Annotated in this window: 57 protein-coding genes, 7 pseudogenes, 1 riboswitch and 1 other annotated feature (2 of these 66 running past the window's edge); of the genes and pseudogenes, 11 read left to right on the forward strand and 53 right to left on the reverse strand. The window is 36.5% G+C overall.

Annotated features, from left to right (window positions below; all coding sequences use genetic code 11):
• On the forward strand, positions 1-926 hold the 3' portion of the coding sequence (locus H1D32_RS10020; RefSeq protein WP_261178137.1) for a DDE-type integrase/transposase/recombinase. Its footprint begins 508 nt before the window's first position; 926 of the gene's 1,434 nt are visible here — the last part of the coding sequence; its start codon lies off the left edge, out of view; it ends in the stop codon at positions 924-926.
• A gap of 336 nt (positions 927-1,262) precedes the next feature.
• Here H1D32_RS10020 and H1D32_RS10025 read toward each other — a convergent pair whose 3' ends face one another.
• Complete coding sequence (locus H1D32_RS10025) at positions 1,263-1,490, reverse strand: hypothetical protein (protein ID WP_261178138.1); 228 nt, start codon at positions 1,488-1,490, stop codon at positions 1,263-1,265.
• A gap of 280 nt (positions 1,491-1,770) precedes the next feature.
• On the opposite strand from H1D32_RS10025, the gene H1D32_RS10030 reads away from it, so the two are divergent.
• Complete coding sequence (locus tag H1D32_RS10030; protein WP_261178140.1) at positions 1,771-2,628, forward strand: hypothetical protein; 858 nt, start codon at positions 1,771-1,773, stop codon at positions 2,626-2,628.
• Positions 2,629-3,081: 453 nt separating this feature from the next.
• Here the strand turns inward: H1D32_RS10030 and H1D32_RS10035 are convergent, their stop codons facing one another.
• The 4 genes from H1D32_RS10035 to H1D32_RS10050 all read right to left on the reverse strand — a co-directional run bounded on the left by H1D32_RS10035 (position 3,082) and on the right by H1D32_RS10050 (position 5,795).
• The gene (locus H1D32_RS10035; RefSeq protein ID WP_261178141.1) at positions 3,082-4,296 is read right to left on the reverse strand and encodes a M48 family metallopeptidase; all 1,215 of its coding nucleotides are present in this window, start codon (positions 4,294-4,296) and stop codon (positions 3,082-3,084) included.
• Between the two features lie 157 nt (positions 4,297-4,453).
• Complete coding sequence (locus H1D32_RS10040; protein WP_261178255.1) at positions 4,454-4,915, reverse strand: GNAT family N-acetyltransferase; 462 nt, start codon at positions 4,913-4,915, stop codon at positions 4,454-4,456.
• Between the two features lie 21 nt (positions 4,916-4,936).
• Positions 4,937-5,395 (reverse strand): SAM-dependent methyltransferase, encoded by a 459-nt coding sequence (locus tag H1D32_RS10045; RefSeq protein WP_261178142.1) that lies wholly within the window; start codon positions 5,393-5,395, stop codon positions 4,937-4,939.
• Positions 5,396-5,399: 4 nt separating this feature from the next.
• Entirely contained in the window at positions 5,400-5,795 is a 396-nt protein-coding gene (locus H1D32_RS10050; protein ID WP_261178143.1) for a VOC family protein, read from the reverse strand.
• A gap of 120 nt (positions 5,796-5,915) precedes the next feature.
• On the opposite strand from H1D32_RS10050, the gene H1D32_RS10055 reads away from it, so the two are divergent.
• The gene (locus H1D32_RS10055) at positions 5,916-6,362 is read left to right on the forward strand and encodes a LysR family transcriptional regulator (RefSeq protein WP_261178145.1); all 447 of its coding nucleotides are present in this window, start codon (positions 5,916-5,918) and stop codon (positions 6,360-6,362) included.
• Complete coding sequence (locus H1D32_RS10060) at positions 6,362-6,775, forward strand: substrate-binding domain-containing protein (protein ID WP_261178146.1); 414 nt, start codon at positions 6,362-6,364, stop codon at positions 6,773-6,775. Before H1D32_RS10055 ends, H1D32_RS10060 begins: the two co-directional genes overlap by 1 nt.
• 239 nt (positions 6,776-7,014) lie before the next feature.
• Here H1D32_RS10060 and H1D32_RS10065 read toward each other — a convergent pair whose 3' ends face one another.
• Complete coding sequence (locus tag H1D32_RS10065) at positions 7,015-8,076, reverse strand: PQQ-dependent sugar dehydrogenase (RefSeq protein ID WP_314733391.1); 1,062 nt, start codon at positions 8,074-8,076, stop codon at positions 7,015-7,017.
• Between the two features lie 76 nt (positions 8,077-8,152).
• Between H1D32_RS10065 and H1D32_RS10070 the strand changes: the two genes are divergently transcribed.
• A complete protein-coding gene (locus H1D32_RS10070; RefSeq protein ID WP_261178148.1) occupies positions 8,153-8,749 on the forward strand; it encodes an alpha/beta family hydrolase in 597 nt (198 codons plus the stop codon).
• Positions 8,750-9,295: 546 nt separating this feature from the next.
• Here the strand turns inward: H1D32_RS10070 and H1D32_RS10075 are convergent.
• From H1D32_RS10075 to H1D32_RS10095, 5 genes are all read right to left on the reverse strand, one after another.
• The gene (locus H1D32_RS10075; RefSeq protein WP_261178149.1) at positions 9,296-10,393 is read right to left on the reverse strand and encodes a threonine aldolase family protein; all 1,098 of its coding nucleotides are present in this window, start codon (positions 10,391-10,393) and stop codon (positions 9,296-9,298) included.
• Between the two features lie 22 nt (positions 10,394-10,415).
• Positions 10,416-11,348 carry a D-2-hydroxyacid dehydrogenase gene (locus tag H1D32_RS10080; protein ID WP_261178150.1) on the reverse strand — a complete coding sequence of 311 codons (933 nt, stop codon included), beginning with the start codon at positions 11,346-11,348 and terminating at the stop codon, positions 10,416-10,418.
• Positions 11,349-11,350: 2 nt separating this feature from the next.
• The gene (locus tag H1D32_RS10085) at positions 11,351-11,908 is read right to left on the reverse strand and encodes a hypothetical protein (RefSeq protein ID WP_261178151.1); all 558 of its coding nucleotides are present in this window, start codon (positions 11,906-11,908) and stop codon (positions 11,351-11,353) included.
• A gap of 17 nt (positions 11,909-11,925) precedes the next feature.
• Positions 11,926-13,617, reverse strand: a complete 1,692-nt coding sequence (argS, locus tag H1D32_RS10090; RefSeq protein WP_261178152.1) for an arginine--tRNA ligase — start codon at positions 13,615-13,617, stop codon at positions 11,926-11,928.
• Positions 13,618-13,769: 152 nt separating this feature from the next.
• Positions 13,770-13,977, reverse strand: a binding site (T-box leader).
• A gap of 44 nt (positions 13,978-14,021) precedes the next feature.
• Positions 14,022-15,008, reverse strand: coding sequence for a DUF3231 family protein (locus H1D32_RS10095; protein WP_261178153.1), 987 nt, complete (start codon positions 15,006-15,008; stop codon positions 14,022-14,024).
• Positions 15,009-15,173: 165 nt separating this feature from the next.
• Here H1D32_RS10095 and H1D32_RS10100 point away from each other — a divergent pair, with 165 nt between their 5' ends.
• Entirely contained in the window at positions 15,174-16,058 is an 885-nt protein-coding gene (locus tag H1D32_RS10100) for a DMT family transporter (RefSeq protein WP_261178154.1), read from the forward strand.
• Between the two features lie 57 nt (positions 16,059-16,115).
• Here H1D32_RS10100 and H1D32_RS10105 read toward each other — a convergent pair whose 3' ends face one another.
• From H1D32_RS10105 to H1D32_RS10140, 8 genes are all read right to left on the reverse strand, one after another.
• Entirely contained in the window at positions 16,116-16,769 is a 654-nt protein-coding gene (locus H1D32_RS10105) for a ThuA domain-containing protein (RefSeq protein WP_261178155.1), read from the reverse strand.
• Positions 16,770-16,781: 12 nt separating this feature from the next.
• Complete coding sequence (locus H1D32_RS10110) at positions 16,782-17,477, reverse strand: SDR family oxidoreductase (protein ID WP_261178156.1); 696 nt, start codon at positions 17,475-17,477, stop codon at positions 16,782-16,784.
• Between the two features lie 106 nt (positions 17,478-17,583).
• Positions 17,584-17,877, reverse strand: coding sequence for a Dabb family protein (locus H1D32_RS10115; RefSeq protein WP_261178157.1), 294 nt, complete (start codon positions 17,875-17,877; stop codon positions 17,584-17,586).
• Positions 17,878-17,980: 103 nt separating this feature from the next.
• Entirely contained in the window at positions 17,981-18,541 is a 561-nt protein-coding gene (locus H1D32_RS10120; protein WP_261178158.1) for a class I SAM-dependent methyltransferase, read from the reverse strand.
• A gap of 24 nt (positions 18,542-18,565) precedes the next feature.
• Positions 18,566-19,642: a Gfo/Idh/MocA family protein gene (locus H1D32_RS10125; RefSeq protein WP_261178159.1), complete on the reverse strand. Its 1,077-nt coding sequence runs from the start codon at positions 19,640-19,642 to the stop codon at positions 18,566-18,568.
• Between the two features lie 118 nt (positions 19,643-19,760).
• Positions 19,761-21,569, reverse strand: a complete 1,809-nt coding sequence (gene pepF / locus H1D32_RS10130; RefSeq protein WP_261178160.1) for an oligoendopeptidase F — start codon at positions 21,567-21,569, stop codon at positions 19,761-19,763.
• Positions 21,570-21,774: 205 nt separating this feature from the next.
• Positions 21,775-22,032, reverse strand: a complete 258-nt coding sequence (locus H1D32_RS10135; protein WP_261178161.1) for a hypothetical protein — start codon at positions 22,030-22,032, stop codon at positions 21,775-21,777.
• A 269-nt stretch (positions 22,033-22,301) separates the two neighbouring features.
• Entirely contained in the window at positions 22,302-23,174 is an 873-nt protein-coding gene (locus tag H1D32_RS10140) for a DUF6671 family protein (protein ID WP_261178162.1), read from the reverse strand.
• A gap of 380 nt (positions 23,175-23,554) precedes the next feature.
• On the opposite strand from H1D32_RS10140, the gene H1D32_RS10145 reads away from it, so the two are divergent.
• Complete coding sequence (locus H1D32_RS10145; protein WP_261178163.1) at positions 23,555-25,012, forward strand: flavin monoamine oxidase family protein; 1,458 nt, start codon at positions 23,555-23,557, stop codon at positions 25,010-25,012.
• A 19-nt stretch (positions 25,013-25,031) separates the two neighbouring features.
• Here the strand turns inward: H1D32_RS10145 and H1D32_RS10150 are convergent, their stop codons facing one another.
• Both H1D32_RS10150 and pckA read right to left on the reverse strand, forming a co-directional pair.
• A complete protein-coding gene (locus H1D32_RS10150) occupies positions 25,032-25,229 on the reverse strand; it encodes a hypothetical protein (protein WP_261178164.1) in 198 nt (65 codons plus the stop codon).
• Between the two features lie 388 nt (positions 25,230-25,617).
• Positions 25,618-27,210: a phosphoenolpyruvate carboxykinase (ATP) gene (pckA, locus tag H1D32_RS10155; RefSeq protein ID WP_261178165.1), complete on the reverse strand. Its 1,593-nt coding sequence runs from the start codon at positions 27,208-27,210 to the stop codon at positions 25,618-25,620.
• A gap of 774 nt (positions 27,211-27,984) precedes the next feature.
• Here pckA and H1D32_RS10160 point away from each other — a divergent pair.
• A complete protein-coding gene (locus H1D32_RS10160) occupies positions 27,985-28,491 on the forward strand; it encodes a DUF2062 domain-containing protein (protein WP_261178166.1) in 507 nt (168 codons plus the stop codon).
• Between the two features lie 97 nt (positions 28,492-28,588).
• Here H1D32_RS10160 and H1D32_RS10165 read toward each other — a convergent pair whose 3' ends face one another.
• Positions 28,589-29,308, reverse strand: coding sequence for an MgtC/SapB family protein (locus tag H1D32_RS10165; protein WP_261178167.1), 720 nt, complete (start codon positions 29,306-29,308; stop codon positions 28,589-28,591).
• 293 nt (positions 29,309-29,601) lie between these two features.
• Positions 29,602-29,783: riboswitch (Lysine riboswitch) on the forward strand.
• Positions 29,784-29,955: 172 nt separating this feature from the next.
• Between H1D32_RS10165 and dapA the strand changes: the two are divergent.
• Positions 29,956-30,842: pseudogene (gene dapA, locus H1D32_RS10170) on the forward strand (4-hydroxy-tetrahydrodipicolinate synthase).
• A gap of 50 nt (positions 30,843-30,892) precedes the next feature.
• Here dapA and H1D32_RS10175 read toward each other — a convergent pair.
• The 17 genes and pseudogenes from H1D32_RS10175 to H1D32_RS10265 form a co-directional block, all read right to left on the reverse strand.
• Positions 30,893-31,233 (reverse strand): annotated as a pseudogene (locus tag H1D32_RS10175) (ASCH domain-containing protein).
• A gap of 318 nt (positions 31,234-31,551) precedes the next feature.
• Positions 31,552-32,037 carry a hypothetical protein gene (locus H1D32_RS10180; RefSeq protein WP_261178168.1) on the reverse strand — a complete coding sequence of 162 codons (486 nt, stop codon included), beginning with the start codon at positions 32,035-32,037 and terminating at the stop codon, positions 31,552-31,554.
• Positions 32,038-32,186: 149 nt separating this feature from the next.
• Positions 32,187-32,933, reverse strand: a complete 747-nt coding sequence (gene kamE, locus H1D32_RS10185; protein ID WP_261178169.1) for a lysine 5,6-aminomutase subunit beta — start codon at positions 32,931-32,933, stop codon at positions 32,187-32,189.
• A gap of 1 nt (position 32,934) precedes the next feature.
• A pseudogene (gene kamD / locus H1D32_RS10200) lies at positions 32,935-34,504 on the reverse strand (lysine 5,6-aminomutase subunit alpha).
• A gap of 10 nt (positions 34,505-34,514) precedes the next feature.
• Positions 34,515-35,267, reverse strand: a complete 753-nt coding sequence (locus tag H1D32_RS10205; RefSeq protein WP_261178173.1) for a MutS-related protein — start codon at positions 35,265-35,267, stop codon at positions 34,515-34,517.
• Positions 35,268-35,320: 53 nt separating this feature from the next.
• The gene (locus H1D32_RS10210; RefSeq protein ID WP_261178174.1) at positions 35,321-36,085 is read right to left on the reverse strand and encodes a hypothetical protein; all 765 of its coding nucleotides are present in this window, start codon (positions 36,083-36,085) and stop codon (positions 35,321-35,323) included.
• A gap of 18 nt (positions 36,086-36,103) precedes the next feature.
• Positions 36,104-36,919, reverse strand: a complete 816-nt coding sequence (gene kce, locus H1D32_RS10215) for a 3-keto-5-aminohexanoate cleavage enzyme (protein WP_261178175.1) — start codon at positions 36,917-36,919, stop codon at positions 36,104-36,106.
• 42 nt (positions 36,920-36,961) lie between these two features.
• Positions 36,962-37,357, reverse strand: a complete 396-nt coding sequence (gene kal, locus H1D32_RS10220) for a 3-aminobutyryl-CoA ammonia lyase (protein WP_261178177.1) — start codon at positions 37,355-37,357, stop codon at positions 36,962-36,964.
• Positions 37,354-37,539: a hypothetical protein gene (locus tag H1D32_RS10225; RefSeq protein WP_261178178.1), complete on the reverse strand. Its 186-nt coding sequence runs from the start codon at positions 37,537-37,539 to the stop codon at positions 37,354-37,356. Before H1D32_RS10225 ends, kal begins: the two co-directional genes overlap by 4 nt.
• Complete coding sequence (gene kamB / locus H1D32_RS10230; protein WP_261178179.1) at positions 37,526-38,377, reverse strand: lysine 5,6-aminomutase reactivase subunit KamB; 852 nt, start codon at positions 38,375-38,377, stop codon at positions 37,526-37,528. The genes H1D32_RS10225 and kamB overlap by 14 nt, the downstream gene beginning before the upstream one ends.
• 30 nt (positions 38,378-38,407) lie before the next feature.
• On the reverse strand, positions 38,408-39,448 hold the full coding sequence (kdd, locus tag H1D32_RS10235) for an L-erythro-3,5-diaminohexanoate dehydrogenase (protein ID WP_261178180.1): 1,041 nt from the start codon (positions 39,446-39,448) through the stop codon (positions 38,408-38,410).
• Positions 39,449-39,566: 118 nt separating this feature from the next.
• Positions 39,567-39,836 carry a YokU family protein gene (locus H1D32_RS10240; RefSeq protein ID WP_261178181.1) on the reverse strand — a complete coding sequence of 90 codons (270 nt, stop codon included), beginning with the start codon at positions 39,834-39,836 and terminating at the stop codon, positions 39,567-39,569.
• 24 nt (positions 39,837-39,860) lie between these two features.
• Positions 39,861-41,260, reverse strand: a pseudogene (kamA, locus tag H1D32_RS10245) (lysine 2,3-aminomutase).
• 428 nt (positions 41,261-41,688) lie between these two features.
• Positions 41,689-42,873: a sigma-54 interaction domain-containing protein gene (locus H1D32_RS10250; RefSeq protein WP_261178182.1), complete on the reverse strand. Its 1,185-nt coding sequence runs from the start codon at positions 42,871-42,873 to the stop codon at positions 41,689-41,691.
• 5 nt (positions 42,874-42,878) lie between these two features.
• On the reverse strand, positions 42,879-43,103 hold the full coding sequence (locus H1D32_RS10255) for a PAS domain-containing protein (protein WP_261178183.1): 225 nt from the start codon (positions 43,101-43,103) through the stop codon (positions 42,879-42,881).
• 83 nt (positions 43,104-43,186) lie between these two features.
• A complete protein-coding gene (locus H1D32_RS10260; protein WP_261178258.1) occupies positions 43,187-43,756 on the reverse strand; it encodes an MFS transporter in 570 nt (189 codons plus the stop codon).
• A 148-nt stretch (positions 43,757-43,904) separates the two neighbouring features.
• Positions 43,905-44,405 (reverse strand): MFS transporter, encoded by a 501-nt coding sequence (locus H1D32_RS10265; RefSeq protein WP_261178184.1) that lies wholly within the window; start codon positions 44,403-44,405, stop codon positions 43,905-43,907.
• Between the two features lie 215 nt (positions 44,406-44,620).
• Here H1D32_RS10265 and H1D32_RS10270 point away from each other — a divergent pair, with 215 nt between their 5' ends.
• On the forward strand, positions 44,621-44,887 hold the full coding sequence (locus H1D32_RS10270; protein ID WP_261178185.1) for a hypothetical protein: 267 nt from the start codon (positions 44,621-44,623) through the stop codon (positions 44,885-44,887).
• A 583-nt stretch (positions 44,888-45,470) separates the two neighbouring features.
• Here the strand turns inward: H1D32_RS10270 and H1D32_RS10275 are convergent.
• The 8 genes and pseudogenes from H1D32_RS10275 to H1D32_RS10305 all read right to left on the reverse strand — a co-directional run bounded on the left by H1D32_RS10275 (position 45,471) and on the right by H1D32_RS10305 (position 50,639).
• Entirely contained in the window at positions 45,471-45,758 is a 288-nt protein-coding gene (locus H1D32_RS10275; RefSeq protein ID WP_261178186.1) for a hypothetical protein, read from the reverse strand.
• A gap of 3 nt (positions 45,759-45,761) precedes the next feature.
• The gene (locus H1D32_RS10280; RefSeq protein ID WP_261178187.1) at positions 45,762-46,049 is read right to left on the reverse strand and encodes a hypothetical protein; all 288 of its coding nucleotides are present in this window, start codon (positions 46,047-46,049) and stop codon (positions 45,762-45,764) included.
• 36 nt (positions 46,050-46,085) lie between these two features.
• The gene (locus tag H1D32_RS10285; RefSeq protein WP_261178188.1) at positions 46,086-46,865 is read right to left on the reverse strand and encodes a GNAT family N-acetyltransferase; all 780 of its coding nucleotides are present in this window, start codon (positions 46,863-46,865) and stop codon (positions 46,086-46,088) included.
• Positions 46,866-46,890: 25 nt separating this feature from the next.
• A complete protein-coding gene (locus H1D32_RS10290; protein ID WP_261178189.1) occupies positions 46,891-47,832 on the reverse strand; it encodes a hypothetical protein in 942 nt (313 codons plus the stop codon).
• A gap of 318 nt (positions 47,833-48,150) precedes the next feature.
• Positions 48,151-48,711 carry a GNAT family N-acetyltransferase gene (locus H1D32_RS10295; RefSeq protein WP_261178190.1) on the reverse strand — a complete coding sequence of 187 codons (561 nt, stop codon included), beginning with the start codon at positions 48,709-48,711 and terminating at the stop codon, positions 48,151-48,153.
• Between the two features lie 183 nt (positions 48,712-48,894).
• Positions 48,895-49,107: a helix-turn-helix domain-containing protein gene (locus H1D32_RS10300; RefSeq protein WP_261178192.1), complete on the reverse strand. Its 213-nt coding sequence runs from the start codon at positions 49,105-49,107 to the stop codon at positions 48,895-48,897.
• 9 nt (positions 49,108-49,116) lie between these two features.
• Positions 49,117-49,379, reverse strand: a pseudogene (locus tag H1D32_RS25380) (DUF2975 domain-containing protein); the annotation flags it as partial.
• 136 nt (positions 49,380-49,515) lie between these two features.
• A pseudogene (locus tag H1D32_RS10305) lies at positions 49,516-50,639 on the reverse strand (RNA-guided endonuclease TnpB family protein).
• A 302-nt stretch (positions 50,640-50,941) separates the two neighbouring features.
• Between H1D32_RS10305 and H1D32_RS10310 the strand changes: the two are divergent.
• Complete coding sequence (locus tag H1D32_RS10310) at positions 50,942-51,352, forward strand: TetR-like C-terminal domain-containing protein (RefSeq protein ID WP_261178193.1); 411 nt, start codon at positions 50,942-50,944, stop codon at positions 51,350-51,352.
• Positions 51,353-51,489: 137 nt separating this feature from the next.
• On the opposite strand, the gene H1D32_RS10315 is transcribed toward H1D32_RS10310, so the two are convergent.
• The 6 genes and pseudogenes from H1D32_RS10315 to H1D32_RS10340 all read right to left on the reverse strand — a co-directional run.
• A complete protein-coding gene (locus tag H1D32_RS10315) occupies positions 51,490-52,227 on the reverse strand; it encodes an ATP-binding protein (RefSeq protein WP_261178194.1) in 738 nt (245 codons plus the stop codon).
• A 166-nt stretch (positions 52,228-52,393) separates the two neighbouring features.
• On the reverse strand, positions 52,394-53,530 hold the full coding sequence (locus H1D32_RS10320) for a sensor histidine kinase (RefSeq protein WP_261178259.1): 1,137 nt from the start codon (positions 53,528-53,530) through the stop codon (positions 52,394-52,396).
• Between the two features lie 384 nt (positions 53,531-53,914).
• Positions 53,915-55,152: pseudogene (gene fabF, locus H1D32_RS10325) on the reverse strand (beta-ketoacyl-ACP synthase II).
• 25 nt (positions 55,153-55,177) lie between these two features.
• Positions 55,178-56,122 carry a beta-ketoacyl-ACP synthase III gene (locus H1D32_RS10330; protein ID WP_261178195.1) on the reverse strand — a complete coding sequence of 315 codons (945 nt, stop codon included), beginning with the start codon at positions 56,120-56,122 and terminating at the stop codon, positions 55,178-55,180.
• A 618-nt stretch (positions 56,123-56,740) separates the two neighbouring features.
• Positions 56,741-57,049 carry a L,D-transpeptidase gene (locus H1D32_RS10335; protein WP_261178260.1) on the reverse strand — a complete coding sequence of 103 codons (309 nt, stop codon included), beginning with the start codon at positions 57,047-57,049 and terminating at the stop codon, positions 56,741-56,743.
• A gap of 11 nt (positions 57,050-57,060) precedes the next feature.
• Positions 57,061-57,671, reverse strand: the 3' portion of a protein-coding gene (locus tag H1D32_RS10340) for a LysM peptidoglycan-binding domain-containing protein (protein WP_261178197.1). 49 nt of this gene lie beyond the right edge of the window; 611 of the gene's 660 nt are visible here — the last part of the coding sequence; its start codon lies beyond the right edge, outside the window; the stop codon is at positions 57,061-57,063.

Below are 57,671 nucleotides of genomic sequence, written 5' to 3' on the forward strand. Positions count from 1 at the left end.
AAAAGAAACGAAATGCGATGACTCAAAAAGAGAAAAATAGGTTCAAGAAAGATCCCCAAGCCTTTAAACTTCGCTATATTTACCGCCAATTTCACATTGATTTTCAACCGTTAGCGAAGCATTCACCAAAGAGGCCGAGAGTTGATCTATCAAGAATTTATGTGTCTCCATATACACTTGGACTTATCCTTACTTATCACGTCAATTATGGTCTGTCAGCTCGCAAAACAGCTGCTTTAATGAAGGATATCCATGGTGTTTCTATTTCTCACCAAAGCATTTTAAACTACGAGAATAGTGTTGCCTTATGGTTGAAACCTTTTACTGATCACTATCCTTATGAACTCTCTGACCAATTCTGTGGGGACGAAACGTACATCCGTGTAAATGGCCGTTGGCATTACCTGTTTTTCTTCTTTGACGCTGTAAAGAAAGTGATACTCTCTTACCCAGTGTCACCTAACCGAGATACAGCAACCGCCATAAAAGCGATTGACGAAGTATTACTAAAGCTTAAGAAAATACCTGAGAACCTTACATTTGTGGTTGATGGAAATCCAATTTACTTGTTAGCTCAACATTTCTTTGCCCAGCATCAAATCCCTTTTGAGGTCATTCAAGTGATTGGCTTGACGAACGAAGATGAAGTTTCAAAGGAATACAGACCTCTCAAACAAATTATTGAGCGACTAAATCGAACCTTTAAAGGGAACTATCGGTCAACTCATGGATTCGGTTCAGAACATGGTTCTGTTTCATTCGTGACATTATTTGTCGCTTACTTCAACTTTCTAAGACCTCATTCGGCCTTAGAAGGAAAAGTGCCTGTGACCATACCAGAGCTAGAAAAGCTTCCAAACATGCCTGCTAGATGGACAACTCTTATTGGTCTAGCCCAGGATTGGATCAGCGAACAAAGAGCCTAACTTTTGTTTAGCAGAGCCCTTTCTAGCCAGCGGCGAAGCGAACTCTTGACAAACCGAACTCGCCAATGGTTTAAAATGGAAATAACCAAGGGTTTATTTGGCATGCCATCTTTTGTCCGCTTCGCCCTTGTTAAACCTCACTCTAAACCATTGGCGTGTTTGTCAAGAGCGATGGCGGGAGCTACCCCCAGATTAATTGGTAGAAAGTTTCATCAGCCTTTAGTTTTCATAGAACTTTTGACACTTCCTTTTCATATAGTAAGCCTTCGAGGGGATTAAAACAAGTGTTTGCATCATAAGGTAAAGCTACCCTCTTTACTACTGAATAGTTGTGAGTTAAATCCTCTTCTTCACATCTTCTCTTATTGCATTGATCATTTCCTCGGATAAATTTGCGGGTATGGACGAACCTTCCTTAAATACCCAAGCATTCATTAACTCCAAGTCGCCCTTTTGAAATGTTACGCTATAAGTTTGACTATTGTAAGTAAATTCAGTTGTTACATATTCCTCACTTTGAAACCCTGTATCAATGATCATATTTTTTATTTCATATGAATTCATTAGTTCATCTCCTTTTTTATTCGTTTAATTATAGAATTAGCATGGGAGTGTTATTTATGCGGTTGATCGGAGTTTGAGTGTGATGATAGCTGCTGTATTTTAGGTTTTTAGCAGAATTTCTAATATAGTTTCCGTTCAATTTAGAAGAAAAAAATTCATATTTTAGCCACTTTTTGGGATTGTTTTTTTTGCTATACTTTTCTAGTAACCCTCGTAATTTCCTCTCTCCTGTCCCTCAAGTTATTTTTCCAAACTCTTAAAAAAGAAGGTGATTCTTCAAATGAAGAAACAAGTTTTGTGTAAATGTGGTAGTGGTGTTTTTAAAGATGATTGTTGTATCGAAAATGTAAGGGTAAGAAGTTTTCCTGGGGTGAATGCGAGTGAACGTATGGAACTGTTGGCCAAAATAAAAATAAGTTCAGAGTTTGGAATGCGTTATCGCGGCCTCTTCGAATTTTACGGTGATGATTTAATTAAGTATAAACTCGGAGCCCCCAACAGTTTAGCGCGTAATGAATTTCTGACAGTATTGGCAAAGTATTTTACAGACTATTTAGAAGACGATTGCCCCACATCATGGAAAGAATGCCACTCTCAATTTTGGGAAGAGTTTTTATTCATTTTTTATCCTTTTCATATGAAGATCACCCGAGAAGAACGAGAAGTAGAAAAATTTAGCAATGAATTAAAGAAGTTTCTTAGGTGGCTTGACCGTAGATACAGAAGTTCTTTTTATAAGTTAATTGAAAAGTATCTACAAGAGTCTGGTAATGATTTAAAGAAATGCGAACAGATGTTAAATCGCCTCTACTTACACCTTTTCCCACGAATGCACCACAAGGATTGGAACCCCGAAAAAGCCATATATAAAAACTCACTGCAATTAGAAGAATGTATAGAAACAAAAACAATCCTCTTTGAAGTAAAAAGAATTAATGGACCAATAGTAATAGCAACTTCTCTTGATTCACACATAACTTATCACCTTAAGGGTATGCCTTATAAGAGCATTACTTCAGGTTTGATTATGTGCGGTATGATTGGGCGAAAAAAGGGTGATTGGTTCTGGATTTGGAATTTTCCTGAAACAGTCTTTCCACAAAGGGCTAAACAGTTCTTTGATTATGTTAGATTTTAACAGACAATTTATCAACCTTGGTTTTGTGTAGCAGACTTTTATTTCCTCCCCTTGATTCCCCCTCCTTAAAAAATATCTTAAACAATACTCCAAATCTGCGGGCTTGACTTAGTCTTTTTCCAAGTTTATATAAATGTGAGTAATTAGCCTCAACATTCTATCCCTTACATACTCACTATATTTAAAATGTATTCCACCTTATATCTGGAAAGATTATTATAATAAAAAAAGGTGAACAGCTTTTGTTCACCTTTTTTTATTGGTAGATTTTTCTATAAAATAAGTCATTCATTTGGTGGTATTTGTGCCATTACTGTGTGAAGCATGGATAAACTATTACAAATGTTTCAATTATATAAAACTAGCAACTGCTAGCAAAAAGATAGCAAATTGATAGTGGTAATAATTTAGTCCACTACTACAAAAAAACAAGTAATAGTGGACTGATATGAATTATTGATATTGCTTTAGCAGTTTTACAAATTCAGTACTCGCCATGTCTCTTGCATAGTCAATACTAGACATTCCATCCTCATCAGCTAATAGTGGATCTGCTCCTGCATTAAGTAACAATTCAGCAACTTCAAGATTGTCCATCATCACAGCCGACATAAGTGGTGTCCATCCGTAGTTGTCTTGAATGTTAGGGTCTGCACCATATTCAAGAAGGAGTTGAATAACCTCTGGACTTTCGTAAATCACAGCAAACAATAATGCACTTTCTCCAAATTCATTTAATTCATTAGGATCAGCACCAGTAATCAGTAACGTTTCAACCTCTTCCATATTCCCATCGATACTTGCTTCCATTAAGGGGTTATAGTCAACGAAAAATGGGAGCGAGAAATTAAACTCTTCTAGGACTTTCACACCTGCAAAAATAAGACCCATGGTCATTGCAGGCAGAATAAGAAATAAGACGAATACAACTGAAACTACTTGCTTCGATCGATGGATCAATTGGACCGTAGGCGTTTCAAACATTAACACTTCTATTTCTTGGATTCTTTTTGGTATTGGTGGGTGCGTTGAAAGTAATTCTGTTAATGTAACAAATAATCCCTTTTTATCGTTGTACTGTTGCATATAATCTTTAAGATTGACAGTTTTATATAATCGCCTTCCCGCAGCTAAAATTAACAATCCGTTAATCGCAGTTTCGGGTTTACCTGTATAATAAGCAGCCATTCGATCGCATGTATATTCTGCCATTCGTAAATAGCTAGTCCCAATGAATGGGATCCACATCGCAGGAAAAACGAGTAAAGATTTGACGATGTGGTTTCTTTTTATATGAGCTAGTTCATGGGCGATAACATAATCTATTTCATTTCCTTTGGACTCAATCGAGATATCGACAAAATCTGAGTAGAGGACGACCATATTTTTACCGAAAGCAGCAAAAACCTTGGTCGCAAACGCATTTAAAAGACCTCCAGATTCAACGATATACACCTCTGGAATTTTCGTTAACTCCATTTTCTGACTTAGTTCTTTGACCTTCTCATAGAGTTCTGGGAATTGTGTTTCACGCAATCTTACGCCATTTACTTGGATGTGTGACATCGAAATAATATGTGAAAAGAAAGAGAGCAAAGCGAAAAAAAATACGATAAAGGCACCAACTATGGTTAGCAGTAAATAACCAACAACAACTATGCTAGTCATTACGCATAACCCATACAACAGATTTTCATTTTGTGTACTAGATTTGGGTGATTCAAGGTTTACACATCCTTTTTTGTCAAATACTACTAGGATATTATAAGTAAAATTGATGGTAAACGCTAGTATATTATTTATCTGAAACTCTTTAACTAACAAGTTATAAATGTAATTTCAATCCTTGATGAGTTGCGCGAAACCCTAACTTTTCATAAAAGCGTAAAGCTTCTTTTCTGGTTTTATCGGTTGTTAACTGCACAACATGGCAGTTACGTTCCTTAGCACGTGCTATAGCTCTACGAGTTAGTTTGCTGCCAATCCCTTTTCCTTGTTCTGATAGAACTGTTCTTACTCCTTCGATAGTAGCCCTCCATCCACCTTGGTAGGTAAGGTGAGGCGTAAAAGTTAGTTGTAGAACACCGACGATCGTTTCCCCATCGCATGCGACAATTAGTTCAATATTAGGGTCAGAATCTATCGCCTGAAATGCATCAGTATAGCTACTTTGCAGTGGAAGCTCGTAGTTCTCCCTCATACTTCCTAATTTATCGTCAGAAAGCATATGAACAATCTTTTCTAGATCTTTAATAGTAGCTTTTCTGAAATGAATTTTCTTTCGGATCACGATATTCCCCCCTTATATTTACTTCCAATAATTTTTCATTATTTCATGAGACCATAGAGGTTGTTGAATTGGCTCTTTTGGCATAAATTCTTTCATTACTGGCTTTATATCAACAATAGGTGTTCCATTGATGCAGTCAAGACCTAGAACAAATAATACTTTTCCTTGCCGCTTAAGTAATTTCACAGTTGTTAGTCCTAATCGGTTAGGGCGATTTTTTCCACGCTGAGCAAAAATCCCGACCTTTGGGAGGGTTTCGTCGTTTCTAGGGTGTCTTGCACCTGAAACAATTTTATTTTTTTCAACTTTATGAAAAAAATAGATGATCTCTAAGTGAGAATAAGCTTCAATTCCGTTTATAGAATCCTCGGGATTTGAGTCATCCAATATAATTTTGGAAACTACTTTTCCCCAGTTATCATCCTCTATCGTTATTCTTTCGTTAAATGCTACAGCAATTGGATTAAATGAGAACATATAATTACTCCTTTAACAACGAGTTAGACTTTTCAATCCACTCTAAAACTTCAATTCTATTTCCAAACGGATCATTGAGGTAAATCCGGTTCGCACCTGGGAGATTATCATCAACTAGAAAAGTAACAAGATTTCGTTGTAGGTGTGTTTTGAATGCTTCGATATTTTCAACGACAAATGCTGGATGAGCTTTTTTTGCAGGGAAAAATGGCTCTTCAATCCCAATGTGTATTTGATAATTTCCAAAGGCAAACCATACCCCGCCTCTTTTTTTCATTACTTCCGGCTTCTCGACTTCTTTAAAACCTAAAATACCAATAAAAAAACTTCTAGCTTGCTCCTCTGATCCTCTTGGTGCTGCAAGTTGGATATGATCAATGGACTTAATTACAAATGACATATTCAATCACTCCTTTATAATGTCTTTCTTTATTTTTAAGTATAGTGGAGATATGATGATAAGGATAATACTGTTTTTAAATATTAATCGATAAGTAAAACTTATACATAGGAGGTCGGCATGAAAGTAGATGATTATAAATTATTGGTCACCATTAAACGGGTCGGTACGATTAGAGGGGCCGCCAAGGAGTTACTGATATCGCAACCTGCAATTAGCTTGCGACTTAAACAAATTGAGGAACAGTGGGGTGAAAAGATTTTTATTCGAACACACAAAAACATACTGGTGACACCGGTTGGCGAAAAAATACTAGCGTTTGGCGAGGAAATGATCATGGGTGAAAGAAAATTATTGGATGATATTTCATTGGTTTCAAAGAGTGTAAATGGAATGCTTTCGCTTGGTGTCTCTTCTGTCGTCGGCCAATATTTGCTACCAGAAATTCTTGAAAGCTATATCAATAAATATCCTGATGTAAAAATTGAGTTGGTCACTGGTTTGAGTCAGTCGCTCCGTGCTTCTATATCTGATTTTCATATTTCAATCATCCGGGCGAGAAAATAATGGGAATGCAGTGTATCGAACTTTTTTCTGATCGTTTATTTTTGATCGATAGAAAAAGAAACAAGAATAAGGAAAAGTTATTAATCGAATTTCAAAGTGATGCCACCTTTCATTCATTAGTTGACGAATGGTTTACACAACATCCCGACCTAAAACTTTTTCGGAAAATAAAGGTTGATCAAATAGAAACCTGCAAACAATTAATGTCACACGGAATCGGTATGGCAGTTCTCCCAGAAAGCTCTGTAAAAAACTTAGACCCAGAGCATTTCACGTTTCAGCCCCTAATCATAAACAATCAACACCTTTCTCGACCTACATGGCTATGTTATGCTGAAGCAGCTCGAGAACTACCTCAGGTTGAAGCATTTTTAAAAGTCATTGAAGAGAAAGTAGACAACCAATCAAACTAAAAGGAGTTGCCTTCCGCGACTCCTTCTGCTTTATGACATCAATCACACCATCAGGTTCCTCATGGTGTATATAATGGCTACTATTTTTACAAAAGTGTAAACCAAAGTACTTGCATGTAACACGCTCTCTTCATTGAGAATTTCATGTTTCCATTCTTCCCCTGACTATATTGTTTTTCGAAATTAATCACCTAACCCACGAAAAAGAGATAGTTTGTTATGTAACTATCTCTTATCCTCTACTCTAGTAACGAGATTTTGAATAATTTATCATCACCTTCTTGCGGTGTGCCTCGACCATCACGATTATTTGTAATTGTATATAGGGTATCGTTTTCAATTAGTACATCCCGCATTCTTCCCGCGTTTTCAAATAAAACTTCTTCGGTACCATCCGTTAAATGAAAGACGCGAATGTGCGCACCACGTAAATTAGCTACGTAGATTTTATTGTCTTTAATGGCAATTCCAGATGGAGCCCAAGTATCTGTTCCTGAGTGAAAAAGTGGTGAAACCATATTAGCCATTTGCTGATCGCCTTCTATTAGTGGCCATCCGTAATTCTTACCCGGTTCGATTAGGTTAATTTCATCAAGCGCTGATTGACCGTGTTCAGAGCTATACAGAGTTCCATCAGCATCCCAGGCTAAGCCTTGAGGGTTTCGATGTCCATAAGAATACACATAGGAATTTTCAAATGGATTATCAGTTGGTACGTCCCCATTTAATTCTATCCGTAGAATTTTCCCTGCTAAACTCTCAACGTCTTGGGCGAAATCTGGTTGACCAGCATCCCCGGCAGTCGCATACAGTTTGCCATCTGGTCCAAATTTAATTCTACCGCCATTATGGATCCTCCCACCTGGTATCTCTTCTAGTAAAACGCTTGTTTCCTTCCATGTATTCTCCTTAAGCGTAAGAATGATAATCCTGTTAAAAACTTGTCCATTTTGCCTGTATGTATGATAGGCGAACGCTCGTTTCGTTTGATCGAAATCAGGAGCTAGAATAAAACCCAATAATCCCCCCTCACCTTCATGGAAAATCTCTTTGGTAACCTCTACATTTTGTGTGGTTTGTGAATGATTATCAATTTTCGTGATTGTTCCTATTCGCTCACTTACATAAAAGGTATTGTTATCCTTATTAAGATTCCATGGGATGTTTAGATCTCTAGCAATGACTTCTGCTTGTGATGCGATTACTTCAGTTGCCTCCCTTTCTTGCTGTTCTTTAGAAGAACAAGCAGTAATAATCTGGACTAATATGAGGAAAAAAATAATTTTTTTCAGCGAGAACATCTCCTTTTTTCATTTTGTGACTATTAAGATTATCGGTTGTGGTATAATTTTTTAAAACATAAGGTGGTGTAAAAAATTGGTAGATACAATACCCTATCGCTTGATTGAACAAACAGCTAAATCAGATACGCTAGTGATCATGTTCCCTGGAGCTGGTTACACAACTCAGGCCCCTTTGTTACATTTTACAACAGGCGTATTTTACAAGAAAGGTTTTGACATTTTACATGTAAACTATCGATTTTCTAGTCAAGAGTTAGCAGCTCTTAGTGAAGAAGATTTTGCTAAAAATGTAAAGACCGTTATTGACCACATCTTACAGGATAAACATTACGATCATTTTTATCTTGTTGGAAAATCGATTGGGACCATTGCTCTAACTACTACATTAAAGTCCTCACTTTTTGCTAAGGCAAAAGTTATCTGGTTAACACCCTTGTTACAAAGAGACGATGTGTTTCAGACGATGCAAACGAGTAAGAACGAGGGGCTTTGTATTATCGGCGATCATGATCGCTGTTTTATTGAAGAGCGTATGAAAAAGGTAGAAATGAATTCAGACCTAAAGACAAAGATCATAGAGGGTGCTGATCATAGTTTAGAACTGAACCAAAATCCACTTGAATCCATTACTATCCTAAAAGAGATTATCAGTGAGATTGATAGTTTCTAAAAAGTAAAGTGTGGTAGAAACCACATTTTATTTTGTGGTTATAAAAGAAATAAAAGTTAACGATTGTTGGACCATGATTATGGTCCAGCAAAAGTGCTTAGATAAAGGCTGATTTCGTAAAGTTTGTTGCTTTCGTAAAAATCCCAGAAGCCGGATTTTTACACATTTATATTAAGATATCATTATTTATTTAGTAAGCATTGCTCTTTTCTTACAAATTCTACTGGAGATTTCTTCATCTAAGGTGTTTTTTTCAATTATTTTAGGTTAAAAAGCCAAATGTTTACGAAAAGAGCTTAGATAAAGGCTGATTTCGTAAAGTTTGTTGCTTTCGTAAAAATCCCAGAAGCCGGATTTTTACACATTTATATTAAGATATCATTATTTATTTAGTAAGCATTGCTCTTTTCTTACAAATTCTACTGGAGATTTCTTCATCTAAGGTGGTTTTTTCAATTATTTTAGGTTAAAAAGCCACAATGTTTACGAAAAGAGCTTAGATAAAAAATAGCCCCCTAACTTACTGTCAGGAAGGCTATTCATACTTTAAGGAGTTACTTCCTTTAGTTTCATATTGAGACGCTGAAATAGGTTCTTTATTTCTGTTTTCGGTACAAGAGCAAACTGATCTCCGATACTTACCTCAAAAGAACAAGAATTTTCACTTGTTGCTTTCATATTTCGAGTTAGTCCTATTCCGGTTTCTTTGTAAATAGTAATTAAAATCAATTCTAGCTGATCCTTAGGAATAGCAACATGTACATGAAACATATTCGAGACAGGTTCGAGTGGTCTTGTTTGAATGGCTTCGCATTCGTTGTAAAGCTTAGCTAGCTCTTTTGCTTCTTCATAATATTGATTCATTTTATGTAATCGCTTTGTAAAATAGTAATCGGCACTAATGATATAAGGATAAAGGCTGATTAGATCGCCACCGTGTCTCCTTTTCCAGACAATTGATTCCTGGATAAAGTCCTCATCGCCAGCAAGAATAGCCCCCGCAATACCGCCAATCCCCTTATAGAAAGAGACATAAACACTATCAAACAGCGCACAAACTTCCTTGGCTGACTTTTGATAATAAGGTAAGATCTCAAAAAGTCTAGCACCATCTAAATGCAATTTAATCTCTTTATCACGACAATAACTAGAGATCGCCTCGAGAGTTTGGTAATCTGGTAACTCTCCGCCAATCTCACGCTGTGGTAGTTCAAGTAAAATACAAGAAACTTCCTCTTCCATATTCTCGATATCCTCTAATTGAATAATACGTGTTTCGTTCGCTAGTAAAACTGAATCAATCTGATGTAATTTTTTCAAGCCCTCTTCTTCATGAATTTCTAAATGACATAAAGGATGATAAGCGACCTTTTTTAGTCCGGTCTTATCGCACCAAATTCGCATGGCAATTTGCTGTGCCATTGTTCCACTAGGAAAAAAGACGGCAGCTTCTTTTCCTAAACACTCTTTTAGCTTAGCTTGGAATTGTTCAATAATTTTACCAGTTCCGTACATGTCGCTTTCTTCTAGATCGTCATAGTCTTTCAAGGCATCTGTTAACATTTGAATAGTTCTGTGCCCATGACCAACAAGTTGGTAGCTCGTTTGCTTATACGCCTCTACAAGTAGATTTTTTACAGACATTGAAAATCACCACTTTCAGTTATTAAAACCCCTTTGTTATATCAACTTTATTAGATAAAGGTAGACCTTCTTCAAGGTTTTTTAGAGTTTCTATAAAACAATTGACCGCTTCAACGGGCGTCGTTACGGCAGAAATATGCGGAGTAATCCAAACGTTTGGATGCTCCCACAATTTGTTGTTCCGAGGAAGTGGTTCTTCTGAGAAGACGTCAAGGATGGCAAAACGGATCTGCTCCTGATCTAACGCTTCAAGTAAGGCCGCTTCATTAAGAGAGGCGCCTCTTCCAACATTAATAAAGCCGGAATTTGATACGTTGTTAAAGAAATCTTCATTAAATAAGCCCTCTGTTTTTTCTGTTAAAGGCAATGTATTAATAAAATAATCCATCTCACTTACTCTTGATAAATGATTATCTACTGCTATTACTTCTGTAAAAACTTCTTTTTGCTTTCCACTTAGTGAGACTCCGTAAACATCTACGCCTAACAATGAAAAGATCTTTGCGGTTTTCTGGCCAATTTCACCTGTCCCATAGATCATCACTTTTTGTTCACTTAATAATTTGGGAGTCATAGGCTGCCACTTTTTTTCCTTCTTGAATGCATGAAATTGATCATGATATTGTAAATCTTTTAGAATGTAACTTAAACAATATTCAGCAATTCTTTGCCCAAAGGAACAAATCGTTCTTGTTAACAGAACGTTCTCATTCCACTTCTTTTTAAAGAGGAATTTGTCAACACCTGCTCCAAGCGAATGAACCCATTGTAAATGACTAAAATTATACGTTGCTTTCATATTGAAAGCTACCAAAGTATCAGCCCATTGGAGGTCTTGCTCGGTGAAGTGTTCTTCGGGTAAAAAACGGAAGTTCTTCTGTAGTTTCTTCGCTGTAATAAGTCGCTGTAATTCTTTGTGCATAGGACTTACAACGACGATATTTTTGATGTTCATTTTTAACCACCTACCTTTTTCCATACCGTCGCATACTTCTTCTTGTATTTAGGATCTTCTTCTTTCTCAATTAAATCTAAGGCAACTAGCTTGACCGTTTCATCTTTTGTTTGATCAAATAAGTTCCGTAGCCCTTGAATGATGTCGAACCGAACTAATGTATAGTTTTTTTCGTCTAGACAATGAAGAAACCGATCGGTAAGACTTTGAATTAGCATCTCTTTTTGTTTGGCACCAGCAAGACCGACCTTCCAGATCGATTGAAGACTATGTCTTGCTGTGACAAACTTTTTATCTTTCGTTACCTCTAATAGCTCCGGAAAGTCCTTAAGCATCCGTTTTTCGGGGTCACTTTTGGCTAAGCTGGCGAGAAACTGCGCAGCTCTTGATCTTTGGTGATTATCAGGATTTGTTAAGTCAGCTTTTAAATGGTCCCAGACATCATACGCCCAGTCTACCTTGTTTTCTGTAGCACTCAGAATTTGCTGATAAGCTTCATACTGTAAGTTTTTATCTTCTGATTGTAAGTTTGCAAATAGTGTTTTTATTATGCCATCCATTCGTTTGTCTCCTTACGTTACATTTCTTTTGGGGCCTGTAATCCTAACAGTCTTAATCCTTCCTCTAAAACGATCGTCACAGATTGTACCAATGCTAAACGGCTATCTAATTGTTCATCTTGGATGAGAATTTTCACTCGACTATAATATTTGTTAAACTCCTGGGAGAGATCTATTAAATATTTCGCAATTTGAGATGGCTCATATAAATTGAAGCTTCTTTCAATCACGTTTGGAAATTCCATTAGTAATTTCAAGACAGTCCAGCCGAATGGATCATTTAACCCTTTTACATTGTCAGTTACCACAGTATGGTCTGCTTTTCTTAAGATCGAGCAAGCTCTCGCGTGAGTATACTGTACATAGGGGCCGGTAGTTCCCTCAAACTTCAACATTTCCTCTAGTGAAAACTCGACATTGTTTTGTCGTTCGTTTTTTAGATCATGGAAAATAATCGCGCCAACCCCGACCATTTTGGCAATTTCAGCTTTATTTGCTAACATTGGATTTTTCATTTCGATATTCTTTTCTGCTAACTCAACTGCTTCGGTAATTACTTCTTCTAGGAGGACGATTTTCCCTTTTCTTGTCGACATCTTTTTTCCATCTTTTAAAATAAACCCGAAAGGAATGTGGATCAATTCTTTAGCCCATTCAAAACCTGCTTTTTCTAGTACCAAGAACACTTGTTTGAAGTGAAGACTTTGTTCTTGGCCGACAACATATAAGGTTTTTTCGAAATTGTATTGTTGCTGTCGATACAATGCAGCAGTTAAATCTCTTGTTGCATATAATGTTGCTCCATCTGACTTTTTAATTAAGCAAGGCGGGAGGTCAAACTCCTGCAAGTCAACAACTTCTGCCCCCTCAGAACTTGTAAGTAGTTGCTTTTTCGTAAGCATATCAATCGTTAGATCCATTTTGTCGTTATAAAACGCTTCACCTTGATAGGAGTCAAAGGAAACACCTAGGAGATCATAGATCTTTGAAAACTCTTGCAGAGATTCGTCACGAAACCATTTCCACAGTTTTAGCGCTTCTACGTCACCTTCTTCTAATTTTTTAAACCATAAACGTGCATCGTCCTCTAGGGTTGGGGTATGTTCAGCTTCTGCATGGAATTTTACATAAAGTGCCAATAATTCTTTAATCGGATCAGCTTGTACCTGAGCCGCATCACCCCAGAGTTGATAAGCGACGATTAGTTTTCCAAATTGAGTTCCCCAATCTCCTAGATGGTTTACACTTACCGCTGTAAAACCACATTTTTCAACGATTTTAGCCAGTGAATTCCCGATTACCGTTGATCGCAAGTGCCCCATCGAAAACGGTTTAGCGATATTAGGTGAAGAAAAGTCAATGACGATTGTTTTATCTTTTCCAAACGTTAACGTCCCATAGTTTGATTCAGACCGAACGATCGTTTGTAGGGTCTCTTTACTAACAGTTTCTTTGTTTAGGAAACAGTTGACGTAAGGACCATCAGCAACGACCTTCTCAAAAAGTGGATGTTGTAGCTTTGAAGCTAATTCAGTAGCAATTACGGTCGGTGCCTTTCTTGCTAGTTTAGCAAGTGTAAAACAGGGAAATGCTAGATCTCCTTGCTCTTCATACTTTGGTTTTTCAATTAGCTTCTGAGCCTCCTCAAGCTCCAACATGTCGTTTAAATGCGACGTTATTTCATTAGCAAAAATTTGTTTCAATTCCATCTCCATCACCCTTCATTTTTTATCGTTTCTTTAACAACAGATCCGCGAACAGTTTAGCTTTATGAACAAAAATTCCTTATTTCTGCGCACTTCAAACGTATTTCTTACTTCCCTTCAGAAAACAGCGTAAACAAAAAAATCCCGCCTCTATCATTAGAGACGAGATTACCCGCGGTACCACTCTTATTGTTCAAACTGAACCTTCTTGAATAACTGATAACGGGTTTCCCCGACTACACCCTACTTATGTTCAGGCTGCTTCTCAGAAGTGCGCTTCATTATGCAATGTCTATTAGGCTTCCACCATCCCTAACTCGCTTCAAGCATTTACAAAATTACTCTCTTCTTCATAGAATTTTGATATTTTTGACATTATATATAAAAATCCATGAAAAATCAACTGTTTACTGACGTTTTGGAGCATGTGGTGGAGTTTCTAACCAATTTTTATCGATTAATAATTCGACACCATCATCTGAATAGGATCCTACCTCAGCTGCTAGGCGGGTAAAGTGCATCGCAACATCTCTCCTTGCTGACGTAGAAACGGCCACACCATAATTATTAATCCCTTGGCCGTTTAATAAGGCGATAAAACTTAACATTAATTTTTCAGAGAACGGTGAAATTGTAGAGGACGTAATCCCATAATTCCATGTCGATGGAACAGGAATTTCTTCCGCCTTTAATACATTAGAAAGAACCTCAATATGTTTGATAGCAACTTCTTTCCCTCTAATAAAGTAATCTTGAATGTCTTTGCTTTCGGTTACTTGAATGAAACTAGTTATTAGACTTAAACCAATGGAATTTGTAATAATATTATAAAATGTACTTGCGATCTCCACACCTGTGAGAGGACGTTTGTCACCAAACCAACCATTAAGAAAACTTTCTTTTTCTACAAATTCTACCTCTGTAGGTGCAGGAATGTACGGGGCTCTAACCCATAGACCTTTCTCTAATAAAAGCCTTCTTGCATCATTGAGCAATTGTAATGATTCAGATGTATACTCCTGAAAAAAATCAAATACATCTTCTCTAGCGATCGTGTTGATTGCAATTGATCCGTAGTTTAAATTCCCCTTTGAAACAAACCATTGGAAAAACAAGATGAATGTATCATTATAGAGCTTTTCTTGGGTTTCTTTTACATCGTTTTCTGAAAATCCAAGTGGGATCGGTATTTGCTCTCGTTTGAAAATCTCTTCAATTCTTTTACGATACTTTTGACTAGTGTTTAGATTTAAGGTATTTATTTTTGCAATGAGCTCATCTTCAACAGTCGATTGAAAATAAGTTAACATACAAATATTCATACATTGTGCCTGATATGTATTCCATAAATAGCCGATCTCTGAAGCGGTTAAGTCAATTGCACTTGAATTCATTATCGTATCACCTCTATACATATTCTTGTTCACAAGGTTATTATTTCCTTATGTCCATTTAATATGTTGCCTGAGTATTATCATGGGACGCGCACAAAAATCACTACTTCTTAGTATCTTAATAAACAATGATCAAATAAATAGAAAAAGTAAGTGGTGTGTCAAATGGGCTATCTTTTGGTATTACTATCTGCCATTTGTTTTTCGATTACAAATATTATTTTGAAAAAAGGAATGGCACATTCCCGTGATAATGGGGTCTGGATTGTTACTTTTATTAATGTTGTCATTCTAGGAATGATTTTTGGCTTTTCTCTAATTCTTGTAGAAAAGGATATACCTATTCATTCAACCGGACTACTTTTATTTGCAATTTCTGGTGTTTTTATCAGTGTTTTTGGAAGAGGACTTTTATATTTAGGTATTCGTCAAATTGGTTCAGCAAAAGCTGTGGCAATTAAGAACTCTGCGCCAATTTTCACGCTCGTTTTTGCGTTCTTTGTTATTAAAGAGAAAGTGAGTTTCTGGCCAATGGTTGGAATAGCACTCATTTTCATAGGCTTATTTCTTTTAGGTGTTGAATATTTTCGAGAAGAAGCCAAAACCACCAACAAATATGGCTATTGGATTGCCTTATGTTCAGCACTTGGCTTCGGCTTAGGGCAAGGGATTTCTAAGCAAGCCACACTTTACCTAAATAGTCCCATATTGGGGGTGTTTGTGGCTACCTTAACTGCTTTTGTTGTTCTGTCTATCCTTGAAGCCTCTAAGGGGAACTTTGTTAAATTGGTAAAAACTTCTTTTTTGCAAATAAACAAATACTACCTTGGAGCAGGACTATTAACCAGTTTTGCTTTGCTCTTCTTTTATTCTTCACTTTCTTATATTCATGTCAGTTATGCAGTAGCGGTTCTAGCAGTTGACCCTGTGTTCACGGTTATTCTAGGCAAATATTATCTTAAGAAGGAAGAACGAATTACGGGGTTAATCTATGTTGTGGTCCTATTAATCTTCTTAGGAGCCGGACTGATCTCCTTATTTGGAACATAACGTAAATAACGTTAAAAAGAACTACTGTATTCTACAGTAGTTCTTACTCGTTAATTGTTAGATTAACTTGCAACTCCATGCCATTAACTTGGCTAATAAGCGATTTAAGTTCGGGTCAAGAAGAACTTCCTCTAAATGAGCAGGAGTAAGGCAAACCACTCGCCCCTCTCCAAATTCATGGTTCCAACCAGCGATTGATGTTCCGTCAACTGATACTGATCTTAGAAAAACATTTGTCTCTTCTTCCTGACAATGAACAAAGTAATGTTCATCAACAATCTCAAAATGGTCAAGATCACTTAAATAATCTTGTATAGGATCAACAACGTATTTTACACGCTGAAGTTCTTTAGGATGATATTTAAAGTAACCGCGAGTCATCAGTGAGTATTCCTCAAGATCTTGATAGGAGGACAACCCTGAATGCCACGAAATCCAACCACCACCAGATTCTACATAGTCGCATATTTTCCGCTCAACATAATTACTCATCCATGTATGAACTTTGGCATCTTGAGGGTTAAGCCTGTTTTCTTTAAATAGGATGACAGCATCTGGGTTCGTTTCTAGACCTTCAGTTAAATGATCTACATTGATATACTCGACGGAGATGTTATTCGCATATTCCTTTATTGTTTTTTCAAGAGATTTTAGAGCATGCTCTCCGGTATGGTAATAATCTCCCAAAATTGCTAAAAATCGTTTTGGCATGTTTTCCCCCACTTAAAAGTCCATTCGCTGTCCTTGATAATCGATATACACAGCTTCATTTGGAATTTCGAGTTTTTGTTCGACAATGTCATAAATACCAACAGCTGATTCGAGCGGTTCTAATTGTGCATTTGTCCCACCCATATCTGTTTTCATCCAACCTGGATGAATGGAAAAGACACGAATGTTATCTTCTTTTAGGTTGTGACGAAGTTTCTCAGAAAACATATTGAGAGCAGCCTTAGACAAACCGTATGAATAATCGCCACTATAGGCATTAGTTAAACTGCCAGCATTTGACGAGATATTCACAATTGCTTGCTTTTGTCCAAGCTTTACTAAAGGAAGAAAACACTTAACGACACGGATCGGCCCTAACGTGTTAATGTCAAAGGATTTCATGCAAGCGTGAATATCTAAATCCTCTATCGATTGATCTCTTTCCTCTAAGACCGCTGCATTGTTAATTAATACATCTAGAGTAGTTCCGTGTTCGGCTAAAGCTTTCGCAGCCGTTGCTACAGAGTCCTCATTTGTTACTTCCAATTGGATGAGATGTAAGCGATCTTCGTATACATCCTTTAATTCTTTTAACGGTTTCTGATCTAAAGACCTTACTCCGGCATATAGGGTATGACCTTTCTCTAAACCGAGCTTTACTAAAGTGTAACCAAGACCCCGATTTGCTCCTGTGACTAAAATGTTCATAGGTAACCTCCAATTTTTAATGTGCGGCTTGAACATACTCTACTACAGTTCAGTACAAGTAAAGAGTAGACTCCTATTAAGTCTACTCTTTACCAATTATTATTCATTAAATTTCAAAATCCACACCAATGCTATCTACTCTACCTACTTCTTTTATGTAAGCTGCAACCGCTTGGTGCTCAGCATTAGCTACATAAGCTTCTAATGCGGCTTGGTCTTCGAAACGAACCATTAGTACAACTTGGAATTCTTTGTTTCGCTCAGCAATGTTAAGACCTGCTTGAAGATCAATTATGCCTGTTAGGGTATTCTTTAATGCTTTAAAACGGTTAACAACCTCCTGCAATTGTTCAAGAGTTGTAGTTTCTGAAAATTTCACAAGTACTGTACGTTGAATCATTTGATGTCCTCATTTCTTTCTGCTTTTGTTTAGTGTATTCTAGTATGTTGTTTAAAAGCAATTTATTTGCTTGTAATACGGGGCTGCGATTGTGTTTAAAAACCTATGACTTCCTAACAAAAATTGTTTGACGTCCTTCTTGTTCATGTTCCTCATAAAAGAGAACTTGCCAATCGCCGAATTCAGAAAGTAACTCTTTAGATCGTAATTTAAACTGGTCAGACACAGTTTGCCTATCTTTTTGTGGAGACATATAAAAGGTTTCCATGAATAAGTAACCATCTTCCTTAATGGATGACTTCAGATAAGGGAAAATCGTTCGGTCAAGGTAATATGTAATCACTATTAGATCTAATGAATTCTCTTTTACATTCAGGTTATGCCAGTCTGATAAGTCACAGAGTTTTGCTTCAACAAAGAGCTGTTCTTTCTCAGCCTGTTCTTTCACATAGTTAATAGCTACGTCAGAGATATCGACAGCTTGAACTTGATAGCCTAACGTTGCAAGCCATAAACTATTAACACCTAGACCGCAGGCCAAATCAAGTGCAGTTCCTCCTTGAAGGTAGTTGCTCTGTGCAGTTAATCTTACATTTGGAGCTTTTTGCTCAAAATCATTTAAGCGATTTTTGTATTTACTATTCCATTTATTTCTTGGATCCAAGATAAGGCCCCCACTTCTGTTCGTTTAAATCAGATCGATCACACAGCGTTTTTCATTAGATTCTCTAACCGCATCAAGGACCTGTTGGACGCGATAACCTGCTTCAAACGTTGCAACATAAGGATTAGTTTGCTGATTAACGACCACATGATAAATTGCATCTAGTGATCGATAAAACGCATTGTAATAACGGCCTGAGATATCGCTCATCTGTTCAGGAATAACCAAGTCCTGAAGTAATTCTACCTCTTCTAATGGCTTATTGCCAATTCCGACAAGCACTTTGTTATCTGCGCTCATCACGAGACTACCTTCTGTTCCGAAGATTTCAAGTTGCCAGCTTTGGCTATGTCGGGTTGTGCTTGTAAGACCAAGGGAGAACGTTGTCCCGCCTACGAAAGAGCCAAAGGTTTGAAACGAATCATCAGCTGTCCGAATTTCTGTTTCTCCTAGTGCATCGACAAACTCAGGTATATGGGTCGCTAATTGGCCACTTACTGATCTTATTTGATCATCAACCCACCAGGTAAGCGAATCAAACATATGCGAACCAATTGCGCCCAGCATTCCACCCGCTTGATCTTTTTGACCCAGCCAGCCTCTTTTGCTACTGACTGCACGCTCGTAGCCAGGAAAACTAGTTGTATAGTTCACATGAAGCAGTTTTCCTAGTTGTCCGCTAGAGACAACTTCTTTTATTTTTTGTCTAGCTGGTAAAAAACGAAATTCAAAATTAATGAAACCTAACTTCTGCGCGTTATCTCTAGCTTGGATCATCTCCAATGCTTCATTGGTATTTGAAGCAAAAGGCTTTTCACATAGGACATGAAGCCCAAGGTTATATGCTTTAAGTACCATTTCATGATGTAACAATGGTGCTGAAGCGATCGAAACTAAGTCTAGATCTTCTTTTTCAAGCATCTCTTCCCAGTTTCCATAGATTTGGTTTATTCCAGTTTCCTCTTGCAGCTCTTTGACTCTCCCTCTCCCTACACTTGCTAAGGAAACCACTTCAAACCCTTGATGAGAGGCAAAGGTAGGTGCATGTACCTTTGCACCAAAGCCACCGCCAATAATGCCAACTCGAATTTTTTCTTTCATTAAAATTTCTCCTTTTTGACCTTATTTTTATGGTTTTATATTAACTTTAATGAATTTCATAATTCATTATTTCCGCTATTAAGTTCTATATGTTGCTTGATTAAGGAGATTATGAAATTCACTCATTTAAAAAACTATTCTCTAATTCATCGACTAATGAACCAACATAGGCTACCGCCTTTCGAATTGGCTCAGGGTTAGACATGTCTACACCTGCCATATTCATTAACTCAAGTGGACTTTTCGTACCTCCTGCTTTAAGCACTTCAATCCACCTCTTTGCCGCAGGTTGGCCTTCTTCCTGTATCATCTGTGCAACAGCAGTAGAGGCGGTTAAACCAGCGGCATACGTGTATGAATATAAACCCATATAGTAATGAGGTTGACGCATCCAAGTAAGGCGGGCACCTTCGTCAATTTCGACACTGTCACCCCAGAATTCACCTAATACCTCGCCTTTTAAATCAGAAAGTGTATTCGCGGTAATCGGCTTACCTGCTTCAGCATGGCGATAAACTCTTCTTTGCATTTCTGCTTCCAAAAGATGAGTGACAAAGTTGTGATAATAAGTTCCTAAGACTTGGACAATTACAGCCCGTTTCATCTGTTGATTTGTTGACTTACTCAAAATGGAGTGACTCAACAACATTTCGTTTAACGTTGAAGGTGCTTCAATAAAATACTTTGATGGTCTTGTATTATGAATGCGTTGATAACGATTTGCAAGATAAAAATGCCCCGCATGACCGAGCTCATGCGCAAGTGTGAAAGCAGAACGCATCTTGCCTGACCAAGTCATTAATATGTATGGGTGTACCCCGTAAGGACTCGAACAAAATGCCCCACTACGTTTTCCAATAGTGTCGGCATAATCAACCCATCGTTCATTTATTGCGGCATGCATTCCTTCCATATACTCTGGTCCCATGATTTCTAAAGCTTCGAGTACCATTTTCGACGCTTCCTCATACGTAACTGGAGGACTATCCTCTGTATCAATTGGTGCTTTTAAATCACATACCAACATTTTATCTAAGCCTAACACGCGTTTTTTTAAGTTTGCGAGTCGTCTCATATGAGGCGCTAATTCGGTTTGAATGATATCCAAAATATTTGTATGCATTTCAGTTGTTACTTGTTGGGGCTGTAAAAGCATATCTTCAACAGAGTTGTAGTTTCGTAGTCGTGAGATGACCACTTGTTTTTTCACTTCAGTAGCATAAGCTGCCGCAAACGTATTTTTATATTGAGTAAGTGTTTTAGTAAATGACTCATAAGCCTTTCTTCGCTCATTTGTGTTAGCAGTTTGCTCGTAGCGTGTTTCATATAAGGCAAAAGAAACCGGAAGTTCTTCTCCACTTTCATTCGTAATTGGTTCAAACTCCATGTCTGCTGTTTTACTTCTAGAGTAAATCATGAACGGGCTTTCTAACACTTCTCCTAATGAGGCTAGTACAGTTTCTGTTTCTGAATTCAGTTGATGTTTTCTTAAATCTTGCAACTCTTCTAAGCTTTTTCGATAGGTTTCAAGCTCTTCTTCCGCATTTAAATAGTCATCAATCGTTCCTTCAGGTAATGCTAATATTTCAGAATTAATAAAAGAAACAGATGCGTTAATTTCTGCAATAATCGCAGACATTTTACTTAAGTTCGCTTGAAAAAGTGGGTTTTTTCCGTCTTCTGATGAAAGAAGGTAAGCATATGTACTAACACGTACCATCTGCATTTGTAGGTTTTCATAGGCTTGTAGACAAGCGAGTAAATATTCTGCCCCCTCTGCGAAAAGGTCTTTATATTTCGTTACTGTTTCTACTTCTTTACTTAATTCAGATAAATCCTCTTCCCAAGCTTTTTGCGTTGAAAAAAGATCCGTCAAATCCCATGTTTGTTCAATTGGTACATCACTACGAGTATAGCGTTTTGACATTTCTTCATCTCCTCGTGCTAGATTATCTATGTATTTCGAAAACCGAAACTATTTTCATTATACCTAATCTTTAGGATCAATGAAAGCAATGTCTTATATTTAGGTAAACAACAAAGTGTTTCTAATTCGGAACTCACTTTGCGAACAAAACATAAATAAAAAATGGCTCTTTTTGAGCCATTCTAATCTTTCTGGTATTATCCCTTTATTTTTCCATCATACACTGATCGTGCTTCATAAAGTTCTTACTAGGTGCAGCACCAACTGTTCCATGATGGTCAACATACATTTCTTTGACTTGGGCAACCGTCATGTTTTCATGTTTAGCTAGTTTTTGTCCAAAATTGAATGTGCCATACGCATTTCCATTTTGGCTATCTTGTTCCATTGCCATGCCATTTCCTGCGCCAAATACAACTACTGCCGCTGTTACTCCTGCTATAACCATTGCTTTAACTTTCATTGCTATCAGCTCCTCTTCGTTTTCTACCTTAATAATAAGATTTAATATTGAAGAAACGATGTAGAGAATTTGACAAAAAAGAAACGTACTGAAGATTGTTCTGAAAAAATAAAAAGAAAGGTCTTTTGGTACGCGTCCGATTTCCTATATTAAAGTACCGCCCCCTGAGCACAATTAAATTACTAACCTTTTAGGACGTGAATTTCCTTTAACTTCTATTTAGTAAATATTGATGATTAACCTAATATAACCAACGTGTTTGTTCAGTGTTATGGGTTACATAATGGGCAACGAGAAGGATCTGCAGTTTTGTTTCCGTTTGGATACATCTTCTCTTCTTTGTATTCACATTTTTTACAGAAATAAATATGTGAAAGAATTAAATCAGTTGGGCAACTGCAATATTCACATTTTAATCCTTTATTTGCTTTTACTACCTCATAACCAGGCATTGAACAATTAGGACAAGTTGTTTTGATTTTATTCACAAGATCTAATGTAGCTAACTCAATATTTTTCATTCTTGTTGGGTTGTACATTGCTCTCATATCCGTTTCAATATAAAGGGACTTTGGTGATTTACGAAACAAGCTATTTATAGCTGTTTTTAACTGCTCGATATCGGTAATACCTTTGATTATTTCACTACTATTGGTCGTACTAGAAGTTGTTTTTAGAATGACTCCGTGATCAGGAAAGCCAATGGAATCTGCAAAACCATATGCCTCATCAAAACTTTCGATCATCGCTTGCTTATAATTGGTCTTACTATTGGCTATAAAACCAGTGATTTCAAGGTCAAGCGCTTTATCTACAAATAAAACTAACTCTCTATTGAATGGCAAAAAAGGAACCATGGGGTGCGGTCCGAAAGATCCTTCACTAGAAATCCCAATTTGTAATCCTGTCTGCGCCATGCCTTTTTCAATTTTTCTTCTAGCTGCATGAAGTTGATCGCCATCCCTCTCCACTTCATTTGTAAATGTTCCAAACGCATCAGTATTAAATTCATTAGGGATGATTATCTCAATTCCTAATTCTTTTTGAAGGATTGGGCTGATAGCCGTTTCTTTTTTATGCATCGTTGCAAGAAAGCCATGACGATTATGAAATAGTTCTTTAATGCTTTTATCGGTTTGCAAATCATTCTTTCCTTTCCTGCTTTGATTTATTTTAACGCTCTTTTCTAAAAAGATTGTTGCTATTAGCTTTTAGGTCGCAACCAAGCGAATGCTAAATTTGTCCCAAAAAGCTTATTTATTCTCAAAAGGCGACCTAAAAGCAACAAAGTTTACGAAAACAACCTATTTTAATAATCCGTTATAGAAAAATTAGATATATTACTACCTTATCATTTTTTACTAATCGTGTTAGAAAAAATTCAAATTATTCTCTTGAGGATACCTTTTATTGGGTGTGTTAGGTAATTATTTAATTTGTTGGATCAACTTTCAGTTATAAATACGGAAGGATCTTATAAAATGAACTAAAGCATTATACCTTTGCTAAGGGGGTTGATTAATTGCATGAAAACCTAGCTCTTTCTCAGATGCTATCCACTATTCAAAATGGTTTAGTAAAAACCAATGAGCCTAAAAAGATTATGATTATAGGGGCGGGAATGGCTGGTTTAGTTTCAGCCTTACTGTTAAAAGAGGCAGGTCACAATGTGGTTGTTTTAGATGCAAACCATAGAGTAGGTGGGCGTGTTTGTACGATTCGAGAGCCTTTTTCTCAGGGCCTTTATTTTGAAGCGGGGGCTGCACGTTTTCCAGATCATCACAAACTTCTTTGGGAATATATAAAAAAATTTAAACTAGCTACCTTCCCTTTTATAAACACGACCCCTGATGATTTATTTTATCTTAATGGTATAAGAACAAGAAGATGGCATTACAGAGAAAACCCAGATTTTTTACGTTATCAAGTAGCTGCCCATGAAAAAGGTAAATCAGCAAATGATTTTTTTGAGGAAGTTATTCGTTTAATTTCTCCTTTTGTTAAACGGTATGCACCGCTTGATTATGAGGGAATTAGTAAATCGGTTGATCACTACACACTTGATACTTTTCTTCAATTTAATCAGTCCCTTTCTGCTGGGGCAATTGACAAAGTGAAGTTAATCCTAGGTCTTCAAGGTCTATCTGAATACAGTATCTTTAGTATTGTTCAAATATTACTTCCTTGGTTTGAAGCAAATGTTAAATTCCACGGGATTGTGGGTGGTAATGGGCGACTTCCAGATAAATTTCATTTGAAGTTAAAAAATGAAATTTACCTAAATGAAAGGGTCACTGAAATCGAAGTTCGAGGTAAGGCAGTTTCAATTTTCACAACCAATACAACTACACTAAAAAAATCGATGTTTAAAGGCGATTTTGTAATTGTGGCAATCCCTTTTTCTGCATTACAATTAATTAAAATTACACCAATCGAAGTTTTTTCACGGGAGAAGTGGCAAGCCATCCGTAATCTTCGTTATCTTCCTGCGACTAGAATTGGAATCGAGTTTAAGAGTAGATTTTGGGAAGCACAAGGAATCTTTGGAGGGCAAACTGTGACTGACCTACCAAGCAGATTTAGCTATTATCCAAGCGAAGGCTTTGGTAGCCCTGGTCCTGCGATTGTTACTGGGAGTTACACATTAGGTGCTGATACACTACTATGGGATAGTCAATCAGAACAAGTTCGTCTAGCCAACCTACTCCGTGATTTAGCTACTATTCACGGACCGATTGTCTACGATCAATATGTATCGAATGCGGGGATCAGTTGGCAGCAGCATCCATACAATTGTGGCGGCGTAGCTATTTTCAAGGCTGGAGATATTGCTAATTTAGTACCATATCTAGCTACTCCAGAACATAGGATTTATTTTGCTGGGGAACACACATCCTCTTACCCAGGGTGGGTTGAAGGTGCAATTGAGTCAGGGGTTCGTGCAGCCGTTGAAATACACCAATTACGTGGAGTTAATTGACCCTTCTCAGTGATTCGGTTTAGAAATTTCTTTTATTAAGATACTTCTGCTTTTGCATAACTTGATAAGACTTTTCGATGATATCTGACAAAACGTCACCTTTATAAATTCTGCCTACTTTTGTATTTTGTTGGTAATACTCGACAATTTCATCTAGTTGTTTAATCGTTTCCTTACTAACCCTAACATTAAGCTGGTTTCTACTTTCGTCGTTCATCGATATTGCCTCCTGGCTTTTGATTAAATGATATTAGTAAGATAGCAGTTGCTAGCAACTAGCTATCAGAACGTTTATGAACTTATTTTGCTCTTTGTATCTATCATAAATCTGACTAAAAGGGTTGTAAAGAGTAACTCTAATTAAATTTCTAACAGATAACCAGTCACGTGACCTGAATTTACAATTATTAGGAAATGGTGGCAGGTAGAACCAGTCTACGTGCCATAACTTACAATGTAACCTCTGCGAAAGCACAATAGGGAAAGTGCGTGTAAATTGGATTGAAGCTAGTCTATTACCGTATAAAATATATCACTAGACAACAATCCAATATTGAATCCAAAACAAAGTGCGATGCTCTTGATTTGGCATCGCACTCCTAGTTCTACGTCGTTATCGTAAAATCTTTCATCATTAGATCTTTAACTTCAGGATTATGGGATGCTAATTGCTCAAAATTTATGATAAATCTCGCTGCCAGCTCATCTGCTTGTTCATCGTAGGCTCTCGTGTTCTCCCAGGTGTTTCGAGGGTTTAAAATCTCCCTCGGTACTCCTGGGCAAAATTGTGGTACTAATAGACCGAAAAATGGATCTGGTTCAAAAGCGAATTTTTCTAGTTCACCAGTAATTGCAGCTGTGATCATTGTTCGCGTATATTCTAAATTCATCCGTTTGCCAACTCCATATGGTCCACCGCTCCAGCCTGTATTTACAAGATATACATTAGCTTGGTGTTCCTCAATTTTCTTGCCAAGTAGTTCGGCGTATACGCTTGGTCGTAAAGGTAGAAATGGAGCACCGAAACAGGTTGAAAAAGTGGCTACTGGTTTGGTCACTCCTCGCTCTGTACCGGCAAGTTTGCTTGTATATCCTGATAGAAAATGGTACATTGCCTGCTCTTTCGTAAGTCTAGAAATTGGCGGGAGTACTCCAAAAGCATCAGCTGTCAAAAAGATAATGACTCTCGGATGACCCGCCACTCCTGGTATGATCGCATTTTCTATATGTTCAATCGGATAAGCAGTTCGAGTATTTTCTGTCAAACTATTATCATCGTAATCAGGTTCTCTAGTAATCTCACTCACAACAGCATTTTCAAGGACTGCCCCAAAACGAATGCTATGAAAAATTTGCGGTTCACTCTCTGCATTCAAGTGGATACATTTCGCATAGCAACCGCCTTCCATATTAAAAATACCTGCATCACACCAGCCGTGTTCGTCATCTCCAATTAAAAATCGGTTCGGATCAGCGGATAAAGTCGTTTTTCCTGTTCCAGACAGGCCGAAAAACAGTGCTACATCTTTGTCTTTTCCTATATTGGCTGAGCAATGCATGGGAAGTACATTTTTCTCGGGCAAAAGAGTATTCATTACACTAAATATTGATTTTTTCATTTCCCCTGCATATTCTGTACCACCTATTAGAACAATTTGTTTTTCGTAGTTAATAATGATAAAAGTTTCGGATTTTGTTCCATGTAGGTCTGGAGAAGCTTTAAAACCAGGTGCGGATACGATCGTAAATTGAGCTTTATGAGGTGTTAAATCTTCTGGGGTTGGTCGGATAAAAAGTTGATGAGCAAATAAATTGTGCCAAGCAAATTCATTGATAACAGAAATCGGTAATCTAAATAATTCATCTGCACCTGCAAAGCCATCAAACACAAACAATTCTTTCTCACTTAAATAATGCAGAACATCTTGATAAAGGATCACAAACTTTTCCTGATCAAAAGGCTGGTTCACATTTCCCCAAGCAATACTCTCAGCAACGGAAGGATCATATACAATGTATTTATCATTAGGTGAGCGTCCTGTATACTTGCCTGTAGTAACGAGTAGCGCCCCAGTGTTTGTTAATCTTCCTTCCTTACGCTTAATGGCTATCTCCACAAGCTCAGGCACAGACAAATTGTGATAGACTTTCGTGCTGTTTAATACTTCTTCAAGAGAGATACCACTATTTTTTTTCATGAAATCCACCTCTTTCTTTATTTAGTTACCAATAACGATATGCACTACATATATCGTTACTTTAAATTATATTTGAAAAATCTTCCAATGTGAAGTGTTTCACATTATTTTATTTCCAATAAATGAGATTTTTGTTAAAAATACGATCTTTAGTACAGATCGATTTCTCAAGTATCTAACGTCATCTGATTTTTCTAATCTCTCTTTTCTAAAGGCTATTTTCGCATAGATTGTGGTTTTTCAATTACTCAATATAAGGCATTACTGCTTACGATGAGCTACCTGTCCGTATCACGTTAGGTTAAGGACTTTATAGTTGCTTCCGATTAGTTATCTGACCGTATCATGTTTGGTTACGGACCGTTTTTACTGCTTCCGATCCAGTCCGTATCACTCGTCGTTACACTAAGTTTTGGGGCATCTTTTCTAACTTGCTATTCTGCTAAGTAAGTCAAGTCATCTGATACAACCATTTAAACAATAAATAGCAACAAAGTTTTCGAAAACATCCTTTCTAACTTTTGGGTCATTTTTTATAAAAGTTTTCTATAAAAAATAACAGTGGAGCATTTGTAATTTTATGAGATAATAGTTAAAGTTGGTCCTTAAAGCCAATATTCAGTGATTAATGAAAACGACTGATAGAGTAATATTTTTTCCCTAAACGCAACAAGGACAAGCTATGTATTTACATTGAGGTATAAAGCAAGATTGATTTAAACAAATCGCTCTGACTTAAAGGGTTAAATTTAATTAAAATTTGGCTGGTGAATTATGTTAAATAAACAACTAAGAAAACTAAAATATCTTTGTATAAGATTATTACGAATAAAAGACAAAACACATAGTATCGCTAGTGGATTTACGATGGGATTTCTTATGAACTTCATTCCTTCATTTGGATTTGGACCGTTTCTCTCAACGGTAGGACCAAAACTAGTAAAAGGCAATTCAATAGCCGGCTTTATAGGTGGTGTCCTGTTTATATGGTCGTTCCCTATCTTATTTTATATGAATGTGATAGTCGGAGAAGCAATTCTACCAATTAGTATAGATACGAAAATTGAAATTATTATCGAAGAGTTAGAAGATGGAATTGAAAAACCGGAGCAAGTATTAAGTGCGAGCTTGAAAATTGGCAAGGCTTTTTTAGTTGGAATGTTCGTTAATATGTTCTTTTTTGGAACTATCGCTTATTTGGTCAGTTATTATATTATTAAGAAATATCAACGCGATGTACTTAAGTTCGTTCATAAAAACTGGAACTTGTTGAAAGAATGATTGCCCAAAGTAGAAACAGCCTCCTCACATTGAGGAAGCTGTTTTTTTGACTAGTGAACGCTTTACTGTGTTATTTCAACTTTATAGCAACCTTCCTCTAAGACAAATTCTCAACTTCGACTTTTTCAATGCCATCTAGTGATTTTAACTGATAAAATACATCTGTTGTATAAACTTTTTTATGGGTCATTACGATGAATGTTAGTAAATATTGTGTGGTTTCTTCTTTTACTTTCACACTACTAATTTTATAATCAAAGGCTTTGATCTGTTTAATAATATCGGTCAATTGGATGTCTTTTCGAATGTATGCTCTTACTTTGATTTCCTTCTCTCTTAACCCTTTAGGGCCAACTTTTCCAATGATAAAGGGTAAGATTTGAACAGCAAGGATTAGTAGGATTAATGTTATGATCGATTCTTTATAAAATCCTGCCCCGACAGCAATTCCAATTGCTCCACATACCCATAACATAACTGCAGTTGTTATTCCCGAAATGACATCATTTTTTCTAACAAGGATAACTCCCCCACCGATAAAACCGATTCCCGAAATTACTTGTGCAGCTAAACGTAATGGATCCATGGGTTTAGTATATGCTTCACTATAGAGTTCAGCTGAGTAGATAGATACGATTGTTAATAAGCAACTACCAACTGTCAAAATCATCGCTGTTTTGAGACCTGCTGGTTTATGCTTTAGAGAACGTTCTAGACCAATAATAATTCCAATAATCGCTGCAATGGCTAATTTTAGAATGTTTTCGTCGTAAAAAAACTCAACAATGACCATGAAAAAAGAATTAAATAATAGCAAAAGAAAAACACTCCTAATTAAGATGAATTTGTTTATACTGTATCTCAAAGGTTTCTTCGTAAACATTGAAAAACATATTTTCTTATAGATAATGTTACCAAAAGATCCATTACTCTAGTTTAATGTAATAAATTGTTATTTTAAGTTTACAACAATGTGTAAACTACTACAATCTTCTCTACAATGTCCTAACTAAAAAATCCAAATGTTTGATTTGGATCGATTGTGTTGCAATTATCACTAAAATTTGGTATCGTTGAACAAAGTTCATATTTCTTAACTTCAATTTTAATTGAAGTGATAGAGGCGCATTGACCATTAGTACAAATTTTGAGGAGAATGAGCTCCGTTGAAGGTTTGGAAAGGGGGATTTGCCGAAGTAACTTGTCACTCATGAACATGTTACTGGGCCTGTGATTGAATAAATCCAGGACTGTCGTATAGTTTTAGGACTATATGGAGGGCTATCTTACGCTGGAATAACCGTGGTTTACACTTTCTAGCAACAACGATTCCTTCGTTGTTGCTTTTTTTATTTTCACGGTTGGATCATGTGATTTAGCTCTATTCAAGAACTTACGTCGTCGTGTATGGGTACTTGAACTTTCCTAACGATGAACAAAACTTACTGAATAGAGGTGTTTTCCATGAATTTTGGACAAATGTTAACGGCAATGGTAACGCCATTTGACCACGAAGAAAAAATTGATTTTGAGGCAACGAAAACATTAATTAACTATTTAATTGACCATGGTACTGATGGTATCGTAGTTGCAGGAACTACTGGTGAATCCCCCACCCTTTCCACAAGCGAAAAAGCAGAACTATTTAAGTTTGTTGTTGAAGTTGTTGCGGGGCGTGCTTCAGTTATTGCAGGTACAGGAACTAATAGTACGGCGGCATCTATCGAGCTAACTAAAATTGCTACTCAAGCTGGCGTTAATGGCATTATGTTAGTGGCACCGTATTATAACAAACCGAATCAAGAGGGACTCTACTTACATTTTAAAACAATTGCAGAATCGACTCAGTTACCTGTAATGCTGTACAACATTCCTGGTCGAAGTGCTGTAATATCGAAGTGGAAACAGTCGTTCGTCTTGCTCAAATTCACAACATTGTTTGTATAAAAGAAGCGAGTGGCGATTTAGATGCAATAGCGAATATTATTCAAAATACTCCAGATGATTTCTTGGTGTATAGTGGTGATGATGGTCTTACTCTACCAGTTTTAGCTATTGGAGGTCATGGCGTCGTATCGGTAGCCTCACATATCATTGGTCGTGAAATGAAACAAATGGTTGAAGCTTTCAAGAATGGTGACTCTAAAACGGCGGCTTCTATGCACCGTGAGTTATTACCAATTATGAAGTCTATGTTTATTGCTCCTAATCCGACACCTGTAAAGGCTGCGCTCGAAATGGTAGGACAAAATGTTGGTTCAGTTCGTCTACCTTTAATTCCACTTACAGAAACTGAAAAAGAAACTGTTTATGCAGCGATAAAAACGAAATTAGTTTCTCCAGTCATTTAATAATGCTTTCTCGTTAAAAAAACCTCCAGTAATTGGAGGTTTTTTCTTATTTACTCTTCTATTGGACTAAATTCATGTGCCCAAACTCTCATATTAGGTAGCCAAGGCATCCCCTTATGCATAGATAATATTGAATTTTTATATTCTTCAAGTGTGTTGTAACCTTCGTCTTTTGCCATTTCATCTGTTAAATCTCCAAGTGTTTGACGGTATACATTAAGCACTTTAAATGACTTTCCGTTTAAAACCATAATTTCACCAGGGTCTGCGTATCTACCATTTCTTCTGACAGCAGTTTTTTGCCGTTTAGTATTTTTTCAATATCAGCAGCGCCAGTTACTAATCTGTCAATTTCACATGTTTTTGGTGGTAATTTTTCTGTTTCTTCCATTCGGCATGCCTCACTTTACAAAATTTATCATAGGCTCTTTTTCATGAAGACTATTTTCGCCTAAATTGTTGTTTTTCTATTATGTAGTATAGCCATTGCATCAAGTTTGGTGGGCATTTTTTCTAACTTATTATAAGGATAAGTTAGAAAAGTGATCTGATGCAACACATAGTGTTTGTTACTCAACAAAGAGCCTTCATGAAAAAGCTATGTTTTCCGTTGTTCTTGCTTGGGTATATCATATTAATTATACCATTAATATGATGAAAACGTTAGAAAAAAGGCAGATTTGAACTTCTGCCTTTTTGAGTTGAGTTATTAGAAACATTGGAATGACGAGATTCTGCGTAAATCAATCCCGAAGTAAACCCACATCCAACCATTCCAGCGATAGCCAGAAACTGACCTTCTTCCTACAAAGGTTGGATAAAACCAAAATTGTTGACGATTAGTTAACCATACATAAGTGTATCTGAATAAGCAACCGCGAATCGCTCCTGGATCAACGGCGAAAGTACCTACTTGTTGAGTTTGTGTAGGTGTAAAAGCAGGCGGTGGCGACGTTGGTGGTCCTGCTTGTTGCCCCTGCCCTGGTGGTTGAAATGGTGGTCCCGGAGGTCCTGGTGGTGGTCCTGGAGGCCCCGGTGGTCTAGGTGGTCCTGGTGGTCCAAATTGCCCTCCCGGAAAAGGAAACCCTGGTCCAAAAAATCTTTCATCATACTGGGAGTAAGGTGAAAAATCAAACCCTCCCTCTTCATAAGGAGTATAGCCGTAAAACTGATATTCATTGTAATCTGGGTACATATAATGCACTCCTTTTCTTCTAGGTTTACATCATCATATGCACCTAGTACCGGGCAAACATCTTGTACGGCAGAAAAGGGCTTTTGACTAATTACTAAACTTGGTGCTTGCCTTGTTTGTAAAAATTACGATGAAGCATTTAAATTTCTTTACTTCATACTTCTTTTAATCATTCCTTCGATAATAAAGGAAGCAACATCAGTCGCAACAGTACCTGCTCCGAATCCGGCATCATATCCAAGCTCTAATGCTGTTTCGTGATTAATTCTTGGTCCGCCACAAATTAGTATGATCTTTTTTCTAATACCTGCTCCTTCTAATAGCTCAACAAGTTCAGTAAGGTTTTTTAAATGTACTCCTTTTTGTGTAACAACTTGTGATACTAATACAGCATCGGCCTTTAGTTCAATAATCTTTTGCACTAAGTCTTCATTTTTCACTTGTGAACCAAGGTTGTAGGCGTCAATCATTGGATAACGCTCTAAGCCGTACTCGCCATTAAAGCCCTTCATATTCATAATTGCATCAATTCCTACTGTATGCGCATCAGTACCTGTGCAGGCTCCAATAATAGTGATTTTGCGTTTAAACTCATTTTTTATTTTTTCATTAATTTGATAAAAATCCATCCGCTTGGTTTCAAGCTTTGGTACTCTTATAGTTGTAAAATCGATACTATGAATGAGTTTCCCATAAATGATGAAGAAGGTATAGTTTATTCCTAAATCCTTCATATGGTATATCTGAATTTCTTCTAAACCCATTTTCTTTGCTAGCTGGATGCAAGCTTCCCTTGCCTCTTCGCCATAAGGAATTGGCAACGTAAAGCTTAGCTGGATAGCACCATCTCCTAACGTGTCTCCATATGGCTTCACTTGACTTAAATCATTTTCCATTTCAATTCCGCTCCAATCCTAGCTGATCTTTTAGCAGAATGTCAAAGGGATTGAAATAGTCTTCTCTTTTGACAAATACTCCATCTAACCCCTTTCCTCCTACAAACGATCGCTTAACATCTGCGAACCTGCCCTGCTCTATTGCTCTAAATAACCCAAGTTGTTCAATTTCCTCAAGTAATATTGCTGATTCCTCGAGTACTTCATTCGCTCTTCTTTCGATTTTGCCACCCTTAACAAATTCAATTTCCTTACTTAAATTCCTTACGTATTCATAATATATTTGGCATTTTCAATTGCTAGCTGCCGATCATGAATATAAGGGGTATGCATTGCTTCTGTCATCATTCCTAAAAGTTGAATCCCTTGATTCGTTAATGTGCCAACAAGATTAAACATCGTATTATGAATATGACCTTTAAAATATTGCCGGTCATATATTTTGTTGGTGGCATATATTTCAGTGGAGCGTCTGGAAATATTTGACGAGACATTTGTGCCTGAGCCAATTCTAGTAAAAATCCATCCTCTAAGTCGGGATTTATTTCATATGCATGACCTAACCCCATTTGTGTCACAGGTAATCCAGCCTTTAAAGCCAGTTGTTCATTGATGAATTGCGAGGCAAGAACAGTATGGGCTCCTTCAACAGCATCTGCCGTTGTCAAATAATTATCTTCCCCTGTATTTATTATGATCCCAGCATGACTAAGGATCCTTCTTGAAAAATCTTGATCAATTAACGTTCGTTGCATATTAATGTCTCTAAATAATATCCCATATAAAGCGTCATTTAACATGACATCAAGACGTTCTAATGCGCCCATCATTGCAATTTCTGGCATACAAAGTCCTGAACTATAGTTGCAGAGTCGAATGTATCGGTTAACTTCTTCTCCTGCTTCATCTAATGCTTTTCTCATTATCTTGAAATTTTCTTGCGTGGCATAGGTGCCACCAAAACCTTCCCTGGTTGCACCATAGGGAACATAGTCTAAAAGACTTTGTCCAGTTGTACGGATAACTGCTATAATGTCAGCACCTTGGTAAACAGCTGCTTTGGCTTGGATAATGTCTTCATAAATATCTCCTGTAGCGACAATCACGTATAAAAGAGGTTTTTTTCCTTCACCTAATCTTTTAATATACTCATCCCGCTCGGCTCTTTGTTTCTTAATCTTTTCTAGTCCGATATTTGCTAGCTTGAACCCTATTTCCTCTGCTTCTTGATCAGGTACGCTTTGGCATTCATTCCAATTTATTTGATCGTCATCTGCTCTTTCTGCTACCTCTTGTGGGTCCAGTCCGTAGTTGAGCATCGCTTTACAAACCCATTTCAATGCTCCTTCATTAAGAACACCTTTTTCTTGTAATTGATCTACTAAAATATTTGCAAAAGGTGCCTCGTCGATATTTACACCATCAATTCCTACTAATCTTAATAACGTACGTTCTATGGAAACGGTACTTCTTTTACTTACAAAATCAGAAATTTGATCAGAAATATTTCTAGCAGAATGTCTAGCTTTAATAATGAACTCTTCTTTCAACTGAATTTCGCCCATTTCCATCACTCCAGTTTTACTCTTTAAGATAAAGTCTTGCAGTATTTATTATTTCTCTTGGTAAGCCTAGTCGTTCTGCTGTCGAGAGACCTTCATAAATCATATTTCCTCTCTTTACTTTTGTTAATGTAAAATCTTTCATCTCAAATAAATCTACTTTGTCTTCTGCGATCATATTAGGAAAATGAGTAACAAAAATTGAAAATCCTCCTTCAACCTTCTTTAAGTACCTTAGAACAGCGATTGCAATGGCCTCACCTTCAATTGGGTTTGTACCTTTTCCTACTTCGTCAAGTAAATAAAAACTATACTGTTTATAAGATAAGTCATTTTTTAGTCGTAACATTTCAGCCCCAAAAGAACTCAACCCATTCTCGATATTTTGATAATCTCCGGTTATTAAGGTTAAGTTTGAAACGAAGGAAAATTGACACTTTTTTGCTGGTACATAAAACCCATATTGTGCCAGTGCTTGAACTAAGCCAATCGTCCTTAATACAATTGTCTTTCCACTCATATTTGCACCATATAATACTGTTGATCCTTTGTTAATAGTGATTGAAATAGGTTTCATTCCTTTTGTTTGCTGCGTCCAAACGTTATGAAGATACGGGTGCAACGCATCTTCCATCATAAACGAGCGTTCTTTTACATTTAACAAAGGTTTCTCCCCATCTATCTCTAAAGCCATTTGTGCTTTTTTTACTAATATTTCAAGTTTTGCCCAATGTAAATGAGCTTCTTCCCATAATTGAACAAACGGCGCCATTTGTTGCCATACTTCTTTTAACCGCTGTTTCTCTTCAAGTTCAATCTTAATCTCTAGTTTTTAATCTCCTCATCAATAATTCTTTCTTGCTTCGACGGAAGTAAATAATAGACGAATTCGTTTCCTTGTTCCCTTATAAAAGTAAAGTGTGGATCACTTGATATAGATGAAAGCAGGGAATTAGAAATAGATAGTAATACATAACCTTCATAATTTATTTTGATGTTAAGTTTCGTTTCGTAGTAAGAACGGTGAAGCTTCTCTGATTCCCTTTTCTCCCTTACCAGCCTACGTTTTTCTGCTCTTAGGTCTTTTAGGGATCGATGATCGATATCTTGCAATGCAAAATTAGGGTAAAAGTTTTTGTTGTTTGGATGTAATAGTTGTAACCATGTAACCCAGGGTTTTTGAACCGTTTTATACCAACTGGTAGTTTGCATTATTTTATCATCTATATCTAAAGTTAGTAGTTTTTGAGACAAAGTATAGCTAAACCACAAAAATTGTTTAATATGAAAAAAATCAAGTAAAGGGTCAACCTCATCCCAATTCAAAGAGAGTTTTTCTAATATGGAACGGATATCTTCGAATTGTTTAAATAATTGATCTAGGTCGGCCAATAGATTTTGATTTCGTTTCATATTTTCAATAATGAGGGACAGTTGATCGATTTCTTGCTGCCATATTTTTTCCTCGCCAAATAAAAAGGGTTTTAAATTTTTCCATATACTTTGAGAAATCCTGCTATTAGGTAAGTATCTATTTAAAAGCTCATCAAAATAGATTTGACTTTTCGTATCCTCTAAAAACCATGACATTTTGAATACTCCTTATACCTAGGCACTATTTAATCCCAGGATTTGTCTAGCTTCATTTGGTTTGGCTATATCTCTACCGAATTCTTTTGATAACCGCACAATTCTTTCTACCAAATCATTATTACTTGCCAAAACGCCCTTTGAAAAATAGATATTATCTTCTAAGCCTACGCGAACGTGGCCTCCTAATGGAATAGCTAACATTCCCATTGCAAGTTGATGACGCCCTACTGCTGCTACACTCCAACTTGCATCATTCGGAATATTCTCTATTAAATGTAGCAAGTTTTTTCCAGTTGCAGGAATGCCACCAGGAACACCCATGACGAAATCAAAATGAAGGTGTCCCCTTACTAAGTCTTCCTTCACTAGTTGCATTGCATTATTAATCATCCCGACATCAAAAATTTCAAATTCTGGTTTCACACCATTTTTCTGCATAAGCTGAGCAAAATATCTAATTGTTGTCTGTGAATTAACAAAGATTTCTGTTCCGAAGTTCACAGTCCCTGTTGTTAAAGTGGCCATCTCTGGTTTTAAGAATATTGGCTGAATTCTTTCTTCAGTTGTCATTCCTACTGCGCCACCTGTTGATACTTGAACGATTATATCTGTTCTCTCTCGTATTTTCTCAATTGCTTCTTGATAGATTTCTTTATTTTGTGTGGCATTTCCATCTTGGTCTCTCACATGTAAATGAACTATAGACGCTCCAGTTTGCCAGACCTTTTCTACGTCTTGTGCAATCTCCTCAGGAGTTATCGGTAAATAAGGAGTTTGCTCCTTACTTATCTCAGCACCAACAATTGCTGCTGTAATAATTAATTTCTCCATTATTTCGCCCCCTAGATATTCAGCGTATAAGCAAATAATCTACTATTCTTTATTGCTTTGCAAATGCTTTGGGACGACGCACGTACCACTTGCCTTAGTAACTAAAACAGGAGGATTAAGTACACGTGCCTTTGAAGGAACATTAACATCAACATTTCCTTCAATAACTTTATAAGCTTCAAAAGTCATTTTTCTAGATGTATTTCCGATACTTGTAATCACGCCTTTTGCCTCAATATAATCCCCTGCATACACAGGAGCTTTGAACTCAATTGAATCGTAAGCAACAAAAAGCCCCTCATCACCATCTAGCCTAATTAATAGTTCAGTTGCTACATCCCCAAATAGGGCCAGCATCCTTGCGCCATCAACCAAATCTCCTCCATAATGGGCATCTGCCTGACTCATTCTTAATCTAATTACTACTTCTTTACTCATTTCTTTTCCCCCTTAAGTTCATTTTTAAGTTCATCTCTCCAAATATCAAAAACTGGTATTGACTCATCCGTCAGATCCCTAAGAATTCCTTCTAGTTTTGCTTTCATTTGTTCTGCTGCAAATGAATAACCTTTAGGGGAGTAAGGATTATATGCAATTCCTTTGAGGTTAATTTTTTTCATAACATAAATCGCCCCCCCCTCTTTGTGTCCATCTTCTTACTGTAGAAGATGATACAAAGCTTTTTAATCCGTGCTGTAGTACGATATTCCAAGCTTTTTTATACTTAAGCAACCTCGTTAACATTTGCTCAGTTAAAATACCAGGTATAATCATCCAATCTATTTCATCAGAATAATGTTCATCAAATGTGTGAAGAAAAACAGACGGGTATTCAATCCATGTATTTTTTCTCTTTATGAGAATTATTTCGTTATTTTTCATTAAAGCATCATTTATTTCCTTATTTTCTATAGTAGGATAAAAAAACGGATACAGCCTTTCATAGACCAAACTCCAAAATGTTGCTTCTTGTTGACTTAAGCTTGCCCCAATAGTCAAATAGGTCTGATTTGTTAGATAAGGATTAGCACTAGACAAACGGTCATAAGCACCATCAATTAAAATTTCGTTAACGTGATAGCTTTTAAATGCTTTTATGACATCTAATAGGTTATCGACGATAGGAATGCCAATGATCTTTACACTTCCAGATGAAACGGCTTCAGCTACGTAAATTTTTCCTGCTGATGTTGATAAATGTAACCCTTCTAGTATTCTCCATTTGGCTGACCCTGACTTTAAGCCTTCATTTGTTGTTGCAACAATTGTTCCTTCTGGAATAAAAATTTCTGGTTTTTCATGTCCAGTCCATACATCTCGTTTTTCACCATCTACTCCAATGCTTGTTAGTCCAATTTTTTTCTGATGAATATTTGTATGGACATTTATTAGGTGATTTAACAGTGTTGTTTTGCCAGCATTTTTAGATAAACCTATGACACTAGTAGCCTTACACATATGTTTCCTTTCCCATTCTTTTTATCATTTTCAACCATATTTTTCTTCGAATAAGCTTCTTAACGGTTGGGATTCTCTAATTATGTTTAATGCAATATCAGCATGATCCTTTGTATAACCATTACCAATAATCATCTCTACATCTTTTCCTACTCCTTCAGCGCCTAGTGCTGCCTTTGTGAAGCTTGTGGCCATACTAAAAAAGTATATTTTCCCGCCATCTTTTGTGATAAGAATGGAAGTCATCTCAGTATTAGCAACATTTACACAATTAATTGTGATATGAGCAAGTGCTCCAGACGTTGCTGTTTCAACAATCTTTAACGTTTGGATTGGATCAGCTGCATCAGCTTGATAAATGTCATCGATTAGCTTAAGCTTTCTAATATTGTCCAAGCCTGTCTGACTATACTCTAAAGCAATGACCTTTCCTGTTGGTCCCACCTGCTTTTTGGCTTGATATAAAGCTAATAGACCTGATTTTCCACCTGCTCCTAGGACTACTACCGTTTGTCCTTCTTGAACCATTCTTTCCGTTTGTGCAGGTGCTCCAGCAACGTCAAGGACAGCTAAAGCTAAATTTCTTTCGAGATCATTTGGTAGTTTCGTATAAATTCCGCTAGCAAAAAGTATCGCTTTTCCCTTTATAAAAACTTGACCTGTTTCTTCGTTAATTTTCGTTATTTCTTCTATTCTTAACGGGGTTAAAGATAGTGACACTAATGTCGCGACTTTATCTCCTACTCGTAATCCTTGACCATTTGCAGGATGTTTCTCGCCAATTTTCTCTACTTTCCCAATTAGCATTCCACCTGAACCAGTCACAGGATTATGTAATTTTCCACGACTCTGAACAATCTCCAAAATTGTTTCCTTTAATTTTCTACTATCGCCTTTTGCTTCTCCCTTCATTTGATGAAATGAGGCTGAATCTATATTTAACACTTCTACGTCAATTAACAGTTCGTTATCGTAAAGCTTCATACAATTATCAATTTTCCATGCCGGCTGTGGCAAGCTATCCTTTGGTTCTATTGAACGGTGAATCCCGTAACGATGCCCTTTATTCATCAATTAAACCTCACTTTCTATTGAAATTATTTCCATTATTACTTGATGAAATTTAAACTTCATATAAGAGAGTGAGCCCCGTTGAAAGGACTCACTTAGTTCTTATAAAAGTAAGCACTTACACATTTTTTATATCAAAAATATTCTTATAGGGGGCACTCATTAACTCTTCATAGGTAATTTCGTTTCTGCCTTTAGGCAACTCTCTTGCGTACAAAGCCATGTCTATATCATGATTCATCTCATCTGTTAGATAAGATCCGCAATCAACGCATACTAGTGCAGGAATTTGTAAAATATGCACGGCATCTTTCCCGTCTGGCAAAATCCAATAGCAGTCTTTTGTTCCTTGGTCCACATTCATGTTACTGCACCACATGCACTGCATCTGCAATCCTCCTTACAACTAATATTATGAAGTCTCTAGGTTTTCTTTCCTTTTTTTCTCTTGTGACTTAATCAATTTTTCCTTCATTTGGTCACGTTTGTCGCGACGCTCTTTTAAAGTAGTGTGATTTTCAGATGCTTGATAAGCTTCCCGTTTTTCCTTTCTTCGTAAACCTTCTGGAACAAGGTTAAATTTTTCATCGTTTAATAAGGCGGATATCCCTACGGCTTTTTCTTCCTTATTACCATAAACTTCATTAAAATATGCGTCAGCTTTGCCCGGTACATAATTTTTCGGTTCCGGATAGGATGTTATGACACCTTCAAAGTTGCGTAAGACAACTTTGTCAGGGCTTTGAGAAATTAAATAGTTAGGTTGGAGAGCAATTTTTCCACCTCCACCAGGTGCATCAACAACGAATGCAGGGACTGCATAGCCCGAAGTATGCCCTCGTAACCCTTCAATGATCTCTAACCCTTTTGATACAGGGGCACGGAAATGACCAATTCCTTCTGATAAATCACATTGATAAATATAATAAGGGCGAACGCGTATACGTACTAAATCGTGCATCAATTTCTTCATAATTGCGACGCTATCGTTAATACCCGCAAGGATAACCGCTTGATTTCCGAGAGGAACTCCAGCCATAGATAACATGTCACAGGCTTTCTTTGCTTCCTCGGTAATCTCCAAGGAATGGTTGAAGTGAGTATTTAACCAAACAGGATGGTACTTTTTTAAGATGTTGCAAAGATTTTCAGTAATTCGTTGTGGAAAAACAACAGGTGCTCTTGTACCAATCCGAATAATTTCAACATGAGGGATCGCTCTTAGGTTTTTAAAATGTATTCTAAGATAGTGTCATTAATAAGTAAGCCATCACCACCAGAGATTAATACATCACGAACTTCTGGGGCATTACGAATGTATTCAATGGCTGCATCTAATTGTTTTTTGGGTACTCCCATTCCTACTTGGCCAGAAAACCGTCGTCGTGTACAGTAACGACAATACATGGAGCATTGGTTTGTAACTAAAAATAATACTCTGTCTGGATATCGATGGGTTAATCCCGGTACAGGGGAATCTTCATCTTCAAATAATGGGTCTTCAAGGTCGTATTTCGTTTTATGGATTTCTGCAGATAAAGGGACAGACTGCAGGCGAATTGGGCAACGAGGATCATCAGGATTCATTAATGATGCGTAGTATGGCGTAATATTTAAGGGAATAGTTTGAGTCGAAATTCTAACCCCTTCTTCTTCATCTGGTGTTAAATTGACGACCTTTTTCAAATCGTCTAATGTACGAATTGTATTGGTCAATTGCCACATCCAATCGTTCCATTTTTCCTCTGGAACGTCTTTCCATAAATCAATTTCTGTGTAATGCCGTCTAAATTTTTTCCCCTCGGTGTTCATAGTGTAGCCTCCTCGGCGCATTTTTTTTTAGATGGTATGCGAAAGTATCGAAAGATTGGCGATGAGCACTGGTTTTCGGATACTTACCTAGAGAAATGCAAAAACCATGCCAAAACAAAAAAGGCTAGATAGCAACATAAAAAATGGTAAAACGCAAAAAAATGGCAGCAATGATAATCATTTGCTGCCATTTTTTTTGCACTCTTATTATTTATCTTTTTTGAAGGTTGTTTTCGTAAACTTTATTGCTTTTAGGTCGTCTTTTGAGAATAAATAAGCTTTTTGGGACAAATTCATTTGTCCCGATGGCTTATTTATTCTCAAAAGCTTCACGCAAAGCGTGAAGAACCAAGCATTCGCTTGGTTACGACCCAAAAGCTATTAGCAACAATTTTTTAGAAAAGAGCATTCTTGAAAGACTGTCCCATTTACGTAAGCTGTCTTTTAATCTCATATTTATTTAATTTATATTGCAGTGCTTGCCGTTTTAATCCTAACGCTTTCGCAGTTTTACTAATGTTGCCTTCGTTTTCATTGAAAACTTGGATAATCATTTCTCTTTCAAATTCTTCCATGATGGTTGGGAGATTAATATTCCCTTGTTGAGGTTTAAATCTGGTTGGTTCCGTAACCGCTGTAGCTGATTGGTAAATATGAGCTGGTAAATGCCTTTTTTCAAGGGTATCATCGCCAATATCAATCACATTAAAAGCTGATTCAACGGCATGGCTTAATTCACGAATGTTCCCTGGCCAGTCGTACTGATGTAAAATATGTAGTGCTTCATCGCTGATTGAACGGACATTTGAGCTAAACTCATTGCTGAGCTTCTTCATAAAGTAGTTAACTAATAAAAGAATGTCAGATTTCCGCTCTTGAAGCGTTGGGAGTTGAATACGTACGACGTTTAAACGGTAATATAAATCAGTGCGCAAAATTTTTTGCTCCAAAGCTGTTAGAGGGTCGATATTCATCGCTGTAATTACTCGAACATTCATCTCTTTTTCAACGTCTCCACCAAGTCGACGAACTTTGCCGTCCTGAAGAACACGCAGTAATTTTGCTTGCAACTGTAGGTCTAGACTATTTAATTCATCTAAAAATAGTGTTCCCATGTGAGCTTGCTCAAAAATACCAGCCCGGTCAATAGCTCCAGTAAACGCTCCTTTAGTGGTTCCAAATAGTAAACCTTCCATTAATTCTTTCGGTACCGCAGCACAATTTAAAGCGATAAACGGTTCTTCTCGTCTGATACTAGCATTATGAATACTTTGTGCTACTAATTCTTTACCTGTACCAGTGGCTCCGCAAATCAACACTGGAGATAGTGACCTTGCTGCTTTTTTTGCAATTGTAATCGCTTTTTGGAAGTTTTCACTACTTCCTATTAAATCACTAAATTGAAAATCTGCTGAGCCTTTTGAGGTTCGTCTTTTCTTTTTCGTCTCAAATAGCTCTTTTCGTAGTTCAAGAGTTTGATCATACATTCGAACGATTCTCGTGATATCCTTTGCTGTTTCAACTGCTCCGATAATTTCAGTTCCTTCGTATAATGGATATGTACTATTAATCGTTGTAATCTGCTTCCCTTGCAAATTAACGTAGGTTTGCATAGCATCTACTGTTTCGATGCCTCTTTTAGTGCAGAGTTTAATGTACTAGTTTCCCCGGTTAATGAGGGATAAAGGTGGAAGATTGTTTTTCCAATTACCTTTTCACGCTCCATCCCATCAATATCAGCCATAGTTTGATTATAAAAAACGGTCATTCCGTTCTTGTCAACCACATGAACACCAACATGAACCATGTTTAGCACCCATTCATAATGTTTCGACCACTCCATCTTATCTTCCCTCCCTGCCCTTTTTTCGGCTAGGACACTCTAAAAATCTGGTTATCTATTATATATGAGTGCTTCACATAGTATTATACCGCTTCAGCCTTACCATTAGTAGAATTAGACTTTAACTTTCTTTCTACATAAAGAACAACAACTAAAAACGCTAAGCCACCGATAAAACGAAACGCAGATGAGATACTCATAGCAATATTCATTCCGTATAGCTCTAAAAATAAAACACCAAGTTGAGGAGCAATAAAACCAATACCTGCAATGACAACATTATAGCTGGCTAAATAAGACGTGCGTTCATTTTCAGGTGATACTTTTAATAACTGGTTAAATAGCAGCATCGATATTCCTGCCACAAAAATTCCTGACCATAAGTTCACGAGTGTTAGGTAGACGAGATTGGTAGATAGGATCGTTAATAATGGTAATGTTGACATACCAAGAGCTGCAACAAAGAGCATCACACTGTTACCTTTCTTGTCAGCATATCTTCCCCACCATTTATAGCTAGCAATCTGTGAAACTTGGTTTGCGACGGTAAATAAACTGATCCAAAAGGCTGTGGCATGCGCATCATTAATTTGGTAAATATTAAAAAGTGGCCAAGCCATTTGCCAACCAAAGTTAAATAATAGAGCACAAATTAAAAATAAAAATAGGGTTTGTGTTTAATCATTTTCATTAAGATGCTAAAATCAAATTTCTTCTCATTCCCTGTCTTTTTCGGAATAATTCGGCGATGCTCGATATGCTTCATTAGATAATAAACTTCGAGCACACCAAATAAAAAGCCTAGTGTAAAAAGATTTGATAAGGACCTGCAGCACTCACGTCAAACATATTTAAGATGACCCCAACCGAAAAGGTCGTTATCATCCCAACGATCGTTAAGATTCGATTTCGTTCACTAAAAAATTGCCCTCTTCGTTCATCCGGTATGAGATCACCAATAAAGGATTGCCAAGATAAAGTCGCTAATGCCGTCGGAAAATTCATTAAGGCAATTATTACAACTAAAATCCAGGCCTGATTAGTAAATTGAATAAATGGGATAAAAACTAGTAATAACAAGAAAAACCGGGCCATTAAAACGGTAATTGCGGTAAATTTCTTTTTTGCTTCTAATCGATTTATCCAAATTGCACCTGGAATCATCGCAAGGATACTCATTAATGAAGGTAAGGAACTAATCAATCCAACTTGTTGATTACTCGCTCCTAAACTTGGATTGCAAATAATGGAATAAAACCTGTAACTAAACTCATAGCTATGAGCGAAAATGCACCATTCCATATACTGTTACGTTCATTTGATTTAATTGTCTCTGGTAGGTAAAACATACCTCTTTCATCTTCCTTCTATGTTTAGTCACTCGAAATGTTATAGAAGGAGTTTACTCCTCTTTTTAGGAACTTTCAATCTTTTTTTTTACAGAGGTAAATTATAGGTGCAACACTAGAAAAGGCGGGGCATACGCTAAAAGAAAAACATTGAATGAGAGGTTTTAGATGTATTATTATCCGTATCGGTCTGTACCTGTGTTTTATCACACTTCCCCAATTCCATATTACCCTTATCCAAATCCTTATCAATTTGACCCCTATAAGCTAGATCTTCCCAAAATTACAGCACCAGTTCAACGCTGCCGAAAAAAGTGTTTATCATTAGGATATCGTCCTGGAACTTTTGAATGGCAATATTGTATGCATGGATGTTCGAGTTTACTAGGCTCTTTGTTGGATGATCCACAGTTTGTCGAGGATATGATGGAGTAGTAACTTTTAAGTAATCGGCCTTGTATGGTGCAGAATTTTATCATTTTAGCCAGAAGATCCCCACTTCAAATTTTAGTTAGAAAATTAAGTGGTGGGTAGTTCACACTAATTAGGAGATTTGGGCTTTTTCGTCTATGCGACCGATTTTTACAGTTATTGGTCACATAGATTTCTCCTATGTGGGAATAACAGTCGCTTAGCCCCTTATAAACATTAGCTTTTAGGTCGTAACCAAGCGAATGCTTGGTTCTTCACGCTTTGAGTGAAGCTTTTGAGAATAAATAAGCCATTGGGACAAATAAATTTGTCCCAAAAAGCTTATTTATTCTTAAAAGACGACCTAAAAAGCAACAAAGTTTACGAAAACAGCCTTTTTTAAACAGATATTTCCTACATTCCTATCCGCATCTTCACCATTATTCCGTGATCGCTTCTTCTTTTTCCTCTCCATTGGGGAATACTCGATAGTTATATACTTTTGAGTCCTCCTCGTTAAAGTAAATGATCGAGTACGAACTTACCTTATTTTCAGAATCCCAGCTAATAAATAATTGAACGTTTATTGTACCTAGCTTCAAGCCATCTAGATCGCCAAAATCATATTCATCATCAGGGGATTCGTACTCGGAATTTGTTCCAAGATCAAATCGCCAAAGTATGCTATCGTCATAAGAGCTTTTACTTTTGTATACTCACTCCCTAATAGACTTTCAATTTCTATTTCTGTTAAGCCGATATCCATTTTTTCCTTTATTCTAACGACGTCTAATATATCCTCTTGTGGGTCTTCTACTTTGGCCGTTTGGTCACTACAAGCTATCAAAGATCCAAGAAATAATAGTAATAAAGTTAGCATAATAATATTTTTCATGTTTTATCCTCCATTATTCAGTTTTAAGCGGTAAATCCCCACGAAAAGAATGACAATTCCTATTATGATTAATATTGGAAACATGATCATCATCAGAGCAATTGATGCAAATCCACTGCCTTCTCTCACTCCGTATAATGTTGAAAAAATCCAGGTAAGGAAAGGAGCAATTGCAAAAATCGTACATATTCCCCAAACAATGTATTTTCGATGTTTGTACATACCGAAACTTAAGATAAAACTTATACTAACTGACACTACTAAAACAGCAGATGCAACAAGTAAAGACATCTAACCCTCTCCTTTTCTTATTAATAATCGGGGAAATTACTTTTGAAACAAAAACATAAGTTCTGTCTTTTCGCCAACTTTTTCGAAGCCGCATTTTTTGTACATTTCCTTTGCCGTATCTGTTTGTTCAGTAATTAAGTATGCATAATCTATTCCTTCATTGAATGCCTTTGCTACTAAATGTTTAAGAACAGATGTTCCAAAGCCTTTTTTTTGGTAATCTTCGAGGATATTAAAGTCTTCTAACTTCACAATTTCATTAAATGGCATATATTCAATATTCCCTATCGGTATTCCTTCGCTATAACAAACAAATAGTTGAACTGCTTTCTCGAGATCGTTGTAAGCCAAAGCTTTCCTTATTATCCTCCGCTCAGCAAAGTCAAGTCCCATTCCATCCGTGTTTGCCTGGATATCTACACGTATGCCATCTTCTATTACCTTTTTTGTGTCTGCATTTAAAATTGAACAATTAGGATTGCCGCCGATATTTTCGTGATTCACTGTGTTAATCCACATGAAATCATATATACACACTTCAGGTTTTATCGATAATTTTTCTAACAGGTCTTCACTGATTGGATAAGGAGTCTCAATTCGAAAAAATCCTTTGTCTTTTGTTTCCTGATTTCTAAGCTCATTTTCAATGTATTCAACTAAGCCTTTAGCGGATTGATAAAAGACGTAATTGTGAGTGTACATGTCGGGTATAGCCTCATCAATAAATAATAGTGCATGATCAGTCTCGATTACTTTTGAGAAATTCTTTACATATTCGACTTCCATTTGCATTAGCTTATCCATTATGTTTTCCATGGTTTATCCTCAACTTTCTTGACAGTTATTTAGCCGTTTCAAGAATTTGTTTTCTTTCGATCTCAATTTGCTTTAATTCGATCTCACGTTTATTTTGTTGTTCTAAAAGCTGTCTGAGAAGTCGATCAACTGTAGCTTTTGTTGATTCAACTTGTTTGATTGAGTCAGTAATTTTTCCATGGACGACCCAGTCAACAATTAGACCATCGAAAAAGTAATCAGCAAATGTTAACATCCCGCTGAATTGAAGATCTATATGATCGTGATTGATCACGTCCTTTAATTCCTCCTGAAAAAGACGTAAACGTGTTTGCGCTTGATGTACATAATTTTTTGCATCATCGATATGGCCGTGTTTAATAGCTGTTGAAATCATTCCGCCACCAATCATATCCCAGGTTGACCAGTTTCTAGCTTTATCTAATGACGTTAATGCAGTTGAAAGAGCTAAAGACGTACTATTTCCAGCAACAATCGCTTCCTGATATTCTTTTAATGAAGCTTTTAAATCCGCTTGCTTATCGGACAACTCATATAGTTGGTCACTCCAAATAGATGCTTCATCGTGAATAAGCTTTTCTTTCTCGATTAAAAGTAGTTGATAGTCTCGATCTGCATGTCTAACAGATTCAAGTTGTGATGAGAGAACGGCAATTTCCTCCTCCACTTCCTTCATTGTTTCTAGTGCTTCTTCGTACTTTAATTCTGCTGCTAGTACCTCTTGTTGTTCCTTATCTAGTTTTTCTAGCTTTTTACCGATAATTGTATAAAAAATATTCGACAATGAGACTCTCTCTAATTTATCGACATCTTTCTTCTCTTTCATTAGTTGACTCTTTAAAGTCTCCGCCTTTCGCTTTTCTTCCTGTAGGTAATTCTTTGCCCTTGTCAGGTGTTCTTCGTACTTACGTTTTTTCCATTGTCTTTCTTTAATTTCCTCAAGGTCTTTATTTAAGTCAGTAAACATTATGATCACTCCCTATCTTATATTGAACGAACTAACAAATGTTTTCTTGTGTGATATTTCGTATTTGGATTGTGTCGATCATGTAGGTTTTCAACTCCTAAATTATTTGTACGATTATCCAATTATGAAGTTTCGTTTTTCTTCCAAACTTACTCCCGTTCATCTAGTAATAAAAGCATGATTTTGATATCTAAAAGTGAGTTCTACTCTATAATTGGTTTAAAACCATTCAAATGATTTAGTCAAATTTTCCACATGGATATCGTTTCCATCTCTATTAACCTATCTCTTTTCGAACCATTGAATATGGGTGAAACTTTAAATGAAATCTTTGCTTGTAAGTCTCATAATCATGCAATCTTCATACTCCCCGTTATGTAGTTCATGTTTCGGAAGTACTTTAACTTTTCTAAAACCACATTTTTCATAGCTTCTTATTGCTCTTGTGTTTTTTATTTGTGGGTCTATATATATGTCTGTAGCTTTTTTTTCTGTAAATAGATAGTGAATTAATTGTTTTAATGCCAGCGTTCCTAGACCTTTATTCCAAAATTTTGTTTCTCCAATAAAAATATCTAGACCGTACTCATGACCATTCTTGTTAGCTTCATAGTGCTCTATATCTGTAACTTGTAGCTGATAATATTGTAAGTAGCCGATCGGAGTATTCAGATATTCAATCATGCATGGAGTAACATAATGCTCGCCTCTTATCCGTGGTTGATATTTTTGGATAATCTTTTCAAGGGTAAAATTAGAATTTATTCCCTCATAGTAAGTTAGTACTTCTGAATTAGTCAGCCACTTGAATAATAAGGTGAAATCGTCATGATTATCTTTCATTCTACGAATTGCAATTTGATGCATTTCTATGAACATTTTATCCCCCAGTCTCATCCTCTTGTTTGGCGTTGTAAGGTGGTTCGATGTACCAAAAATGAGCCCTAAAACCATCCAATTTAAATGTTAACATAAAATTCCAAAAATAGAGAGTGAAACTGAACTATAAAAATTAGCAAACAAAAAACGCTTCAAATGAGCGTCTTTAAATTGTAAATGTGTTTAATTTTTTTCACTTCTATATTCTAAAATATCACCCGGTTGGCAGTCTAAGGCCTTACAGATAGCCTCTAAGGTCGACAATCGAAGGGCCTTCGCCTTTCCATTTTTGAGTATTGAAAAATTGGCCATCGTAATGCCAACTCTCTCCGATAGTTCTGTTACACTCATTTTTCTTTTTGCTAGCATCACATCAATATTAATGATTATAGCCACGGTATCACCTCAGACTGTTAAATCGTTTTCTAATTTTATCTTTAATGCACTTTTCAATAGTTCCTGAAGAATAGCAGCAAAGAGTGAAATGGTAAAAGCCGTAAAACGATGGCTATCCCTACAATGGCAATTCCCGGATGCAAAGCATTCTGTGAGATAAGTAGAATAAATCCTATCACGTACAAGAGTGTGATTGTTACTGCATAGTTTCTAATCTTATTTAACGTAGTAACTGCTAATTCTGAGAAGGCATTTTCTGTTTTTATATAACTTAAAAGCGTGAACTACCCGCCACTTAAATTCTAACGAATTTTGAAGTGGGGGCTTCTCGAATAATAGGTGCTTTTACTAGCCACCCAAATTGACCGAGCTATCCCCGTTGAACCAGCGGTTCGAAATTATAATCAACTAGGCTACTTTCGTTTCTGAAAGTAGTCTTTTTCCTTCGTTTTCAATATTTTTTGCAGCATTTTCGTCACGGTCAGATTCATGACCACAAGAACACTTATATATTCTTTCTGAAAGTGATAGTTGTTCTTTGACTTCGCCACATCTTGAACACGTCTTTGAAGAAGGGAACCATTTATCAATCTTGATAAATGCCTTCCCTCGGTCCTCAAATTTGTACTTTAAGAATGTAGTGAACATACCCCAACCGTTATCTAGCACGCTTTTCCCAAATTTTAGAGCCTTTGACATGCCCTTCATATTAAGGTCTTCAACAACAACGGCATCGTAATTATTAGCTAAAGCATAACTCTTTTTATGAAGAAAATCACGACGTTGATTGGCGGTTTTTTCTTGTAGTTTCGCTATTTTCTTCTTTTGTTTATACCAACGATTGGAGCCCTTTTTCCGGCGTGACAAAACACGCTGTTCTTTGGCTAATTTTTCGAGAGATTGACGATAGAAGCGAGGGTAATTGGCTCTCTCACCATCACTTGTCACGTACATATCAGTCATTGAAAAATCCAAACCAACAACGTTTTTCGGTTCGACTTTTTCGACAGTTTCTTCAAATTCAGTCAGAACTGATGCATAGACCTTTCCAGAACCAGTCATCAAAATTGTTACAGATTTTAATTGGTGTGTTACTGGTATTTCTCTGTGTTGTTTAAGTTTGACCCATTTCATTTTAGGTAACTTGATATGACCATCCAAAATTTCAATATTCCCGTTCACAACATTAGTTGTATACGTTTGTTTATGTTTTTTGCTTTTGAATTTTGGAAACTTTGCATTTTTTTGAAGAAAGATTTATAGGCTTTGTCTAAGTTCATTTGAGCGTTTGCCAAAGAAAGGCTATCCACTTCTTTCAAAAATGGATATTCCTTTTTGTATTTAGCTGGCGTAGGATGTTTATGCTTCAATAATTCATCCTTCTTCTCTTTGAACTGTTCGTAGGTTTCGATTCTATCATTCAGCATTTTGTTGTACACAAAACGTACGCAACCAAAGGTTTTCTTCAATAGAGCCAACTGCTCTTCTGTTGGAAATAATCGAAATTTGAATGCTTTGTTCTTTTTAGCCATATCAAGCCACCTCCAAACGTATGTTCTAAGGTTTATTTTATCAAAACTATGTCTAGTTGTCTTTGTTTTTGCTTTTTCTTTTCCAAAACAAATAAAAAAAAAGAGCCATTCATCTCCCACCTACCGCTAACGCGATTGAGGAAGGAGAATTCTGGCTATAAGTTGTTAAAAAATGCATTGTTTGTTTTAATGACAAAAAAGATTTCCAGTCGATAAAAATTACCGAAATCGTCAATCTAGCCGATTGTAATCGAGGAACATTTTATGCTCATTATGAGACAAAAGAGGAACTAGTAACTGAAATGGTAGATGAGATGATCGCAGGGTTAGTAAATGCTTTTCAAACTCCTTATAAAAATGTGAACTACATTGATCTACATTCACTCTCCCCATCGACAATAGCTATATTTGACTACATACTAGAGAATGCCGAGTTCTATAAACTAATGCTAAACTCCAATATTTTACCAGGCTTTCAAGAAAAAATATTGGAGACAATCATAAGTTTATTAAAAACTGATATGGTATTTCAACAAAATCAAGAGTGTCTAAACGTTAAGATTGAACATTTTATTACCTACCGAGCTTACGGGATTTTTGGTTTAATTTTAGAGTGGGTGAAAAGCGATTTTGAAGAATCTCCTATCATGATGGCCGAACAGCTAATTCAAATATTTAACTTTCATACGCCAGTTGTATTAATCAATAAATAACACCACAATTGTTTTGGAGCGTAACCAAGGATTTCGCTACGCTCCAAAAAGGAAATTTTTAGGGTGAACCTAGTATAATTAATCACTGGCACCTATCGTTTTCTAATACAACCACTTAACTGGTTATTTATCAATGATTAGATAGCGATTGACCTTACCAGATTTTCTTGAGAGTTATAAGAAGCAGCGTGGATATCAATTCTAACGGTAAAAGTTGTGCCTACCCCACGTTCACTAGTAACCTGTATTGTTCCCCCCATATCCTCAATTAGCATGTAACACATCGGTAGACCTAGTCCTGTCCCAGAAGACTTTGTAGTAAAATAAAGCTTTCCAAGTTTTGACAGTGTATTCTGATCCATTCCAAACCCTGTATCAGTAAAGATAATCTCAACTATATTTTCTTCTTTATAGTAAATAGTTTTGATGGATAGTAATCCTCCATCAGGCATTGCTTCAAAAGCATTTTTGATTAAATTAATAAATACCTGCTTTAATTTACTTCCATAAGCAAAAAAAGGAGGAATGGTTGTATCTCGGTAATTTTGGATCGTTACTTTATTAAACGAATTTTGCCCGTCGTATAATAATATTATATCGTCTAAAATTTTATTAACATTTGTAAGTTCGTACTGATTATCTCCATTTGGTTTCGCCATATTCATCAAATCAGTGACGATCCCATTGATACGATCTATTTCATGAAGAATAATTTTATAGTATTTGTTCTCTGAAAAGATCTGGTCTTGGTTAGTATCTAATAATTGAATAAAACCTCGTATAGTAGTTAATGGGTTGCGAATTTCATGAGCAAAGCTCGCTGATAGCTCACCAATAACTTTAAGTTTTTCTGAACGTGCTATTTCATTTTCCATAATTTTTATTTCTGTTAGATCCTTAAGAACAATTAAAACCTCTGATCCCTCTTTTGAAGCAATATTAGGTAGTTCTCGTAAATTTACACAAAGTAGCTTGTCTTATCGTCAATTGAATATTGAAATTCATTATAAAGATCTATTGGTCCTTCAATCATGCTCTTAATCAAATTTGATTGATCAAAAAAGCATTGATCGTTGGATATCGTTCCATTACTTCGAAGATATCTTTGTGTATGATATTTTCCTTACTAACTCCAAAAATGGCTTCACACGTTTTATTAAAAGTTGTAATTACCATTGTTTGTTTATTGATTGCGATTATCCCATTATCAGTGGTTTCTAGAATTAACGTAGATTTTTTATGTTCTTCTTCACGATCTTGGACTTTTTTAATCATATAATTGAATTTCTCACTTAATTTATTAATCTCTCTGTAGGAATTTACTTCAATGTGCTTAAGCTTGTTTCCGACTGCCACATCAGATGTAGCAGAGATTAATTTTTCTATCGGAACGATGATATAACTCGAAAGCTTAACAATAGCAAATGTTGTAATAATCAACGAAATTCCAAAAATAAAAAAATACTGATAGAGAAGACTTTTTAGTGGTGAAAAAAACTCTGTCTCGGAAACCGACACTCCTAAATACCAATTATGGTCAAATGAGGTGCTTGTATTTATCTTTGAAAATGCACTTACTTCCTGATCATCTTCGTTAAAACATAGTCGTTTCTCTTTTACCATTTCATTAACATGTTGTATTTCAATGCTTTTCCTTACCAAATAATTCTCAAGGAAGTTACTATTATTTTCAGGGTGGGCAATGATTGCTCCTTCTTCGTTAAAAAGAAAAGCATAACTATTAATCCCAACCCTACTCTGCAAATTTGAATGTTCGAAAATTCTACGCCATAGTTCTTCAATTTGAAAGGCTGGACTAATTATACCAATGATATTCTCGTCTTCATCTGTTACTACTGCTGCCATGACTAAGATCGGTTTATTTAAAACAGGCGTATGATAGACATCAGAAAAATAGACACCACGTTCTTTGGTTTTAAGAAACCATCCCCTTTCACTAAAATCATTACCGACTACTACGCCATCTAGCATGTCTACGGTAACGATACCATCTACGTTTACAAAGATAACGTCATTAAAATAAGGGAAATGTTTGGTAAATTGAGTAAATTCATTTTTAATATCCTCTGCACTTGAATTTGGATCTTTAATAATTGGATTTTCCGCTAAATATCGTACTTCGTTTGTTAAATCACGGATTAAATCGTCTACATTAATGCTAAACCATCAGAAAACATAAAAAAAGATTTTTCAAGTTGCTTTGTCATAACTTCTTTTTGCGACTGATAGGAAATAAAACCAATTAAAAAAGTGATGAAAATGTTGTCAATAAAAAGAGAAATAATAATTTCGAGCGAAGAGTTTTAAACATTTTATCTACCTACTCACTATGAAAATATAAGACTTTTAAAACTTATCATAGGATTAGGAAGAATTTTTGTCGCAATTTGGCGTCCAATGGATAGTTCACGAAATCGTCAATGTTTTTTTACATATTATAGAAAATTTGGTTTATGGTGGTCGTTTGGTAGATCCAGAAAGAAGCGATCTAAAAAAAGAAGATTAGCACGCCATAGCGAACTAACCTTTCTTAGAAAAATATTAATTATATTTTTTAAATGCTAATGTAGCATTATGTCCACCAAACCCTAAGGAATTGGACAATACGACGTTGACATCGGCTTGTCTTGCTTGGTTTGGAACATAATCTAAATCTAACTCTTCGTCAGGTGTGTGATACCCAATAGTAGCAGGAATTACCCCTTCTTTGATGGCTAGCAATGAAAAAATGGCTTCAATAGCACCGGCTGCTCCTAATAAATGTCCTGTCATTGACTTGGTTGAGCTAACGGCTAATTTATAGGCATGATCACCAAACACTTCTTTAATCGCTTTGGTTTCATATAAATCATTGTAATGAGTACTAGTACCATGAGCATTGATGTAATCGACTTCTTTGGCGTAATACCAGCATCTTGCATAGCTAGTTTCATAGCTCTTTGCCCGCCTTCGCCGTTTGGTGCAGGAGTTGTAATATGATAAGCATCACCTGTTGCTCCGTAGCCTACTAATTCTCCATAAATCTTAGCGCCACGAGCCAACGCGTGTTCTAATTCCTCTAAAATAATAATTCCTGCCCCTTCAGCGATAACAAAGCCATCGCGATTTTTATCGAAAGGACGACTAGCTGTTTTTGGATCTGGATTTGTTGATAAGGCAGTCATATTTGAAAAGCCAGCGATAGTCATTTCGGTAATCGCTGATTCTGTTCCACCGGTAATCATTAGATCCATTTCGCCATTTTGAATCGTTCGAAATGCATCCCCGATTGAATTTGCTCCTGATGCACATGCAGTCACTGAGCAGTTGTTAATTCCTTTTGCTCCAAGTTCAATTGACACTCTTCCGGATGCCATGTCTGGAATGAGCATTGGGATGATAAATGGGCTTACGCGCTTCGGTCCTTTTTCTAAAAACTTTTTATGCTGCTCTTCAAAGGCATCTAATCCGCCAATACCTGAGCCAATCCAAACCCCAATACGTTCGGCAGCAACATCTTGTCCAACTGTTACCCCAGCATCTGAAATAGCCATCTTACTTGCAGCAATCGCTAATTGAGTATAGCGTCCCATTCTCCTAGCTTCTTTTCCATCCATAAATGCTTCAGGTTTAAAGTCTTTAATTTCTGCTGCTACTTTTACCGTAAATCTTTCTGAATCGATACGAGTAAGTGGTCCAATTCCAGAAACACTATTCTTAATATTTTCCCATGTAGTTGAAGCATCATTTCCAACTGGTGTTACGGCTCCTATACCTGTGACAACAACTCTTTTTTTCATTTTTTTATTCTCCCCTCGGTAAAATTTATGTCCCCCATCGTAAACAAATCGAACCCCATGTTAAGCCGCCACCAAAACCAACCATGACAATGACATCACCATCGTTTATTTTTCCATTTTCAATTTCTGAAAATAAGGCTAAAGGGATTGAAGCCGCGGAGGTATTTCCATGTTTTGTAACGGTTGTTGATACTTTCGTTTTATCTAAACCAAGCTTTGTTCTGGCAGCATCAATAATCCGGATGTTCGCTTGGTGTGGTACAAGAAAATCAACATCGTCAGTCGTTAAGCCTGCTTTGGTGACGACTGACAAACTCGATTCAGGCATTTGTCTTACAGCAAATTTGAATACTTCTCTACCATTCATCGTCACGAAATTTGTTTTATTGTCTACTAATAGGTGCTTACCACCTTTACCATCCGCTCCGATCTCAAAAGCTAGGATTCCTCGCCCTTTTGAAACCTCGCTTAAGATCACGGCACCAGCGCCATCTCCGAATAAAACGGACGTATTTCGATCTGTCCAATCAATGATTTTTGAGAACTTTTCACTACCAATGACTAAAACATTTTTGTATGTATTGGAATCAATAAATTGCTTACCAGTCACAACAGCATAAACAAATCCTGAGCACGCTGCACTTAGATCCATCGCTGGGATATTTGGAATACCCAATCCCTCTTGGACCATACAAGCGACAGAAGGAAATACATAATCTGGTGTTGCAGTTGCAACTATTATTAAGTCAATGTCACTTGCAGTTAGTGAAGCATTTTTTAATGCGTTTTTGGCTGCGATAATTGCCATATCCGATGTATCAGTACCTTCTGGTGCAATTCGGCGTTCTTCGATTCCAGTTCTTGATTTTATCCATTCATCATTTGTGTCCATTAAAGCTTCTAAATCGCAATTAGCCACAACATTTTGTGGAACATATGAGCCAACTCCAATTATACCTACACATTTCATTTCATCACCTTTGCTTTCGTTTATGACTAGGTCATAACATCTACCCTATATATTACCGTAAACAGATCTGAAAAAAAAGTACAATTAAAAAAGTAGAATTTATCAACATGAGGACACTATACTTCTCAACCAAACTTGAGGGTGTTGCATGAATTTAATAGGTAATATTGGTGCAAATACCGATTACAAAATGGAACGCGACAGACTCCTGTAAATAAAAAATCACAGCAATAGATTTATCTACAGCTGCGATCTTTTTATTACGCTCTTTTCTATAGGCTCTTTTCGTAAACATTGTGGCTTTTTAACGTAAAATAATTGGAAAAAATTCCTTAGATGAAGATATCACTCAATAAATTGAGTAAGAAAAGAGCGCTACTTGCTAAATATGTTGTGAAATCTTAGTATTTTTACGAAAGCAACAAACTTTGCGAAAAGACCTTTCTAAAAGATTGTTGCTTTAGCTTTTAGGTCGTAACCAAGCGAATGCTTGGTTCTTCACGCTTTGCGTGAAGCTTTTGAGAATAAATAGCCATTGGGATAAATAAATTTGTCCCAAGAAGCTTACTTATTCTCAAAAGACGACCTAAAAGCAACTTAGTTTACGAAAACAGTCTTTTAGTTTGCTACTATTTCGACTGTGGTTTGAAGTGGTAGATTTTGATAAAGCCATTGAATATCGGCATTGTGCATCCTTATACAGCCTAGACTTGCATAACTCCCAATTGAAGAAGGATTATTGGTACCATGAATCCCGTAGGTATAGCCTTTTGTACCAGGAACATTTAAGCCTAGCCAATGACTTCCAAGTGGATTGCGTGCATCACCGCCAGGAATATTTTGAGGATTATACCAGGGTTTTTCAACCTTATTTACGATGTTAAAGGTCCCTTCAGGTGTAAGCGTGAGGTCTTTTCCTGTAGCGATTGGAAATGTCCTTAACGTCTCATTGTTGCGATAAACCGTAAGTGTATTTTTCCCTTATTAATCAAAACCCGATAGGTTTCGTTTTTGTCTACCTTTACGATTAATAGATTAGGAATTTGTAAAGTCATCCCAATTTTAATATCAGATGCTGGGTCTTTAATTCCGTTATATATAGCAAGTTGCTCTTGAAAACTACCACTTTGGTAATAATTCATCGTAATACTAAATAGTGTCTCACCTTGTTTCACTTCATGAAAAGCAAGGATTAGTGGATCTGGAAGGTTTAGTTTCATTCCCACTTGTAGATCAGTTGCCGGGTTTGTAATTCCATTAAATTCAGCAACCTTTGCTTGATAGCTACTATTAAGATAGTATCTCATCGTGATGCTGAACAATGTTTCGTTTGTTTGGACTTCATGATTTATCACTTTATTTGCACTCGGTTTTATTGATGGAGTTTCGATTGTTATATCTTGTACAGGCTCTGATTGATCAGGAGCAATGACTTGCTGCTGAGGAACATCATTTTTCACAATTTTCGGACTTGCCGCTTGCTCTAATTCTGCTTTCAAATTTTGAACTGAAATTGGTTGTTTTTCGATACGACGATCAGTGGCTTCTT

The organism is Anaerobacillus sp. CMMVII, from assembly GCF_025377685.1.
GTDB lineage: Bacteria > Bacillota > Bacilli > Bacillales > Anaerobacillaceae > Anaerobacillus.

What these genes read in the sequence shown, in the direction of transcription:
- H1D32_RS10025 (WP_261178138.1), bottom strand. Translation starts at nt 1,490, where the DNA reads ATGAATTCATATGAAATAAAAAATATGATCATTGATACAGGGTTTCAA.
- H1D32_RS10030 (WP_261178140.1), top strand. Translation starts at nt 1,771, where the DNA reads ATGAAGAAACAAGTTTTGTGTAAATGTGGTAGTGGTGTTTTTAAAGAT.
- H1D32_RS10035 (WP_261178141.1), bottom strand. Translation starts at nt 4,296, where the DNA reads ATGACTAGCATAGTTGTTGTTGGTTATTTACTGCTAACCATAGTTGGT.
- H1D32_RS10045 (WP_261178142.1), bottom strand. Translation starts at nt 5,395, where the DNA reads ATGTTCTCATTTAATCCAATTGCTGTAGCATTTAACGAAAGAATAACG.
- H1D32_RS10050 (WP_261178143.1), bottom strand. Translation starts at nt 5,795, where the DNA reads ATGTCATTTGTAATTAAGTCCATTGATCATATCCAACTTGCAGCACCA.
- H1D32_RS10055 (WP_261178145.1), top strand. Translation starts at nt 5,916, where the DNA reads ATGAAAGTAGATGATTATAAATTATTGGTCACCATTAAACGGGTCGGT.
- H1D32_RS10060 (WP_261178146.1), top strand. Translation starts at nt 6,362, where the DNA reads ATGGGAATGCAGTGTATCGAACTTTTTTCTGATCGTTTATTTTTGATC.
- H1D32_RS10065 (WP_314733391.1), bottom strand. Translation starts at nt 8,076, where the DNA reads ATGTTCTCGCTGAAAAAAATTATTTTTTTCCTCATATTAGTCCAGATT.
- H1D32_RS10075 (WP_261178149.1), bottom strand. Translation starts at nt 10,393, where the DNA reads ATGTCTGTAAAAAATCTACTTGTAGAGGCGTATAAGCAAACGAGCTAC.
- H1D32_RS10080 (WP_261178150.1), bottom strand. Translation starts at nt 11,348, where the DNA reads ATGAACATCAAAAATATCGTCGTTGTAAGTCCTATGCACAAAGAATTA.
- H1D32_RS10085 (WP_261178151.1), bottom strand. Translation starts at nt 11,908, where the DNA reads ATGGATGGCATAATAAAAACACTATTTGCAAACTTACAATCAGAAGAT.
- argS (WP_261178152.1), bottom strand. Translation starts at nt 13,617, where the DNA reads ATGGAATTGAAACAAATTTTTGCTAATGAAATAACGTCGCATTTAAAC.
- H1D32_RS10095 (WP_261178153.1), bottom strand. Translation starts at nt 15,008, where the DNA reads ATGAATTCAAGTGCAATTGACTTAACCGCTTCAGAGATCGGCTATTTA.
- H1D32_RS10100 (WP_261178154.1), top strand. Translation starts at nt 15,174, where the DNA reads ATGGGCTATCTTTTGGTATTACTATCTGCCATTTGTTTTTCGATTACA.
- H1D32_RS10105 (WP_261178155.1), bottom strand. Translation starts at nt 16,769, where the DNA reads ATGCCAAAACGATTTTTAGCAATTTTGGGAGATTATTACCATACCGGA.
- H1D32_RS10110 (WP_261178156.1), bottom strand. Translation starts at nt 17,477, where the DNA reads ATGAACATTTTAGTCACAGGAGCAAATCGGGGTCTTGGTTACACTTTA.
- H1D32_RS10115 (WP_261178157.1), bottom strand. Translation starts at nt 17,877, where the DNA reads ATGATTCAACGTACAGTACTTGTGAAATTTTCAGAAACTACAACTCTT.
- H1D32_RS10125 (WP_261178159.1), bottom strand. Translation starts at nt 19,642, where the DNA reads ATGAAAGAAAAAATTCGAGTTGGCATTATTGGCGGTGGCTTTGGTGCA.
- pepF (WP_261178160.1), bottom strand. Translation starts at nt 21,569, where the DNA reads ATGTCAAAACGCTATACTCGTAGTGATGTACCAATTGAACAAACATGG.
- H1D32_RS10135 (WP_261178161.1), bottom strand. Translation starts at nt 22,032, where the DNA reads ATGAAAGTTAAAGCAATGGTTATAGCAGGAGTAACAGCGGCAGTAGTT.
- H1D32_RS10150 (WP_261178164.1), bottom strand. Translation starts at nt 25,229, where the DNA reads ATGAACGACGAAAGTAGAAACCAGCTTAATGTTAGGGTTAGTAAGGAA.
- pckA (WP_261178165.1), bottom strand. Translation starts at nt 27,210, where the DNA reads ATGAAAAAAAATAGTGGTATCTCTCTTGAAGAAGTATTAAACAGCACG.
- H1D32_RS10160 (WP_261178166.1), top strand. Translation starts at nt 27,985, where the DNA reads ATGTTAAATAAACAACTAAGAAAACTAAAATATCTTTGTATAAGATTA.
- H1D32_RS10180 (WP_261178168.1), bottom strand. Translation starts at nt 32,037, where the DNA reads ATGTACCCAGATTACAATGAATATCAGTTTTACGGCTATACTCCTTAT.
- kamE (WP_261178169.1), bottom strand. Translation starts at nt 32,933, where the DNA reads ATGGAAAATGATTTAAGTCAAGTGAAGCCATATGGAGACACGTTAGGA.
- H1D32_RS10205 (WP_261178173.1), bottom strand. Translation starts at nt 35,267, where the DNA reads ATGGCGCCGTTTGTTCAATTATGGGAAGAAGCTCATTTACATTGGGCA.
- H1D32_RS10210 (WP_261178174.1), bottom strand. Translation starts at nt 36,085, where the DNA reads ATGTCATGGTTTTTAGAGGATACGAAAAGTCAAATCTATTTTGATGAG.
- kce (WP_261178175.1), bottom strand. Translation starts at nt 36,919, where the DNA reads ATGGAGAAATTAATTATTACAGCAGCAATTGTTGGTGCTGAGATAAGT.
- kal (WP_261178177.1), bottom strand. Translation starts at nt 37,357, where the DNA reads ATGAGTAAAGAAGTAGTAATTAGATTAAGAATGAGTCAGGCAGATGCC.
- H1D32_RS10225 (WP_261178178.1), bottom strand. Translation starts at nt 37,539, where the DNA reads ATGAAAAAAATTAACCTCAAAGGAATTGCATATAATCCTTACTCCCCT.
- kamB (WP_261178179.1), bottom strand. Translation starts at nt 38,377, where the DNA reads ATGTGTAAGGCTACTAGTGTCATAGGTTTATCTAAAAATGCTGGCAAA.
- kdd (WP_261178180.1), bottom strand. Translation starts at nt 39,448, where the DNA reads ATGAATAAAGGGCATCGTTACGGGATTCACCGTTCAATAGAACCAAAG.
- H1D32_RS10240 (WP_261178181.1), bottom strand. Translation starts at nt 39,836, where the DNA reads ATGCAGTGCATGTGGTGCAGTAACATGAATGTGGACCAAGGAACAAAA.
- H1D32_RS10250 (WP_261178182.1), bottom strand. Translation starts at nt 42,873, where the DNA reads ATGCAAACCTACGTTAATTTGCAAGGGAAGCAGATTACAACGATTAAT.
- H1D32_RS10255 (WP_261178183.1), bottom strand. Translation starts at nt 43,103, where the DNA reads ATGGAGTGGTCGAAACATTATGAATGGGTGCTAAACATGGTTCATGTT.
- H1D32_RS10265 (WP_261178184.1), bottom strand. Translation starts at nt 44,405, where the DNA reads ATGGAATGGTGCATTTTCGCTCATAGCTATGAGTTTAGTTACAGGTTT.
- H1D32_RS10270 (WP_261178185.1), top strand. Translation starts at nt 44,621, where the DNA reads ATGTATTATTATCCGTATCGGTCTGTACCTGTGTTTTATCACACTTCC.
- H1D32_RS10275 (WP_261178186.1), bottom strand. Translation starts at nt 45,758, where the DNA reads ATGAAAAATATTATTATGCTAACTTTATTACTATTATTTCTTGGATCT.
- H1D32_RS10280 (WP_261178187.1), bottom strand. Translation starts at nt 46,049, where the DNA reads ATGTCTTTACTTGTTGCATCTGCTGTTTTAGTAGTGTCAGTTAGTATA.
- H1D32_RS10285 (WP_261178188.1), bottom strand. Translation starts at nt 46,865, where the DNA reads ATGGAAAACATAATGGATAAGCTAATGCAAATGGAAGTCGAATATGTA.
- H1D32_RS10290 (WP_261178189.1), bottom strand. Translation starts at nt 47,832, where the DNA reads ATGTTTACTGACTTAAATAAAGACCTTGAGGAAATTAAAGAAAGACAA.
- H1D32_RS10295 (WP_261178190.1), bottom strand. Translation starts at nt 48,711, where the DNA reads ATGTTCATAGAAATGCATCAAATTGCAATTCGTAGAATGAAAGATAAT.
- H1D32_RS10310 (WP_261178193.1), top strand. Translation starts at nt 50,942, where the DNA reads ATGGTAGATGAGATGATCGCAGGGTTAGTAAATGCTTTTCAAACTCCT.
- H1D32_RS10315 (WP_261178194.1), bottom strand. Translation starts at nt 52,227, where the DNA reads ATGGAAAATGAAATAGCACGTTCAGAAAAACTTAAAGTTATTGGTGAG.
- H1D32_RS10330 (WP_261178195.1), bottom strand. Translation starts at nt 56,122, where the DNA reads ATGAAATGTGTAGGTATAATTGGAGTTGGCTCATATGTTCCACAAAAT.